Origin of the sequence: Hymenobacter canadensis (assembly GCF_027359925.1) — a bacterium.
In the GTDB taxonomy this organism is placed as follows: Bacteria; Bacteroidota; Bacteroidia; order Cytophagales; family Hymenobacteraceae; genus Hymenobacter; species Hymenobacter canadensis.
This window is the reverse complement of the sequence record NZ_CP114767.1, coordinates 3,740,780-3,797,562: the sequence shown is the minus strand read 5'-3', so window position 1 is coordinate 3,797,562 and position 56,783 is coordinate 3,740,780. Positions and strand designations below refer to the sequence as shown.

The 56,783-nt window shown below is 62.6% G+C and carries 49 protein-coding genes (2 of these 49 running past the window's edge); 36 read left to right on the top strand and 13 right to left on the bottom strand.

What is annotated here, in order from left to right; genetic code table 11:
• On the bottom strand, positions 1-586 hold the 5' portion of the coding sequence (locus O3303_RS16300; RefSeq protein WP_269559442.1) for a porin family protein. It extends 32 nt beyond the left edge of the window; the window shows 586 of its 618 coding nt (coding positions 1-586); it begins with the start codon at positions 584-586; the stop codon falls past the left edge of the window.
• Positions 587-801: 215 nt separating this feature from the next.
• On the opposite strand from O3303_RS16300, the gene O3303_RS16295 reads away from it, so the two are divergent.
• Positions 802-1,425 (top strand): DUF4159 domain-containing protein, encoded by a 624-nt coding sequence (locus tag O3303_RS16295; RefSeq protein WP_269559441.1) that lies wholly within the window; start codon positions 802-804, stop codon positions 1,423-1,425.
• Between the two features lie 4 nt (positions 1,426-1,429).
• Here O3303_RS16295 and O3303_RS16290 read toward each other — a convergent pair whose 3' ends face one another.
• Entirely contained in the window at positions 1,430-2,296 is an 867-nt protein-coding gene (locus O3303_RS16290; protein WP_269559440.1) for a hypothetical protein, read from the bottom strand.
• 191 nt (positions 2,297-2,487) lie between these two features.
• On the opposite strand from O3303_RS16290, the gene O3303_RS16285 reads away from it, so the two are divergent.
• From O3303_RS16285 to O3303_RS16265, 5 genes are all read left to right on the top strand, one after another.
• Entirely contained in the window at positions 2,488-3,471 is a 984-nt protein-coding gene (locus O3303_RS16285; protein ID WP_269559439.1) for an AAA family ATPase, read from the top strand.
• Between the two features lie 159 nt (positions 3,472-3,630).
• On the top strand, positions 3,631-4,506 hold the full coding sequence (locus O3303_RS16280) for a DUF58 domain-containing protein (RefSeq protein WP_269559438.1): 876 nt from the start codon (positions 3,631-3,633) through the stop codon (positions 4,504-4,506).
• Between the two features lie 63 nt (positions 4,507-4,569).
• A complete protein-coding gene (locus O3303_RS16275) occupies positions 4,570-6,174 on the top strand; it encodes a BatA domain-containing protein (protein ID WP_269559437.1) in 1,605 nt (534 codons plus the stop codon).
• The gene (locus tag O3303_RS16270; RefSeq protein WP_269559436.1) at positions 6,174-8,423 is read left to right on the top strand and encodes a DUF4175 family protein; all 2,250 of its coding nucleotides are present in this window, start codon (positions 6,174-6,176) and stop codon (positions 8,421-8,423) included. Before O3303_RS16275 ends, O3303_RS16270 begins: the two co-directional genes overlap by 1 nt.
• Positions 8,420-10,198, top strand: coding sequence for a hypothetical protein (locus tag O3303_RS16265; protein ID WP_269559435.1), 1,779 nt, complete (start codon positions 8,420-8,422; stop codon positions 10,196-10,198). Before O3303_RS16270 ends, O3303_RS16265 begins: the two co-directional genes overlap by 4 nt.
• Positions 10,199-10,996: 798 nt before the next feature.
• On the opposite strand, the gene O3303_RS16260 is transcribed toward O3303_RS16265, so the two are convergent.
• Entirely contained in the window at positions 10,997-11,248 is a 252-nt protein-coding gene (locus tag O3303_RS16260; protein ID WP_269559434.1) for a hypothetical protein, read from the bottom strand.
• A 132-nt stretch (positions 11,249-11,380) separates the two neighbouring features.
• Between O3303_RS16260 and O3303_RS16255 the strand changes: the two genes are divergently transcribed.
• From O3303_RS16255 to O3303_RS16215, 8 genes are all read left to right on the top strand, one after another.
• Positions 11,381-11,965 carry an RNA polymerase sigma factor gene (locus O3303_RS16255; protein WP_269559433.1) on the top strand — a complete coding sequence of 195 codons (585 nt, stop codon included), beginning with the start codon at positions 11,381-11,383 and terminating at the stop codon, positions 11,963-11,965.
• Positions 11,966-12,071: 106 nt separating this feature from the next.
• The gene (locus O3303_RS16250; RefSeq protein ID WP_269559432.1) at positions 12,072-13,244 is read left to right on the top strand and encodes a S1 family peptidase; all 1,173 of its coding nucleotides are present in this window, start codon (positions 12,072-12,074) and stop codon (positions 13,242-13,244) included.
• Between the two features lie 291 nt (positions 13,245-13,535).
• Entirely contained in the window at positions 13,536-15,269 is a 1,734-nt protein-coding gene (locus O3303_RS16245) for a DUF1800 domain-containing protein (protein ID WP_269559431.1), read from the top strand.
• 103 nt (positions 15,270-15,372) lie between these two features.
• Positions 15,373-16,956: a DUF1501 domain-containing protein gene (locus tag O3303_RS16240; RefSeq protein ID WP_269559430.1), complete on the top strand. Its 1,584-nt coding sequence runs from the start codon at positions 15,373-15,375 to the stop codon at positions 16,954-16,956.
• Positions 16,957-17,120: 164 nt separating this feature from the next.
• Positions 17,121-17,441 (top strand): hypothetical protein, encoded by a 321-nt coding sequence (locus O3303_RS16235; protein ID WP_269559429.1) that lies wholly within the window; start codon positions 17,121-17,123, stop codon positions 17,439-17,441.
• A 171-nt stretch (positions 17,442-17,612) separates the two neighbouring features.
• Positions 17,613-19,427 (top strand): M61 family metallopeptidase, encoded by a 1,815-nt coding sequence (locus O3303_RS22110; protein ID WP_434086405.1) that lies wholly within the window; start codon positions 17,613-17,615, stop codon positions 19,425-19,427.
• A 474-nt stretch (positions 19,428-19,901) separates the two neighbouring features.
• A complete protein-coding gene (locus O3303_RS16220; protein ID WP_269559428.1) occupies positions 19,902-20,324 on the top strand; it encodes a carboxypeptidase-like regulatory domain-containing protein in 423 nt (140 codons plus the stop codon).
• A gap of 264 nt (positions 20,325-20,588) precedes the next feature.
• Positions 20,589-22,211 (top strand): Na+/H+ antiporter, encoded by a 1,623-nt coding sequence (locus tag O3303_RS16215; protein WP_269559427.1) that lies wholly within the window; start codon positions 20,589-20,591, stop codon positions 22,209-22,211.
• A gap of 228 nt (positions 22,212-22,439) precedes the next feature.
• Here O3303_RS16215 and ettA read toward each other — a convergent pair whose 3' ends face one another.
• On the bottom strand, positions 22,440-24,107 hold the full coding sequence (gene ettA / locus O3303_RS16210) for an energy-dependent translational throttle protein EttA (protein WP_269559426.1): 1,668 nt from the start codon (positions 24,105-24,107) through the stop codon (positions 22,440-22,442).
• Positions 24,108-24,420: 313 nt separating this feature from the next.
• Between ettA and O3303_RS16205 the strand changes: the two genes are divergently transcribed.
• The 3 genes from O3303_RS16205 (at position 24,421) to O3303_RS16195 (ending at position 26,916) form a co-directional block, all read left to right on the top strand.
• Positions 24,421-25,719, top strand: coding sequence for a DUF349 domain-containing protein (locus tag O3303_RS16205; RefSeq protein WP_269559425.1), 1,299 nt, complete (start codon positions 24,421-24,423; stop codon positions 25,717-25,719).
• Positions 25,720-25,872: 153 nt separating this feature from the next.
• Complete coding sequence (locus O3303_RS16200; protein WP_019948259.1) at positions 25,873-26,094, top strand: DUF2795 domain-containing protein; 222 nt, start codon at positions 25,873-25,875, stop codon at positions 26,092-26,094.
• Between the two features lie 162 nt (positions 26,095-26,256).
• Positions 26,257-26,916, top strand: a complete 660-nt coding sequence (locus O3303_RS16195; RefSeq protein ID WP_269559424.1) for an ABC transporter ATP-binding protein — start codon at positions 26,257-26,259, stop codon at positions 26,914-26,916.
• A 154-nt stretch (positions 26,917-27,070) separates the two neighbouring features.
• Here the strand turns inward: O3303_RS16195 and O3303_RS16190 are convergent, their stop codons facing one another.
• The 3 genes from O3303_RS16190 to O3303_RS16180 form a co-directional block, all read right to left on the bottom strand.
• The gene (locus tag O3303_RS16190) at positions 27,071-28,246 is read right to left on the bottom strand and encodes a lycopene cyclase family protein (RefSeq protein WP_269559423.1); all 1,176 of its coding nucleotides are present in this window, start codon (positions 28,244-28,246) and stop codon (positions 27,071-27,073) included.
• A 185-nt stretch (positions 28,247-28,431) separates the two neighbouring features.
• Positions 28,432-29,295 carry an LOG family protein gene (locus tag O3303_RS16185; RefSeq protein WP_269559422.1) on the bottom strand — a complete coding sequence of 288 codons (864 nt, stop codon included), beginning with the start codon at positions 29,293-29,295 and terminating at the stop codon, positions 28,432-28,434.
• 207 nt (positions 29,296-29,502) lie between these two features.
• Complete coding sequence (locus tag O3303_RS16180; protein WP_044014834.1) at positions 29,503-30,765, bottom strand: ABC transporter permease; 1,263 nt, start codon at positions 30,763-30,765, stop codon at positions 29,503-29,505.
• A 238-nt stretch (positions 30,766-31,003) separates the two neighbouring features.
• Between O3303_RS16180 and queA the strand changes: the two genes are divergently transcribed.
• Positions 31,004-32,056 (top strand): tRNA preQ1(34) S-adenosylmethionine ribosyltransferase-isomerase QueA, encoded by a 1,053-nt coding sequence (gene queA, locus O3303_RS16175; protein ID WP_269559421.1) that lies wholly within the window; start codon positions 31,004-31,006, stop codon positions 32,054-32,056.
• A gap of 122 nt (positions 32,057-32,178) precedes the next feature.
• The gene (locus O3303_RS16170; protein ID WP_269559420.1) at positions 32,179-32,883 is read left to right on the top strand and encodes a 2-C-methyl-D-erythritol 4-phosphate cytidylyltransferase; all 705 of its coding nucleotides are present in this window, start codon (positions 32,179-32,181) and stop codon (positions 32,881-32,883) included.
• A gap of 84 nt (positions 32,884-32,967) precedes the next feature.
• Here O3303_RS16170 and O3303_RS16165 read toward each other — a convergent pair whose 3' ends face one another.
• On the bottom strand, positions 32,968-33,822 hold the full coding sequence (locus O3303_RS16165) for a hypothetical protein (RefSeq protein ID WP_269559419.1): 855 nt from the start codon (positions 33,820-33,822) through the stop codon (positions 32,968-32,970).
• A 208-nt stretch (positions 33,823-34,030) separates the two neighbouring features.
• On the opposite strand from O3303_RS16165, the gene O3303_RS16160 reads away from it, so the two are divergent.
• The 4 genes from O3303_RS16160 (at position 34,031) to O3303_RS16145 (ending at position 36,175) form a co-directional block, all read left to right on the top strand.
• Positions 34,031-34,606, top strand: coding sequence for a DUF4142 domain-containing protein (locus O3303_RS16160; protein WP_269559418.1), 576 nt, complete (start codon positions 34,031-34,033; stop codon positions 34,604-34,606).
• Between the two features lie 37 nt (positions 34,607-34,643).
• A complete protein-coding gene (locus O3303_RS16155) occupies positions 34,644-34,877 on the top strand; it encodes a hypothetical protein (protein WP_269559417.1) in 234 nt (77 codons plus the stop codon).
• A gap of 188 nt (positions 34,878-35,065) precedes the next feature.
• On the top strand, positions 35,066-35,269 hold the full coding sequence (locus O3303_RS16150) for a hypothetical protein (protein WP_269559416.1): 204 nt from the start codon (positions 35,066-35,068) through the stop codon (positions 35,267-35,269).
• Between the two features lie 219 nt (positions 35,270-35,488).
• On the top strand, positions 35,489-36,175 hold the full coding sequence (locus O3303_RS16145) for a TMEM175 family protein (RefSeq protein WP_269559415.1): 687 nt from the start codon (positions 35,489-35,491) through the stop codon (positions 36,173-36,175).
• A gap of 61 nt (positions 36,176-36,236) precedes the next feature.
• On the opposite strand, the gene uvrA is transcribed toward O3303_RS16145, so the two are convergent.
• Entirely contained in the window at positions 36,237-39,365 is a 3,129-nt protein-coding gene (gene uvrA, locus O3303_RS16140; protein WP_269559414.1) for an excinuclease ABC subunit UvrA, read from the bottom strand.
• 273 nt (positions 39,366-39,638) lie between these two features.
• Here uvrA and O3303_RS16135 point away from each other — a divergent pair, with 273 nt between their 5' ends.
• The 5 genes from O3303_RS16135 (at position 39,639) to O3303_RS16115 (ending at position 45,066) form a co-directional block, all read left to right on the top strand.
• Positions 39,639-40,295 (top strand): hypothetical protein, encoded by a 657-nt coding sequence (locus O3303_RS16135; RefSeq protein ID WP_269559413.1) that lies wholly within the window; start codon positions 39,639-39,641, stop codon positions 40,293-40,295.
• An 82-nt stretch (positions 40,296-40,377) separates the two neighbouring features.
• Positions 40,378-40,845, top strand: coding sequence for a hypothetical protein (locus O3303_RS16130; RefSeq protein ID WP_269559412.1), 468 nt, complete (start codon positions 40,378-40,380; stop codon positions 40,843-40,845).
• A 124-nt stretch (positions 40,846-40,969) separates the two neighbouring features.
• Positions 40,970-42,391 (top strand): MBOAT family O-acyltransferase, encoded by a 1,422-nt coding sequence (locus tag O3303_RS16125; protein WP_269559411.1) that lies wholly within the window; start codon positions 40,970-40,972, stop codon positions 42,389-42,391.
• Positions 42,392-42,458: 67 nt separating this feature from the next.
• Positions 42,459-43,718 carry an alginate O-acetyltransferase AlgX-related protein gene (locus O3303_RS16120; protein ID WP_269559410.1) on the top strand — a complete coding sequence of 420 codons (1,260 nt, stop codon included), beginning with the start codon at positions 42,459-42,461 and terminating at the stop codon, positions 43,716-43,718.
• 46 nt (positions 43,719-43,764) lie between these two features.
• Positions 43,765-45,066 carry an alginate O-acetyltransferase AlgX-related protein gene (locus O3303_RS16115; RefSeq protein WP_269559409.1) on the top strand — a complete coding sequence of 434 codons (1,302 nt, stop codon included), beginning with the start codon at positions 43,765-43,767 and terminating at the stop codon, positions 45,064-45,066.
• Positions 45,067-45,073: 7 nt separating this feature from the next.
• Here the strand turns inward: O3303_RS16115 and O3303_RS16110 are convergent, their stop codons facing one another.
• The gene (locus O3303_RS16110) at positions 45,074-46,726 is read right to left on the bottom strand and encodes an FAD-dependent oxidoreductase (RefSeq protein ID WP_269559408.1); all 1,653 of its coding nucleotides are present in this window, start codon (positions 46,724-46,726) and stop codon (positions 45,074-45,076) included.
• A gap of 83 nt (positions 46,727-46,809) precedes the next feature.
• On the opposite strand from O3303_RS16110, the gene O3303_RS16105 reads away from it, so the two are divergent.
• The 3 genes from O3303_RS16105 to O3303_RS16095 are packed head-to-tail and all read left to right on the top strand — an operon-like array spanning position 46,810 to position 47,778.
• Positions 46,810-47,058 carry a hypothetical protein gene (locus O3303_RS16105; RefSeq protein WP_269559407.1) on the top strand — a complete coding sequence of 83 codons (249 nt, stop codon included), beginning with the start codon at positions 46,810-46,812 and terminating at the stop codon, positions 47,056-47,058.
• Between the two features lie 40 nt (positions 47,059-47,098).
• Positions 47,099-47,368, top strand: coding sequence for a hypothetical protein (locus O3303_RS16100; RefSeq protein ID WP_269559406.1), 270 nt, complete (start codon positions 47,099-47,101; stop codon positions 47,366-47,368).
• Entirely contained in the window at positions 47,368-47,778 is a 411-nt protein-coding gene (locus O3303_RS16095; protein ID WP_269559405.1) for a PIN domain-containing protein, read from the top strand. Before O3303_RS16100 ends, O3303_RS16095 begins: the two co-directional genes overlap by 1 nt.
• 113 nt (positions 47,779-47,891) lie before the next feature.
• Here O3303_RS16095 and asnS read toward each other — a convergent pair whose 3' ends face one another.
• Positions 47,892-49,295 (bottom strand): asparagine--tRNA ligase, encoded by a 1,404-nt coding sequence (asnS, locus tag O3303_RS16090; protein WP_269559404.1) that lies wholly within the window; start codon positions 49,293-49,295, stop codon positions 47,892-47,894.
• A 283-nt stretch (positions 49,296-49,578) separates the two neighbouring features.
• On the opposite strand from asnS, the gene rpoN reads away from it, so the two are divergent.
• The 3 genes from rpoN (at position 49,579) to O3303_RS16075 (ending at position 52,281) form a co-directional block, all read left to right on the top strand.
• Positions 49,579-51,165: an RNA polymerase factor sigma-54 gene (gene rpoN, locus O3303_RS16085; RefSeq protein WP_434086404.1), complete on the top strand. Its 1,587-nt coding sequence runs from the start codon at positions 49,579-49,581 to the stop codon at positions 51,163-51,165.
• Between the two features lie 157 nt (positions 51,166-51,322).
• Positions 51,323-51,958 carry a hypothetical protein gene (locus O3303_RS16080; protein WP_269559402.1) on the top strand — a complete coding sequence of 212 codons (636 nt, stop codon included), beginning with the start codon at positions 51,323-51,325 and terminating at the stop codon, positions 51,956-51,958.
• A gap of 134 nt (positions 51,959-52,092) precedes the next feature.
• Positions 52,093-52,281 carry a hypothetical protein gene (locus tag O3303_RS16075; RefSeq protein WP_269559401.1) on the top strand — a complete coding sequence of 63 codons (189 nt, stop codon included), beginning with the start codon at positions 52,093-52,095 and terminating at the stop codon, positions 52,279-52,281.
• 52 nt (positions 52,282-52,333) lie between these two features.
• Here the strand turns inward: O3303_RS16075 and O3303_RS16070 are convergent, their stop codons facing one another.
• Both O3303_RS16070 and O3303_RS16065 read right to left on the bottom strand, forming a co-directional pair.
• A complete protein-coding gene (locus tag O3303_RS16070; protein WP_269559400.1) occupies positions 52,334-53,065 on the bottom strand; it encodes a LytR/AlgR family response regulator transcription factor in 732 nt (243 codons plus the stop codon).
• 221 nt (positions 53,066-53,286) lie between these two features.
• A complete protein-coding gene (locus O3303_RS16065) occupies positions 53,287-54,684 on the bottom strand; it encodes an FAD-dependent oxidoreductase (protein ID WP_269559399.1) in 1,398 nt (465 codons plus the stop codon).
• Between the two features lie 208 nt (positions 54,685-54,892).
• Between O3303_RS16065 and O3303_RS16060 the strand changes: the two genes are divergently transcribed.
• On the top strand, positions 54,893-55,168 hold the full coding sequence (locus O3303_RS16060; RefSeq protein ID WP_269559398.1) for a hypothetical protein: 276 nt from the start codon (positions 54,893-54,895) through the stop codon (positions 55,166-55,168).
• 286 nt (positions 55,169-55,454) lie between these two features.
• Positions 55,455-56,783 carry the beginning of a TonB-dependent receptor gene (locus tag O3303_RS16055; protein WP_269559397.1) on the top strand. 1,410 nt of this gene lie beyond the right edge of the window, so 1,329 of the gene's 2,739 nt are visible here — the first part of the coding sequence; the start codon lies at positions 55,455-55,457; its stop codon lies beyond the right edge, outside the window.

The window sequence follows — 56,783 nt, the reverse complement described above, 5'->3', positions numbered from 1 at the left end:
CCTGAATGACGCGGTTTTTCAGGCGCGGGTCGTTGGCGCCATTCAGGTCGGCCACGTCATTTACGTCGTTGAGGCCGGCCGTGTAGCGGGCCCCCACGATGAACGGCCCCAGCTCCAGGCCGGCCCCGGCAGCCAGGCTGAAATCGGTTTTCTTGTAGTTGTTGGCGGCGTCGCGTTCTACGGGGCCGTACCCGTCAGCGGCGCTGATGCGCAGCGTACCATCTTCACGAGCCCCCAGCAGCAGACCAAATTGTGGGCCGCCCTCCACGTACACCGGCCCAACTTTTATGTGGGCCAGGATAGGCACGTTGAGGTAGTGCAGTTTGGTGTCGTAGTTGGCCAGCGTGGAGCGGAACTCAGAGCCCTGCAGCGAGTACAGCACCTCGGGCTGAATGGACAGCGGCCCCAGCACCGGAATGCGCGCAAACACGCCTACGTGGTAGCTGGTTTTGTAGCGCGTGTCCAGGCCAATGTTCTCGCCATCGAGGATGGCCCCGTTGACGCCGGCTTTGATACCGATTTGGGCCTGGGCCGTGGTAGCGACAGCCAGCAGTGAGAGCAGGAGCAATAAGGAGTATGTTTTCATAGCGCAGGTCAGATTATTGGTGCAGAAGCCTTTAACGCAAATTGCGTGCCCCAGGCCTACGTGCCGGGCGCATAACTTTCCGCAGCAAAGCATTCCGGCGCCGCACCAGCCGTATTTTGCCGCCGAAGCCACCTTCCGGCCGCTGCCGCGTCTGTAGCTGTTGTCAGCCGAAAAACCTGTCACCCTTCACCTCATCACCTCATCACCCCCAATAAATGCCCGCTCCCTTCACCTTTGTGCGCCTGCAATACCGCTCCGGCGACTGGAACGGCGTGGACGAGCGGATGCCCACCAACCTGCTCCACTCCCTGATTCAGTACACCGAAGTACCGGTGGTGCAAAAGGAAAAAGTAGTGGCCCTCGACTCGGCGGAGCTATTTCGCTACCCGTTCTGCTATCTGTCGGGGCACCGGCTGGTGCAGTTCTCGGCCGCGGAGAAAAAGAACTTCACCCAGTACGTGCGCAACGGCGGCTTCGTGTTCGTGGATGACTGCAACCACGACATCGACGGGCTTTTTGCCCGCAGCTTTGAGGAGCAGATGCGGCAGTGTTTCGGAGCCGGGGCGCTGAAGAAAATCCCCAAAACCCACGCCATCTACTCGCAGTTTTTCCAGTTCCCGGAGGGTCCGCCGCCCACCTCCTTCGAGCTCAACGGCTGGGGCGACGACCTGGTGCACGACTACCTGAAAGGCATCGAAATCAACGGCCGGCTGGGCGTGCTCTACTCCAACAAAGACTACGGCTGCGAGTGGGACTACGACTTCCGCAACAAGCGCTTCCTGGCCGAAGACAACACCAAGTTCGGGGTGAACATTCTGCTGTATGCCCTTACGGCGTAGCGGCTTAGAACTGCACGCCCAGCCCAATGCGGGCATCCAGCGCGGTGCGGGCGCGAGTCCAACGGTATTCGTAGGTGTTGGGCATGGCGGCCTCGCCATTGAAGGTGGTGCTGGTGGGCATCCAGTGCATGGCCCCCACGGCTACGTCCAGAATCAGGCGCCGGCCGTGAGCGTTGGGGCGAGTGCCAGCCTGCCAGCCGCCGTACACACCGGCCCCAGCGGCGCGCACCGTGGCGTAGGGCTTGCCCGCCAGAATACGCTCATCCTGGAAGCCAATCTTGCGGTACGACACCGTGGGGGCCACATAGAAGCCCGCCAGCGGCGACACCCGACGGCTGGGCACGGCGTAGTAGCGCAGCTGCAGCCCGCCGCCACCCCGGCGCTGCTCGGAGTTGCCACCGTTCAGCAGCGCCTCCAGGCCCACGCTGGTGCGTTTGCCCAGCTGCCGCTCGTAGCTGAGCAACAAGGGCAGCGCCCAGGGCTTCGATTGAAGCAGCTCGAAATTGACCGCGTTTTCGAACACCATATTGGCCAGATCCACGCGCAGCACGTTGCGGCCCGCGGCGGTGGGGTTGGCTACCGGAGCCAGGGTGCTTGTGTGGGCGGGCCGGACAGGGGCATCTGCCGACTGCTCGTATCTTGGCGACGTTGCACGGGTGGAGTCGTTGCTGGCGAGCACACTGGCCGTCAGGTCAACACCGTCGGCCGAGCCTACCAGCAGCTGGCGTAGCTGGTGTGCGCTGATGGCGCTCGGGTTGGCCGTTTCCAGGTACTGGTGCTGCGCCGCGGCCGTAAAGGCCACGCCCGATGCAGCCAGCAGCAGTAAAGCGCGTTTATAGAAGAACTGCCGGAAAGTAGGAATCGTGTTCATAATACTGTGAAAATGGCGAGGTGGATAAGGATGAATCAAAAGTGCGCGAAGGGTAGCCAGTGGGCAAACCATTCGGGCCATTCCTCCGACTTTACCTTTCCATCCGCTTCCTGCTCTGTGGCCGCTTGGGAGCCGAAAAGCCAACCTTGCATCAGACTTTATAAGCCTTCCTCTACCTTCTGTTTTTCTCTGTGATTTCAACTGAAACTGCCGTTCATGCCCTGCTGGCGAAGCTGCCGCCACTGCGCCAAGAAATTGCCAAGGTGATTGTGGGCCAGGAGGCCGTGCTGGATGAGGTGCTGGTGGCGCTGCTGGCTGGCGGCCACGCCCTGCTGGAAGGCGTGCCTGGCCTAGCCAAAACCCTGCTCGTGCGCACCCTGGCCCAGGCCACCGACCTGCCCTTCCGCCGCATCCAGTTCACGCCCGACCTGATGCCGACCGACATTCTCGGCACCGAGATTCTGGAGGAAGACCACGGCACCGGCCACCGCTCGTTCAAGTTCAACGAAGGCCCCATTTTCGCCAGCCTGGTGCTGGCCGACGAAATCAACCGGACGCCGCCCAAGACGCAGGCGGCGCTGCTGGAGGCCATGCAGGAAGGCCACGTCACGTACGCCGGCCAGGAGCACGCGCTGCCTAAGCCGTTCTTTCTGCTGGCCACCCAGAACCCCATCGAGCAAAGCGGCACCTACCCGCTGCCCGAGGCCCAGCTCGACCGGTTTCTGCTCTACATCCGCATCGGCTACCCCACCGAGCAGGAGGAGCTGGCGGTGCTGAGCGGCACCACCGGCACGGCGCGCCCCGAGGTGAAGTCGGTGCTGGCGGGCGAGGACGTGCGGCAGCTGCAGCAGCTGGTGCGGCAGGTGAGTTTCAGCCCGGAGCTGCTGAGCTTCGTGAACCGGCTGGTGCGGGCCACGCGCCCGGCCACGTCGGAGGTGAAGTTCATTCAGGACTACGGCCGCTGGGGCGCTGGCCCGCGCGCCGGGCAGGCGCTCATTCTATGTGCCAAGGCCCGCGCCCTGCTGCAGGGTCGCTTCGCCGCCACCCTCGACGATATCCGGGCGCTGGCCCCGGCCGTGCTGCGCCACCGCGTGCTGCTCAACTTCAACGCCGAAGCCGAAAACCTGACCTCGGATGATGCCGTGGTGGCACTGCTGAAGGCGGTGGCGGTTTAGGGCTTAGGGAAGAAATAGGCAGGCCCAATAGCCCGTCATGCTGAGCGAAGCGGAGCGTAGCCGAAGCAGCTCTAGCGCTTCGTTACAGCAGTAATCCAACGAAGCGGTAGAGATGCTTCGGCAAGCTCAGCATGACGTTCACTCATTGAAACCAACCACATGCTTTCCCCCGAACTCCTTCACGCCTTACACAACCTGCCGCTGGCGGCCAAGCGGGCGGCCGAGGGCTTTCTGCACGGCGCCCACCTGAGCCGGCGCAAGGGGGCGGGCATGGAGTTCAGCCAGTACCGCCCCTACCAGCCCGGCGACGACCTGCGCCGCCTCGACTGGCGCCTGGCCGCCCGCTCCGATAGGTACTACCTGCGCGAGTCGGACGTGGACACCAGTCTGACCGTGCACCTCGTGCTGGACGCCACCGCCAGCATGAATCACCCCGACGACAACGGACTCACCAAGCTCGACTACGCCCGGCTGCTGCTGGGCGCGCTGGCCTACCTGGCCCAGCAGCAGGGCGACGCCGTGGGGCTCACGATTCTGCACCCGGCCGGCCTGCGCCACCTGCCGCCCCGCGCCGACGCCCGCCAGCTGCCGCGCCTCTACCACGCCCTCGAAACCGCCGAAGCGGCCGGCAGCTTTCCAACCCAGGAAACCCTAGCGCCCCTCACAGCCCGCCGCCAGCGCGCCCTGGTGGTATGCGCCACCGATATGTATGAGCAGGACGCCGAAATGGAGCGCCTGCTCACGCGGCTGCGCGCCGCCTCCGGTGAGGTGCTGCTGCTGCACCTGATGGCTGGCAACGAGCTGAATTTCAGCTTCCGCGGCTCCGTGACGTTCGAGGACCTGGAAACCGGCCAGCGCCTGCAGCTCAACGCCGACCAGCAGCGCGCCACCTGGCAGCCACAGCTGCAGGAGTGGCTGCGCGCCACTGCCCAGCAGGCCCGCCGCCACGGCTTCGACTACCACCAGCTCAGCACCGCCGAACCGCTCACCCAGGCCCTGCGCGAGTTTCTGCGCCGCCGCGACGCTATGGGGTAGCCAACAAGCAGCCTGCCACCCCAATTCCCGACCTTTCTTCCGCCACTTCACCTGCCGTTCGTTTTGCCCAACCTTCTTCTCTCTGATGCTGCTGCCGGATGGCTGGCGCTGCTGGCGCTGGCGGTTCCGGTGGCTATTCATTTGTGGAACCGACGGCCGGGGCGCACGGTGCAGGTGGGCAGTGTGCGCTGGCTGCAGGCGGCCGCCAACCGCCGCCTACGCAACCTGCGGCTGGAACAGCTGGCGCTGTTGCTGCTGCGCGCCGCCATTGTGGGGCTGGTGGCGCTGGCCCTAGCCGGGCCGCAATGGCAGCGACAGCGCCCGGCCCGCCCGGTGCGGGGCCTGGTGCTGCTGGCGCCGGAAGTACTACACCCCGCGGTGCTGCCCGGCTTGCGCCCCACCCTCGACTCCTTGCGCCGCCGCGGCTATGAGCTGCGGCAGTTCGCGCCCAACTTCCGCCCGATTTCCGCCACCGCCTGGCAGCAGCCCGATTCGCTGGCGCTGCTTCGGCCGACGGCCGGCGGCCTACCCGATGATTACTGGCTGCGCGCCCGCCAAGCCGCCGACTCGTTTCCGGGCCGGCCGCTGCGGGTGCTGAGCGGCGCGGCGCTACCGCACTTCCGCGGCGCCCGCCCCGCCCTGCCGGCGCGCATCACCTGGCAAACCGTACCCCTGCCTGACTCCAGCATCTGGCTGGCGCAGGCCGGGCAGCTTTCCACCGATTCACTGCGCCTGCTGGTGGGCAGCAGTCAGGAGGAAGGTACCACATTCCGGATGGTGCGCCTAGCCCGGCCGCGCAGCAGCGGGTCGCTGGCGGTAGCCGGCCTGCCCGGGCTACGCTACCAGGCCGGTAGCCCGGCCAGACTGCAGCAGGCCGGCCAGCCCGCCGTGCCGGTACAAACCGAGCCGCTGCGGGTAGTGCTGTACGCGGATGGCCGCCACGCCGCCGCCGCCCGCTACCTGCGCGCCGCGCTGCAGGCCGTGGCTCCAGGTTTAGCCCGGCCGCTGGAAATCCGCACCATGACGCCTGCCGCCGACCTATCCACCTCACCTGACTGGCTGTTCTGGCTGAGTGACCAGCCGGTTCCGGCCGCATGGCTGGCACGGGCGCGGCAGGGCGGCCACCTCTGGCAGGAAACCGCCGCCGCTGGTGCGTCCGTCGCCACCCGCCTTCACCTCGCCGGCCTACTGCCCGATGCCGCCGCCCCTGTGGACGTGCTACAGCTAGACACCAGTCGCACCCCGACCAACCAGACTGTAATCTGGCAGACGGGCACCGGCCAGCCGGTGCTACTGCGAGAAGCAGCCGGCCGCGGCAGCCGCTACCTGCTGCGCACCCGCCTGCAGCCCGCCTGGACCAGCCTGCCCGAAACCGCCGCCCTGCCCACCCTGCTGCTGCACCTGCTCCGCACCGAGTCCACTGACGCGCCGCTGTTCGCCGCCCGGCCCGCCCTCGCCGAGCGCCGCCAGCTGGATGCCCGGCAGCTGGGCGCGGAGCCGTGGCAGCCGGTTAGTCGCCTCCCCGCCCAGGGCAAATTGCAGCTGCCACCGCCGTTGCTGGTGGATGTGCGGGCCTGGGTGGTGCTGGCGGCGCTGCTGCTGTTTGCCCTGGAAAGAGGCCTGGCCTACCGCCGGGCGGCTATTTCGCTTTCATCTTCTGCCACCTGATGCCCACTACCACCGATACGTTTTCCGGCCCGGCGCTGCTGCACGGCATTGCCCGCCGCCAGGCCCGCCGCGCCAGTGTGGCCGTGCTGCTGCTGACGGCGGCGGCCGGTCTGGCCGGGTGGGCCTGGATTCGGCACTGGCCGGCCGCTACACCGGTGCTAATCGGCTTAATGGTGGCGCTACTGGTCGTAGTGACGCTGCTGCTCTACCGCCTGCACCAGCCCCGACTGCCGGCCCTGGCGCGCCGCCTCGACCGCCTATATCCGGCACTGGAAGACAGCACCGGCCTCCTATTGCCTTCTGATCCGACGCGGCCATTGAACCTGCTGGAGCAACTGCAGCAGCAGCGCATCAATGAGCGGCTGATGGGGCTGCAGCAAGCCCAGCCGCAGCTGCTGCCGTTTTCCTGGAAGCCGGTAGTGGGCGGCGTGGGGGCGCTGCTGGTGCTGGCCGCCGGCAGCTGGCTCTATCATGCCCCACAACCTAAATCAGCCTCGCTGCTGGCCGTGCGCTTTCCGGCAGCAAAAGCGGCCGCCGCTAAACCGGACCAACCGGCGCTGCCCCGGCTGCTGGGCACCCGCATCTGGGTGCAGCCGCCGGCCTATACGCGCCGCGCCGCCTACGCTCCCACCGGCCTAAGCTTCAGCTGCCCGGCCGGCTCGCGAGTGCGCTGGACAGTGCAGGTGAGTGCGGCCGGCAGCGCGCCGCCCGTGCTGGAAATGGGCCGGCTGCGGCGGCCGTTTCGGGCCGTGGCGGGCCAGCCTACCCAGTTTGTGGTGGAGTTGCCGGCCACGACGTCGGGGCTGTATCACCTGCGCTTCGCGGGGCAAAACTCCGAAGAGTACGCCCTCGACGTGCAGCCCGACCGCCCCCCCACCCTGCAGCTCCAGACGCCCAAGCCCTACACCCTCATCGAGTTCGGCCAGCGCCCCCAAGTGGCAGTGCGCGTGGCCCTGCGCGACGACTACGGCCTGAGTGAGGCCCGGCTGGTAGCCACCGTGGCCCAGGGCCAGGGCGAGGCGGTGAAGTTCAAGGAGGTAGTAACCAACCTCAGCGCCGCTTTGCGCGGGCAGCCCCGGCAGGCCACGCTGGCCTCGGTGCTGAACCTGCCGGCGCTGGGCCTCACCTACGGCGACGAAGTGTACTTCTACGTCCAGACCCGCGACAATGCCCGCCAGCTCACCCGATCCGATACCTACCTCGTGCAGTGGGAAGACACCACCGTGCAGGACGGCCTCACCGATATTTCCCTCAGCGTGAACGTGGTGCCGGCCTACTTCCGCAGCCAGCGCCAGATCATCATCGACACCGAAAAGCTACTGGCCGAAAAGCCCAAGCTGACGGCTACCGACTTCGCGGAGCGCGGCAACAACCTGGGCTTCGACCAGAAAGTGCTGCGCCTGCGCTACGGCAAGTTTCTGGGCGAAGAGTTCGAGGGCAGCATCGGCGAAACCGCCGGCCCGTCCGCTTCCGATAAAGACGACGAAGACCATAAAGACGGCGAAGCCGACCACGCCACCGAAAACCCCGCCGAGCACGACGACCACGGCCACGCCGACCACTCGCCGGCGGGCGAGGCCAGTGCCGCCAGCGGCGCCGCGGCCCTCATGGACGCCTACGTCCACAAGCACGACGACTCTGAAACCGCCGACTTTCTGGAACCCGAAGTGAAGGCCAAGTTGCGCGGGGTACTCAGCCAGATGTGGGAGGCCGAGCTGCGGCTGCGGCTGGCCAAGCCCGCCGAGGCCCTGCCCTACGAGTACCGCGCCCTGCGCCTGCTCAAGCAGGTGCAGCAGCAAACCCGCGCCTACGTGCGCAACGCCGGCTACAACCCGCCCGCCCTTCCCGAAGCCACCCTGCGCCTGTCCGGCGAGCTGGGCAACGCCGCCGCGCCCCGCCGCACCCGGCAGCTGCCGGCCCCGGCCACCCAGCCCGAAATCAGGGCGGCGGTGCGCCTGCTTGCGGCCCTGCGCGCCGGCCAGCCCGCCACCCCCGCCGACGCCGTGCTGCTGGACCGCGCCGGGCAGGCCGTAGCCCAGGCCGCGCTGCAGCGCCCCGGCGCCTACCTGGCCGCCGTGCGGGCCCTGCGCCAGCTGGCCGCCGATGCCCGCGCCACCCGCCCCACCTGCGCCCCCTGCTTCGCGCCCGCCGAAAAAGCCCTGGCCGCCCTGCTCCCGGCGCCACCGGCCGCCCCTACCCGCTCGCCCCGCCCCGACCGCCTGGGCCAACGCTACCTGCAAGCGCTATGATGTTTTACGTTTTGTTGAGCGCCTGCCTGCTGGCAGGCCTGGGCATAGCTCTGGCCGCTTTCTACCGCCCCGATACGCGCCGCCGGCTGGCCCGCGTGCTGGCCGGTATAGTGGCCGTGGCGGCACTCTGGCTGCTGGCCTTCCCGCCCCGGCACTCGGTATCGGTGGCGCGTTCCGAAGCCATTCTGCTCACTACTGGCTACCAGCCCGACACGCTACGGACCCTGCTGCGCCGCCTGGGGCCAGCCACCCGCGTCTGGTTCTACGCCCCTGATTCTGGCGCGGCCCGGCCCGTCGGCACGGTGGCCGTAGCGCGGCTGGGTGCAGTGCCGGAGCAACTACCGGATCTGCGCTACCTTCACCTGCTGGGCGCCGGGCTACCTGCCGCCGTAGTGCCGGAGCTGGATTCCATTCGACTGCTTTGGCACACACCGCCCGCGAAAGTTGGCTTTCAGGCCGCTGCCTGGAACCGACGTTTGGAGCTGGGCCAGCCGCTGGTGGTGGAAGGCCGCTACCGCGGCACCGTCAGCGGCCCGGTGTGGGTGCGGCTGCAGGCCGTCGGCGCCACCCACGACTCTGTGCGGCTCCCAGGCGGCAGTGGCAGGTTTCAACTGCGCTACACGCCCAAAGCCGCCGGCCGGTTGGTAGCCACGGTTTCAGCCGGGCCACGGCGCCGCCCGCTGGCCGCCGAGCCGATACCCGCCGAGGTGCTGCCCACCCGCCCGCTGCGGGTGCTGCTGCTGGCGGCCACGCCTTCGTTTGAGCTGAAGTTCCTGCGCAACCACCTGGCCGCGCGGCAGCACGCCGTGGCCTGGCGCACCGGCATCAGCCGCGGCCTCACCCAAACCGAGTTCAGCAACCAGCCCGCTACCGACCTCAGCCGCCTGACGCCGGCGCTGCTGGCCCGCTACGACGTGGTAGTGGCCGACGCCGCGGCGCTTGGCAGCCTTGCCGGGGCTGAAACCCAGGCCCTGCGCACGGCCCAGCGCACGGCGGGCTTGGGCCTGATAGTACTGGCCGAACCCGCTACGCCCCTGCGCAGCCTGGGCGGTACCACTACCATACGGGTACTGCCCCAGCCCGCCGCCGACCGACCGCAGCGCCTTGCGTGGCCGGCGGCCAAAGCTCTGGTGCCGGCTACTTTGCAGCTGAGTACCCCGGCCCGGCTGCTGGTGGGCACGGCCAGCCCGGCCCGGCCGGTGGTGGCGGCCCAGCGCCTGGGAGTGGGCACCGTGGTAGTATCGGTGTTGCCGGAAACGTATCCGTGGCTGCTGCAGAACGAAACGGCTACTTACGCCGCCTATTGGAGCCGGCTGCTGTCTGCGGCCGCCCGCCCGGAAACGGCCGCCACCGAGTGGCTGGCGCTGGAGCCCTGGCCCCGCGCTGGGCTGCCGGTAGCGTTGCAGCTGGCCGGAGCTGCAGCCCCTAAGCGGCCACTGCTGGTGTCGGATGCCGCTGGTGGGCCACTGGCCCGGCTGGCGCTGCGCCAGGATGCCTTGTTGCCGGAATGGAGCACGGCTACCTATTGGCCGGCCCGGGCTGGTTGGCAGCAGTTGGAGCGGCCAGGCCAGCCGGCGCAATGGCTATACGTCTTTGGTGCGCAGGATTGGCAGGGGCCCGAAGCTCAGCTTCGCCGAGCGACAGTGCTGTCGGCACAGTCTATGACGAGACAGGCTGCAGGTGCGGCGCTGGTGCAGGTAGCATGGCCGGCCGGCTGGTTTGTGGCCCTGTTTGTACTGGCGGCGGGCTTTCTGTGGCTGGAGGAGAAGCTGTAAAACCCGGTTATCCTTTCTGCTCGACAGCTACTTCATGCCAATAAAATATGCAGGCAAATCCAGGTTGCAGAGTAGCAGCGGCAGGCAGGTAGCAGAATATTTATTGGGTGCTAAAAGCCACGGAGCGGCGACGGATTTGCGGCCGAATCTGGCGCTGCTCTGCGGCTTTTTCCTAGTATCAACTGCCTCACTACACCCCTGGGGCTGCTACGCGGCCACTCCGCAACCTGGGTTTGCCAGAGGGACGAGACAGTTAATAGCGGATATCGGGATGGCCGCCCAGCTTGGCGTCTTCCCCATCCCCCACCAGATAATCGCCAACCATGAATATGGAATTGGCTACCGGAGCTTCCTCAGCTGGCGTGGTAGGCGCGTCTGAGCTTACCGGCTCTGAGTTCGGAGTGGCACCCAGAAATACGTTTGGGGAAGCAATACGGAATGAGGCGCGCGGCACGGCAACGGTAAAATTAGGTAAGCTCTGTGGCAGCGTCAACAACTCTGCAAGCCAAAGCGCAAAGCTTGCATTTTAAATATCAAATACTTGAATATTTTTAGATTATTTCCAGCCACGCACTTTATCGGCTGTTTGGGAATTCATAGAAGCTCTGTTTCTGTCATACCAAAACTATATCAACCATCCCGGCGGCTTCGCTGGGAAGGATCCACCGATAAAACGGAAACATTCCAGTGAATGCCGCCCAGTAACCGCCGCTAATGGGCCCAAAAAGCAGGAAGCCCGGCTTCCACGAAGGAAGCCGGGCTTCTGCAGGAGCCTGACGGGTGTCAGATCCGTATAAATTACTTCTGCTCGGTGGTGGTCGTCGTAGTGGTCGACGAAGCCTCGGTGGTGGTAGCCGGAACCTCGGTGGTAGCCGGAGCAGCCATAGCCGTCGTGTCCGTAGCCATAGCCGTGGTGTCCATGGCAGGAGCCGTGGTTTCTACGGTGCCGGTTTCGGTGGTGGTAGTAGCTTCGGTGGTGGCAGGCTTGGATTCGCACGAAGCCAGGGCTACGGCGCAGAACAGAGCGGATACCTTCAGGAGGTTGTTCATCGTTGTGGTAAGTTTGAAAAATTTGTCTGAAAACCCCGTTCATCCGGAATAAGCCGGAAGGTAACCCGCCCCCGAAAATTATTTCCGGAAGGGGTTACCCCAGTGCATTCAGGGTATTAACTTCTAAAGTGAATGGCGAAGGCCACTGCTTCTTATACTGACGACGAGTTCGTGGCGGCTATCCGCCACGGCGACGACCGCGCCCTGGCGCAGCTCTACCGGCTGCATCTGCCCATGGTGTCGCACTACGTGCTGCAGAACAGCGGCACCGAAGACGACGCCCGGGACGTGTACCAGGAAGGCGTAATGGTGTTTTACGAGAAGGTGCGCGACAACTCCCTGGAGCTGAGCTGCCAGATCAAAACCTACCTCTACGCCGTGTGCCGCCGCCTCTGGCTGAAACGCCTCGCCGAGAAAACCCGCTTCGGCACCCGCCTCGACGACCACGAGCCTTTCCTGGAAACAGGGGCCGAGGCCGACTTGGAGGAAGCCGAGGAGCGGGACCGGCGCTTTGCCACCATGAACGAGGCCATGGAACGCCTCGGCGAACCCTGTCGCTCGTTGCTGGAAGGCTTTTACCTGCTCGATAAATCGATGCAGCAACTCACGGCAGACTTCGGCTACACCAACGCCGACAATGCCAAAAACCAAAAGTACAAGTGCCTGGTCCGGCTGAAAAAGCTCTTTTTCACGCAGTACCAGGAAAGTGAAACATGAACACCAGGAAGCGCAGTGAAGAAATAAGCCTGCCCACCGGCAGCCCCCCTTTTTCCGGCCTGCACTTTACCAGACAACGGCGGACTTCACCCACCCGCTCAGCCCTATGATGACCGAAGCCGACTATTACGCTTTATTTGAGGCCTACCAGCGTGGCGAGCTGGCGGTGCCGGCGCGCACCGACCTGGAGCGCCGCCTGTCCGCCGACCCCGCGCTGGCCGAGCGCTACGCCGATTTCACCTCCCTGACCGGCACGTTGCACAGCTACGGCCAGCGCCTGAGTGTGCGCCGCAAGCTGCGCGCCATCCAGGCCGAGCTGGACGCCGAGCAAGCCGTGAAGCTGACCGACGCCGAAGACGGCGAAGTGCTGGAAACCGGCAATCCGCTGATGCCGCAGTTGCATATTTCACGCACCGAGCAGCAGCTGCGCCGGTTCTGGCAGGGCCACCGCGCCACCATGATGGTGGCGGCTTCGGTGGCGGTGCTAGCCGTGTTCACCACGCTGCTGGGCATTGAGTGGTGGCGCGCCTCGCAGAAACCGTCGCTGTACGGCTACACGGTGCTGCGCAAGGAAGTGGAGCGTATCCGCCGCACCCAGCTGGCCATGAACCGCGCCATCCGCGGGGGCCAGGCGCCGACGCCGGAAGCCGTGAATCCCGGCAAGTTCAGCGGTACGGGCTTCGCCCTCACCGCCGATGGCTACCTAGTCACGAGCTACCACGTTATTCAGGGGGCCGATTCGCTGCTGATTGAGGGCCGCGACCGGCGTAGCTACCGCGCCGAGCCGGTGTTCACCGACGTAGCCCACGACCTGGCCATTCTGCGCATCAACGACAAGAAATTCGACGGCTTCGGCCGCCTACCTTACTCCTTTAAGCGCGGCACCGCCGACCTGGGCGAGAAGGTGTACACGCTGGGCTACCCACGGGAAGACCTGGTGTTCAACGACGGCTCACTGAGCGCCCGCTCGGGCTTCGAAGGCGACTCGGCTTTCTACCAGATCAGCATTCCGGTGAACCCCGGCAACTCCGGTGGCCCGCTACTCGATGATCGGGGCAACCTGATCGGCATTATCAGCGGCCGCCAGACCGACGCGCAGAGTGCAGCCTTCGCCACCAAGTCGTCGTATCTGATGCGGCTGGTGGACTCGCTGAGCGCGGCCGCCACGCATGCGCAGCCCTACAACCTGCCCCGCACCAACCAGCTGGCCGGCACCTCGCGCCCCCAGCAGATCCGCAAGCTCCAGGATTACGTGTTTGTGGTGAAAGTCTACGAATAGCCCCGGCCGTCGCCGGTTTTCAGCAAGCCTCGCCCTCATCCGGCGGGGCTTTTTTTTGTGATTTTTTGGCGGCTTATGGCCCGCCGGAAACACCATTTTATCGGGTTACAGGCACTTTATTTCTGCGGCTGAGCATCCTGCCAAGAAAAGCATAGCACCCTGAAAAGAATCGTCTATTAAACTTTCACTATTTTGATAAGTCCATAGGACCTACGCTTGTAGAGGAGCGAATTAACCTCTTCCTTTCAAGGCATTTACCCGCTGTTGCTCCTGCCACCACAACCACAACCAATGGACCGTAGAGCTTTCCTCCGCAAACCTGCTTCTGCCCTGGCGGCCCCGGCCGCCGCCGTGCCGACGCAGCCTGCCTTCGGCACCGCCCCGCCCACCGGCTCCGGCGACGAAACCGTGAGCCGCTATGCCAACACGCGCCTGCCCACCGAGCCCCGCTCTACGGCGGGCCTGGGCCCTTACACGGGGCCGTGGGGCTATGCGCAGGCCGCGCATCTGCTGCGCCGCACGCTGTTCGGGCCCACCCGCCCCGAAATTCTGGCGGCTGCCGGCCAGAGTCTGACGCAGGTGCTGAATACGCTGCTCACGGCCCCGACTGCGCCCGCGCCGCCGCTCAACGTGTCGGCCACCGATACGAGCGTGCCGCTGGGCCAGACCTGGGTGACGCAAGCCTTCGACCAGAACTTCGAGGGCGTGCGGCGCGCCTCGCTGCGGGCGTGGTGGCTGGGGCGGTTGCTGGGCCAGGGCCCGTCGTTGGTGGAGAAGATGACGCTGTTCTGGCACAACCACTTTGTGGTGGAGCTGGGCGACATCAACGATGCCCGCTACGGCTACCAGTACTGCGCGCTGCTGCGCCGCCACGCGCTGGGCAACATCCAGCGCCTCGCCGAAGACGTGACGGTGAACCCGGCCATGCTACGCTACCTCAACGGCAACCAGAGCACTGCCACCGCCCCCAACGAAAACTACGGCCGCGAGCTGCTGGAGCTGTTCACGGTGGGCAAGGGCCCGCAGATTGGCCCCGGCAACTACACCACCTATACCGAAGACGACGTGCAGGCCGCCGCACGCGTGCTCACGGGCTGGCGCGACAATGCCACCACCCAGGCCGGCTACTTCACGGCCTCGCGCCACGACACCACCACCAAAACGTTCAGCAGCGCCTTCCAGAATGCTACCATCAGCAACCAGACCGACCAGGAGTACAAGGCCCTGATTGCGCTGGTGTTGCGGCAGCAGGAAACGGCGCGCTTCCTGTGCCGCAAGCTCTACCGCTGGTTTGTGTACTACGTGATTGACGCCACCACCGAAACCCAGGTGATTGAGCCCATGGCCCAGCTGCTGCTGCAAAGCAACTACGAAGTGGCGCCGGTGCTGCGCGCGCTGCTGTCGAGTCAGCATTTCTTTGACAGCGTGAACATGGGCTGCCTGATTAAGAGCCCGCTCGATTTCACGGTGGGCACGGCGCGGCAGCTGCAGGTGGCCTTTCCGCCCGCCACCAACCCTACGGCCCAATACGCCATGTGGAACTACCTCAACGGCGTCACGAACGTGCAGCAGCAGCTGCTCGGCGACCCGCCGAACGTGGCCGGCTGGCCGGCCTACTGGCAGACGCCGCAGTTCTACGAAATGTGGATCAATGCCGTGACGCTGCCCCGCCGCAACCAGCTCACCGACCTGCTCATCAGCAACAACGGCTACACCACCGGCGGCGTCACCATCCGGATTGACCCGGTGGCGCTGGTCCTGACCCTGCCCGCCGCCACTGCCGCCGACCCCAACCTGCTGATTGCGGAGCTGGCCCGGCTGCTGACGCCCATCCAGCTGACGCCCACCCAGCTCACCTACCTCAACGACACGCTGCTGCCGGGCCTGCCCGACTTCGAGTGGACGATAGAGTGGAACGAGTATCTGGCCGCGCCCACCAACGCCGCCAAGCGCGCTGCCGTGCAAACCAAGCTCCAGTCGCTGCTGCGCACGCTCATGGGCCTGGCCGAGTATCATCTGTCTTAATGGCTTAATGGCTGCATGGCTTACTGGCCGGCTGCTCACTCAGGCAGCGGCCATCTGGCTGTCAGCAATTCAACAATCAGCCATTTAACCATTAACACGAAGTATGAAACGCAGACATTTCCTCCAGACTACCACGGCCGCCACCGTGTTGCCCACGCTACTGGGCGGGCTGCCGATTGGGGCCTACGGCTTTTCGCCGGAGCTTTTTGAGATTACGGGCGGCGCCACCCAGACCGACCGGGTGCTGGTGCTGATTCAGCTGAACGGCGGCAACGACGGGCTGAACATGATCATCCCGACCGACCAGTACTCGGCCCTGATGAATGCCCGCGCCGACATTGCCATTCCGCAAAACCAGGTGCTGCCGCTGCGCGCCGCCACGGGCATTCATCCGGCCATGGCGGGCGTGAAAAACCTGTTCGACGATGGCAAGATTGGGGTGGTGCAGGGCGTGAGCTACCCCAACCCCAACTACTCGCACTTCCGTGCCACCGACATCTGGACTTCGGCGTCGGACTCCAACGTCACCATCACCTCGGGCTGGGCCGGGCGCTACCTCGACTCGGAGTATGCCAACTACCCCACCGGCTACCCCAGCACCCAGAACCCCGATCCGCTGGCCATCAGCATCGGCTCGGTGGTGAGCAACTGCGTGCAGGGCCCCGCCGTGAACATGGGCATGGCCATTGCCAGCACCACGTCGTTCTACCAGCTGCTGTCAGGCGGGGTCGATACGGCGCCCAACACGCCGGCCGGCCACGAGCTGACGTTTATCCGGCAGGTAATTTCCCAGACCCAGATTTACACCACGGCCATTCAGGCGGCGGCGGCGCGGGCCCGCAACCTCTCGCCGCTCTACCCCGCAGCCGGCCAGAATTCCCTCGCCGACCAGCTCAAGATTGTAGCCCAGCTGGTGGCCGGCGGCCTGCAGACGCGGGTGTACGTCTGCAACCTCGGCGGCTTTGATACGCACGCGGCGCAGGTTCCTGTTACGGGCAGCACCACCACGGGCACGCACGCCACGCTGCTGGGCCGAATTTCGCAGGCGCTGGAAGCCTTCCAGGACGACTTGCGCCGCCTCGCGGTGCAGGACCGGGTGGTGGGCATGACGTTTTCGGAGTTTGGGCGCCGTATCAAGGCCAATTCCAGCAAGGGCACTGACCACGGGGCGGCCGCGCCGCTTATCGTGTTCGGCACCAGCGTCAACCCTATCATCCACGGCAATAACCCGGTGCTGCCCGCCAACGCCGGCGTGAACGACCAGGTGCCCATGCAGTTTGATTTCCGGGCCATCTACGCCAATCTACTCAAAGACTGGTTCCGCGTGCCCCAGACGACGCTCAACGCCCTGCTGCCTTCCAGCCTCGGGCAGTTTCCGAACGTGCCGGTTATCCGGCCCGGCATCGTGAACGGCACCAGCACGGCCGCCGCCACCAATGTGGCCAATTTCAGCGTGTTTCCGAACCCTGTGCGCGACCACGCCACGGTGGAGTTTGAGAGCGAAGGCGGGCACGTGCAGGTGGTGGTGCTCGACGCGCTGGGCCGCGAAGTGGCGCGCCTGCTCGACCGGGAGCAGCCCCGCGGCCGCCGCCAGATTCCGTTTGCCACGGGCCTGGCCGCCGGCTCCTACCATTGCCAGGTGCGCGAAGGCGTCCGCATCAGCTCCCGGCTGGTAGTGGTGAGTTAATCGTTCGTTGTCAGGAATACGCTAATTGACTGACAACGAACAACTATCAACTGACAACTAAAAAACCCGTTGCCGGTGTAGCCCGGCGGCGGGTTTTCACGTATAGCGCCTCCGGGGCCGCGCCACCGGCCTTGTGTTTCACTGTTCTCTGCTTTTACAACTATATGGCCACTCAACTCTCGAACGTAGAAAAGGAGCTTGAAAAGATCCTGCCCGAAGACGTTATCAACGCCCTGCAAAGCGGCTACAAAGTGTTTCAGGGCGAAGCCGACCAGCTCGACGACCTGATCAAGCACAGCGGCGTGCTGCTCAAGAAAGCATCGCAACGCTTCACCACTACCCAGCTCATCCTGGGCATTGCCGGCGTAGCGGTTATTGCCATCATTGCTGCCAAGAAAGCCGTCGATGCTGCCAGCAACGACGACGAGGCCAGCTACGACAGCCACAAGAAGGATGCCGCGCACACCAGCGCCAAGACTGCCTAAAGCTGTTTTGCTTATCCCACGAAGGCCCCGTTTCTGCTGAAGCGGGGCCTTTGTGCTATACACAGCCGGTGGCCGACAGCTGTCATTTTCGGTCGGCGCTACCGCAGCAGGCAACGGTGCCGCTTTTTTCGTTTCTCTTGGCCTGTTCGTTCCTTTTGCCTTCCTCTGCTCATGAAAAACCTGTTGCGCCTGGCGCATTCCCTGCTTGTTGTTGCTTTGCTGTCGGTGCCGCTCACGGCGGCGCGGGCGCAGGAGCCGCTTACCTACACCATTTCCATCGACCCGGCTGCCAACAGCGACGAGTTTCGGGTGCAGCTGGCGTTGCCGAAGCTGAGCAAGGAGCAAGGCATCTACCAGTTTGCGGCCACCGCGCCGGGCACGTATCAGGTGATGGACATCGGCCGGTTTGTGCGCAAGTTCGAGGCCTTCGACAAAAAGGGCCGCCTGCTGCCCTCCAAGCAGCTTTCCACCAACCAGTGGCAGCTGCTGAAGCCCGAGAAAACGCGCGAAATCCGCTATACCATTGCCGAAACCTGGGACACGCCCGTGACCGAGCACAGCATCTACCGCATGTGCGGCTCGTCATTGGAAACCGACCACGCCCTGCTCAACGGCCAGACCCTGCTGGGCTTCCCCCAGGGCTGGCAGGCCCGGCCCCTGCGCATCAAGCTCAACTACCCCACCGACTGGAAAATCGGGACGGCTCTGACGGCTGATGCCCAGGGCTACTACACCGCCAAAAGCTACGACCAAGCCGTGGATTCGCCGTTTCTGCTGGGTCGCCTCACCAAAGCCAGCACTATGCTCGGCCCCACCAAAATAGATTTGTTCTGCTACTCCCGCACCGACCAGGTGCAGGCCCAGCCGCTGCTCCGGGAGATGCAGCAGATGCTGAACGCTGCCCAGCAGTTTCTGGTGCAGCTGCCGGTGCAGCGCTACACCTTCCTCTACCACTTCGACGACCGGAGCAACGGCGCCTGGGAGCATTCCTACAGCTCGGAGTACGTGCTGCGCGAAGAGCCGCTCACGCCGGAGTCGGCGGCGGGCATCACCAGCATTGCCGCCCACGAGTTTTTCCACGTCGTGACCCCGCTCAACATCCACTCCGAAATCATCCAGCAGTTCAACTTCGTGCAGCCCACCGGCTCCGAGCATTTGTGGCTGTATGAAGGGACCACCGAGTGGGCCGCCGGCATGATGCAATTGCGCGGTGGCTTGCTGCCGCTGGAAAAGTACCTAGAAGAAATGAGCGGCAAGATTGCCTACGACCGCCAGCGCACCGACACCACCTACTCGCTGAGTAAGCTGGGGCTGAACTCCTTCTCCGACGAAGGCCAGCGCCAGTACGGCAACATCTACCAGCGCGGCGCCCTCACGGCCGCCCTGCTCGACCTGCGGCTGCTGCAACTCTCGGGGGGCAAGCGCGGGCTGCGCGAAGTGGTGCTGGGGCTCACCAAACGCTACGGCCCCGACAAGCCGTTTTCGGAAAAGACGTTCTTCCAGGACTTCACCCAGCTCACCTACCCCGAAATCGGCGACTTTTTTGCGCGCTACGTGCAGCAGGCCCAGCCGCTGCCGCTGGCCGAGTACTACGCCACCGTGGGCGTGCGCTACGAGCCGCTGCAGCGCACCGGCCGCCGCTTGGCCACGCTCGGCACCGGCTTCCGCCCCGATGCGGAGGGCCGCTTCCTGTTTCAGCAGGTGAGCCCGGCCCTGCAGGCCTGCGGCGTGGCCAACGGCGACGAGTTTGTGGCCTACCAGGGTGAAACCGTGAAGCCCACCACCGCCCGCGCCCTCATCCAGCGCATCGAAGCCAGCCCCGTCGGCCAGGAAAGCGAGCTGACCATCCGGCACGCAGGCACCGAGAAGAAAATCCGCTGCCGCCTGCAGGCCAAAGACGAGGTGAAGCGCTACCAGCTGACGGTGATGCCCAACCCCACCCCTGCCCAGCTGGCGCAGCGCCAGGCGTGGCTGAAGAACCAGTAAACACCGTGGCCAGTAGCGCGAACTACAAAGTTTGCGCTACTGCCTCGGACGCGTTTCAGGCGACTACGCGCGCAACAGCGGGGAGCCTGCCTGCTTCATGGCTACCAGCACCGGAAAGGCCCGGCCCGCATGATTGCGGGCCGGGCCTTTGTGCGTCTGGCCTGCTCCCAACCTGCACTTTCATAATTTTATAATATAACTATTATATTAAAATGATAGCACTATAAATAATTATCGTCAACCTCATAATGCAAACTCAGAAGCTTGAAACTTAGCTTAAAACTATAGATAAGCGCGTTTTCAGGGCTAAACCGCTGCCTTCGTCGGCCCCGAGGGCTACCTTATCGCCCAAGCGCCACGTCTTTCTATTTTTGAACATATCCAATTATCCTGTACTTTGGATATTATCTTGTTCCCCTACCTGCTGCCACCTGTTGCAACGTCTCTTTGCATCCACTTCAACCAGACAGTTGTATGAAACACTTTGCTGCCCCTCTTCTGCTGCTTGCGGCCTGCCTGTCCGCCACCAGCGCCTTCGCTCAGGAAGCTGACACCTTACAGGTGCAGGACCTGACAGCCCGGTTTGCCCCGGCGCCTCTACCCGAAACCGGGGCTACGCCCGAGGCAGCACCGGCGCCCGCCACAGTAGCGCTTACCGGCTACGTGCTGGATGGGCAGAAGCAGCCGCTGCGGGGCGCCACCGTGCTGCTGAAAGGCACCACCACCGCCGCCAGCACCGACGCCAACGGCCATTATGAGCTGCAGGTACCCGCCGGCATCAACACCCTTCGCTACGACTACGTAGGCTGCGAGGGCCAGGAGCTGTCGGCCAGCAACTTCCTGCCGGTTACGGTGGTGCTGGCCCCGACCGGTGGCAAGGCTCGCAGCCGTAGGTAGACGCGGCTACCACAGCGCTGCCATGCGGGGCGGCGACTACCAGGATACCCACTTCGTGACGGGTGAGTATGAAATCCGTAAGATTTCCGAAACCTGCCAGGGGCCGCTGCACGCCCGTGCCCCTGCACCGCCTGAATAATTACGCCCCCGATCCTTAGGCTGCGTGCTGCCGGGACGGGAGCTACGGTAGCGTTTCTGGCTGGCAGCGGCTACCTTCCGGCTCCGGGCCTTTCCTGGCCTGCTGCCACCGTAACTGCTCCCGCCATGCCCGCAACCACCCTCCACGAAAGTATCCTGCTGGTGTTGGGGCTGCTGTTTGCCATGCTGCTGCTGGTGATGCTGGGCCAGAAGCTGCGCATCTCTTACCCTATTTTTCTGGTGCTGGCCGGGCTGGTGCTGGGCTTCGTGCCGGGGCTGCCGCGCATCGTCATCAGCCCCGACCTCATCTTCCTGATTTTCCTACCGCCGCTGCTCTACCAGGCCGCCTGGGAAACCTCCTGGCAGGATTTCTGGCGCTGGAAGCGGCCCATTGCGCTGCTGGCCTTCGGGCTGGTCGTCTTCACCTCCACCATCGTGGCCTACGTGAGCCGGGCCATGATTCCGGGCTTCACGCTGCCGCTGGGGTTTCTGCTGGGCGGCATCATCTCGCCGCCCGATGCCGTGGCCGCCACCTCCGTGCTGAAGGGGGTGCAGGTGCCGCGCCGCATCACCAGCATTCTGGAAGGCGAAAGTTTGATCAACGATGCCAGCAGTTTGATTGTGTTCCGGTTTGCGCTGGCCACGGTGCTGTCGGGTACGTTTGTGTGGCAGCAGGCGGCGTCCAGCTTCCTGCTGGTGAGCGTGATGGGGCTGGCCGTGGGCCTGGTGGTGGCGCACGGCTTCTACCTCATCCATAAGTACCTGCCCACCACGCCCAGCATCAACACGGTACTCACGTTTCTGGCGCCCTACGGCATGTATTTGCTGGCCGAGGAATTTCACTTCTCGGGGGTACTGGCCGTGGTGAGCGGCGGGCTGCTGCTTTCCTTCCGCTCGCACCGCGTGTTCGATGCCGACACCCGGTTGCAGGCCACCAGCGTGTGGGCCAGCGTGGGCTTCGCCCTCAACGGGCTGGTGTTCATCCTCATCGGGCTGGAGCTGCCGGTGGCGGTGGAGGGCCTGGGCACGTACTCGCTGGGGCAGGCCATTACGTACGGCTTGATTATCAGCGCCATTGTCATCGTCATTCGGCTGCTGTGGATGTTTCCGGCGGCATTTATACCACGCTGGCTGTTTCGCAGCATCCGCACCCACGAAACCAGCCCCGGCTGGCAGGGGCCGCTGATTATCGGCTGGGCCGGCATGCGCGGGGTGGTGTCGTTGGCCTCGGCGCTGTCGGTGCCACTGCTGCTGAGCAACGGGCAGGAATTTCCGCAGCGCAACCTGATGCTGTTCATCACCTTCGTGGTTATTCTGGTGACGCTCGTGTTTCAGGGCCTCACGCTGCCGCTGCTCATCCGCGCCACCGGCGTGGAAAAGCTGGAGGAGCGTATGCCCACCGATGCCCAGGAAGCCGGCATCCGGCTGCACCTGCGCCAGGCGGCTCTGGCCCATATGCAGAAGTACTACGTAGTTGATATGCAGGAAAATGAGCTGATCCGGGCCCTCCAGCAGCGCATGCAGGCCGAAGCCCAGCGCACCAACAACCTGCTAGAAGCTCTCGACTACGACGACTCCAAGCGCCAGGCCCTGCAACGCTACCACCAGGTGCTGCTGGACGTGCTGCGCGTGCAGCGCGAGGAGCTGTTCGTGCTGCGCCGCGAGGACGTGTTCGAGGAAGAAATGCTCCGCCACCAGGAAGCCCAGCTGGACCTCGACGAAGCCAAAATCAGCCACATGCCGCACTGAGGTGGGGCAGGTCGGAAAACAGACGGTCATGCTGAGCGAAGGCGCAGCCGTAGTCGAAGCCTCTCTACCGCTTCGTTGGATTACGACTGCAACGAAGCGGTAGAGATGCTGCGCCTTCGCTCAGCATGACCGTCTGTTTTCCCAAACACCATTCTCCCCCAGAAACCAAAACGTCCTCTCCCGGCCAAGGCCAGAAGAGGACGTTGCTATGGGGCAGGAACAGGCCGCCTAGCCCAGCTTGCGGTAGCGCACACGCTTGGGCTCCACGTCGCCGAGGCGCTTACGCTTGGCTTCCTCGTAGTCCGAGAAGTTGCCCTCAAACCATACCACCTGCGAGTCGCCCTCGAAGGCCAGGATGTGGGTGGCGAGGCGGTCGAGGAACCACCGGTCGTGGCTGATGATAACGGCGCAGCCGGCGAAGTTCTCCAAGGCGTCTTCCAGGGCCCGAATGGCGTTGATGTCCAGGTCGTTGGTGGGCTCATCGAGCAGCAACAGGTTGGCGCCCTGCTTGAGCGTGGTGGCCAAGTGCACCCGGTTCCGCTCGCCGCCCGAGAGGCTGCCGACCTTCTTCTCTTGGTCGCCGCCGCGGAAGTTGAAGTTGCTGACGTAGGCGCGCGAGTTGATGGGGCGGCCGGCCAGCAGCATGGTTTCGGTGCCGCCCGAAATGGTTTCAAACACCGATTTAGTGCCGTCCAGCGTGTCGTGCTGCTGATCGACGTAGGCGTACTGCACTGTGGGGCCCACCGCGAAGCTGCCGGCGTCGGGCTGTAGCTGCTCGGTAATCAACCGGAACAGCGTGGACTTGCCGGCGCCGTTCGGCCCGATGATGCCCACGATACCGCCCTGCGGCAACGCAAAGCTCAGGTCCTGGAACAGCAGCTTGTCGCCGAAGGCCTTCGTAATGCCGTTGGCCTCAATCACCTGGCCGCCCAGGCGCGGGCCGTCCGGAATAAACAGCTCCAGGCGCTGCTCCTTTTCCTTGGCTTCCTCGCTCACCAGCTTGTCGTAGCCGGCCACGCGGGCCTTGCTCTTGGCCTGGCGCGCTTTCGGCGACATACGCACCCACTCCAACTCGCGCTGCAGCGTTTTCTGACGCTTGCTCTCGGTTTTCTCTTCCTGCGCCAGGCGGTTGGACTTCTGCTCCAGCCACGAGCTGTAGTTGCCCTTCCACGGAATACCTTCGCCGCGGTCCAGCTCCAGAATCCAGCCCGCCACGTTGTCGAGGAAGTACCGGTCGTGGGTTACGGCAATGACGGTGCCTTTATATTGCTGCAAGTGCTGCTCCAGCCACAGCACGCTCTCGGCGTCGAGGTGGTTGGTGGGTTCGTCGAGCAGCAGCACGTCGGGCTCCTGCAGCAGCAGGCGGCACAGGGCCACCCGGCGCTTCTCGCCACCCGAAAGGTTACCGATGATGGCGTCAGCGTCGGGCGTGCGCAGGGCGTCCATGGCGCGCTCCAGCTTGCTGTCGAGGTTCCAGGCGTCGAGCTGGTCGAGGCGCTCCTGCACGGTACCCTGGCGCTCCAGCAGCTTGTCGAAGTCGGGGTCTTCGCCGCCAAAGGCTTCATTGATTTCCTCGAACTCCTTGAGCAGCGCCACCGTTTCGGCCACGCCCTCCTGCACTACCTCCAGCACCGTTTTGGTGGGGTCGAGCTGGGGCTCCTGCTCCAGGTAGCCCACCGAGTAGCCCGGCGACCATACCACGTCGCCCTGAATCTGCTTATCAACCCCGGCAATGACCTTGAGCAGGGACGACTTACCCGAGCCGTTGAGGCCGAGCACGCCGATTTTGGCGCCGTAGAAAAACGACAGGTAGATGTTTTTGAGAACCTGTTTCTGGGGCGGGTACACCTTGGTGACCCCGGCCATCGAAAAGATAATAGTTGGCTGGTCGCTCATAGAGAAGAAGTGTGTAGCGGTGGCACTGAAACCCGGCAGGCTGACGCTTTGGCTGAAAAATGCTATTTTCAACCGCTGAGCCGTCTGCTCCGGCCCGTGTAGCCCAACCTTCTGATTTAGGGCTACGTTCGGCCAGATAGGCCGCAACTGCCCGCCGGAGTCGCCAAAGGTAGGCAGGGCCCACGGAGTTTGCTACCCGGCCCGCCGGGGCCTATTGTTGCAACATGCCGTAAACTTGCCCATCTTTCCACCCTGAGTGTTGCCGCCGCGCTTTTCCAATCACACCACCTATTCGCTCTCGCGTTATCAGATTATGGAACAACAAGACCACTTGCTGGCCGATGCCCGCCTCTATGGCTATGTCGAAGGCGACCAGGTGTGGCTCCGGCCGTTTATGGAGCTGCCCGCCCGCCAGGTCGGCCAGGTTAAGGAATCCCCCGATGCCTCTTTACTGTATTTTGCCAACCGTTTCCGCCTGTTCCGGGCCAAAGTAGAAGACCTGCTCGAGAAAATCGAGGAATCGGAAAATAAGGGCTCCTTCCTGATGAAGGCCCTACACCTGAAAGACCAGGTGGCCAGCTACGACGGCCTCGGCGACTTCGAGAGCCTGCACCGCCGCCTCACCGAAGCCGAGGAAGCCGTTAAGGTGACCGTGGCCCGCAACCGCGAAAAGAACCTGGCCACCAAAATCAGCCTCATCGAGCAGGCCGAAGAGATGCGCAACACCCTCGACTGGGCCACGGCCGGCGAGCAAGTGCACGAACTGCGCCAGGCCTGGATCAAGACCGGCCCCGTGGATAAGCAGCTCACCGACGAGCTGGAAACCCGCTTCCGGCTGGCCGTCGACGAGTTTTTCCAGAAGCGCAAGGCCTTCCAGAACGAGAAGAAGGCCATGACCAACCACGCCGCCGACCAGTACAAAGTGCTGATCCGGCAGAGCGAGGCACTGCAGAATTCCGACGATTTTGAGAACACCACGGCCAAGCTCAAGCAGCTGCAGCAGGCCTGGAAGGAAGTAGGAGGCTCCTTGCCCCGCAAGCAGGCCAACGACCTCTGGACGCAGTTTCGGGCGGCGCACAACCTGTTCTTTGAGCGCCTGAAGGTGCACATCGACAGCAAGCGCACCGATGCCAAGGAGAACTTTATGGACGACAACCTGACCCGCAAGCGCGCCCTCGTGACGGAGGCCACTGCCCTGCTGGGCCGGCCCATGCACGAGGCCGTGACACGCGCCAAAGAGCTGCAGGCCGCCTGGAAAACGGTGGGCCCGGTGCGCGGCGAGGAGTCGGACCGGGTGTGGGAGCAGTTTATTCTGGCCTGCGACAAGGTGTTTGAGATGAGCGCCCTGGAGCACTTCATCCGCAAGCGCCCCGAAAACGCTGCCGCGGCCCCCGAAGAGCAGGTGAATCTGCGGGTGCAGGCCCTGCGCGACTTCATCAAATACGACCAGCAAGAGAAGGAAACGCTCCAAGACAACCTCGACAAGCTGAGCGCGGCTCCCGCCAACGACGCGTTCCGGCAGATGCTGCAGGGAAAAATCCGGGCCTTCGACCGTAAAATCAGAACTAAAAACGAGCTGATTACGCTATTGCGGCAACGATTGGTTGCGTAGCACAACCTTAGCGGTTATCTTACGTTGGCTGCCGAAAGCTGACGGCCGGATTCGCCGCAGGCCAAGCCACGTTGTCAGCTTATCCGTCCCGGCCGGGTTTTTGATAGCCGGAGTTTTTCATTCGACCACCTTTTTTAAGTAGCCCACACCACTATGTATTGGACGCTGGAACTCGCTTCGTACCTTGAAGACGCTCCCTGGCCTGCCACCAAGGACGAACTGATTGACTATTCCATTCGCTCGGGTGCCCCGATGGAGGTAGTGGAAAACCTGCAGGCCCTGGAGGATGATGGCCAGCCTTACGAAAACATCGAGGAAGTTTGGCCGGACTATCCGACCAAAGAAGACTTCATGTTCAACGAAGACGAATACTAGCAGTAGTATTGAGTATGCAGTACTGAGTAATTAGTATTGGCATAAGCCCGTTTTTCAGGCGGTATGGCCTAAATACGCATGTCTCAGTACTCAATACTTTCTGTCGAAAATCTGGTTGCGGGGTATGAACAGCGTGTTCTGCTCCGCAACCTTTTTTTGTGCGTGACTGAGCCCGCTTTTGTGGCCATTGTGGGGCACAACGGCTGCGGCAAAACCACCCTGTTCCGGGCCCTTACCGGCCAGATTCCCTACCAAGGCACTATTGAGGTCGGTGGTCACGACCTGCGCACGCTCCGCCGCCCGGCCGCCGATGGCCATCTGGCTTATCTGCCCCAGCGCACCACCGTGGGTTTCCCGATTCGGGTGCGGGAACTGGTGGTGATGGGCCGTTACCGCCACCACGGCCTGCTCAGCGCCTACTCTACTACCGATTATCAGCTGGCCGATGCCGCTCTGGCCCACGTAGGCGGCGCCCACCTCGCCGGGCGCGACTTCTCGCTGCTCTCCGGCGGCGAGCAGCAGCTGGTGTGGCTGGCCCAGCTCAGTTTGCAGGATGCGCCCCTCTACCTGCTCGACGAGCCCACCCAGCAGCTTGATGTATACTACCGCCGCCGCGTGTTCGATCTGCTGCTGAGCTGGGTGCAGGAGCAGCAGCGCACCGTACTCTGCATCACCCACGACCTCGACAACCTGCTGGCGCTGCCCGGCGGCTACCTGCTCAACCTGTCGGCCTCAGTTCCTACCCTACAGCCGCTCACGCCGGCCACCGTGCAGGCCGCCCGCGCGTTTCTGGAAAGCGAAGAATCGTTGGCAGTTAGGTAGCGCTTAGAAGCTTTTTGAATTAGTCTATTGGCATGCAGCACGATGTAGAGACGCAATATTTTGCGTATCGTCGTTGAACGGAAGGTTGCTTTAAACAACTTCAGCAACGACTAGACGCAAAATATTGCGTCTCTACATTGTTCGCCAAAGCCTCTTAGGCCTTACGCTGCCCGGGCCGGCCCCGCAGCACGTGCCCGATGGAGCGCAGAAACGGCCAGGGCGTCACGGAGTTCATCACCCGCAGGTTGGTCAGGGCCGAGGTGCGCTCGTCCAAGAAGTCGAAGATGCGCTCCACCGGGTTGTGGCGAAACAGTTCAGTGAAGATGTCGCGCGTGGTTTCGCCGCGCCGCTGCATGATATCCAGAAGCAACGCATCGAACATGCCAAACTGCCACCGGTCGCCGGTGAGGTTGTGCGGGGGCTGGCCGGTGGCGGCCAGCGCGGCCACCAGCCGCACCGAGTGCTCCTGGATGCGCTTGAAGGCGTAGCCGGTGCTGGGCTTGGCCCGCCCGGCCCGCGTGCCCAGGTTGATGATGTTCGGCCCCGCCGACGCAGGCATGGGATGGTCGGTCATCGGGATGGCGCCAATCTCCACTGCCTCAATCCGGAAATCCGTTATGCCCAGCTGCTCCAGATAGGCGCGCATGGCGTGCTCATACTCCGCCTGCGGCAGCACCTGCGCCGAAAACAGCGTGTACTCCACCAGCGCCCGCCGTTTGCTGAACGGCAGCACGTAGATGAAGCGCGCCTCCTGGTGCTGCTCGCCCCGGAAATCCATGAATTCCACCGTGGCAGGGTCGAATGCGTCGTGGTCGGTTGCCACCTCCCAGCCCACAAAATGCTGCAGCAGGTAGCGGTGCTTCTGCGGCTGCGGCTGCAGCTGCGGCGGGCGGCTGTCGAAGGTGTAGCGGGCGGTGTAGGTGCCGGCCGGGCTGGTGGCACGCACGCCCTCGGGCGTGTTTTCCAGCGTCTCAACTGCTGCCGTCACCAGCGTGAACTGCTGCGGATTAGCCGCCAGCGCCGCCCGCACAAACCGGTAGAAATCCAGCCCCCGAATCATCTTGTAGCGGTGGCGCTTCAATGGAAATACCTGCTCGAAACCGGGGCTGCGGAACGCCAGCTGCTCCCATTCGTGCGCCACAATACCATCGAACAGCATCGGCCCATCGGTCCAAAACGACCAGGTCCGGTCGTTCTGGTCTTTGGCCTCGGGTTCCAGCAGCAGCACCCGCTTGCCGGCTAGGCGCGGCTCCTGGCTGATGTGGTAGGCCAGGCTCAGGCCCGCCGCCCCGCCACCCACAATCAGGTAGTCAAATTCACGGGTTGACACGGATTCGTCGGATTTCACGGAGGCAGACACGGAAGGAGCAGGCTATGGGTGCGTTATGCGGGCACTAAAGAACAACGAAAAAGCCGCTTCGTTGGAAGCGGCTTCTCCTTACGTGCATCCGGCCTGGTCATCAGACTGCCCAAAACGAATCCGTGCAATCCGATAAATCCGGCTAAATCCGTGATTTAGAAGTTCGGCGACAGCAGGTACTTGCTGTAGAAATCGTCGATGATTTTCACGGCCGACTCGGCGTCGTCTACCAGCTGCACCAGGTTCATGTCCTCGGGCGAGATGTTCTGCTCGTCTTCCAGCATCACCTGCTGAATCCAGTCGAACATGCCCTGCCAGTACTTGGTGCCCACCAGCACGATGGGGAAACGCCCGATTTTCTTGGTCTGGATCAGCGTGATGGCCTCAAACAGCTCGTCCAGCGTCCCGAAGCCGCCGGGCATGCCGATGAAGCCCTGCGCGTACTTCACAAACATCACCTTCCGCACGAAGAAGTAGTCGAAGTTGATGATTTTGTCGGGGTCGATGTAGATGTTGTTGAACTGCTCGAAAGGCAGCTCAATGTTGAGGCCCACCGAGCGGCCGCCCTCCGAGTGGGCGCCCTTGTTGCCGGCCTCCATGATGCCGGGGCCACCGCCCGTGATAACGCCGTAGCCGTGGCGCACCAGCTTGGCCGCAATTTCCTCGGCCATCTTGTAGTACGGGTTATCGGCCTTGGTGCGGGCCGAGCCGAAGATGGATACGCAGGGGCCGATTTTGGACATTTTCTCGAAGCCCTCCACGAACTCGGCCATCACCTTGAAGATCTGCCAGGAGTCGGCAATCTTGATTTCGTTCCAGTCTTTATCGACAAACGCCTTGCGGATGCGCTGCTCGTCGTCTACCTGCACCGTCCGCTCGCCGTGGGTCTGCTCGCGGATGTCGCTGATGGTCTTAACTTTATTGTCGTTTACGTTGGGCTGCATGATGGTCTGCCCGCTCCCGGCGTTCAGTACTTCATCGGCCACCTTGGTGCGGCTGGTCTTCTTAAGCTTGGTCATAATCTGGTACGCTACTTACTAATGGCGGCCGGCAGGGCGCCGAGGGCCAAAAAGGAAAAGGGGGGAATTTGAAAAAAAGAAAGCCGCCCCGCGAGAACGGGGCGACCAAAAGTACGGACAGGCAAGTTAACGATTTGTTAACACTAAATAGCCATATCATTACGAAATGGCGACAGGTCCGGGCGGAGGCCGCTTTCGCCAAACGCCCTACTTGCTCCGGATGGCAATAACGGGGTCGAGGTTGGCAGCCAGCACGGCCGGAATGATGCCGGCCAGCATACCAATCACCACCGACACGGTGAGGCCCAGCGTGATGTTCCAGGCCGAGAGCGTGAGCGGCATGGCGTCCTGCGGCACCAGCGTAATCAGCCAGACCAGGAAGATGCCGGTGGCGCCGCCCAGCAAACACAGGAACACGGCCTCAAACAGAAACTGGAACAAAATAAAGTAGTTTTTGGCCCCCAGCGACTTCTGAATGCCGATGATATTGGTGCGCTCCTTCACCGACACAAACATGATGTTGGCAATACCGAAGCCGCCCACCACCATGGCAAAGCCCCCAATCACCCAGCCGGCCAGCCCGATGACGGAAAAGAGCTTGCCCACCATGTTGGCAATCATCTCGGGGCGGTTGAGGGCGAAGTTGTCTTCCTCGCGGGGCTTGAGGGTGCGGATGTTGCGCAGCAGGCCCTTCATTTCGTACTCCAGGTCGAGCAGGCCGGTGTCTTCTTCGCGGCCCTTCACGGCAATGGTGGGCGTCACGCCCGTAAAGCCGTTGGTGCTCAGGGCAAACATCTTGGTGAACGACCCGAACGGAATGATGCAGTTGGTGTCGTTGCTGGGCGTGTCGATGATCTTCTTGCCCTCCTTCTTCACCACCCCAATGATGGTGAAAGACAGCCCTTTGGCCTTGAACTGCTTGCCCAGCGCCGAGCCGTTCGGAAACAGGTTGGTGGCAATATCGGCCCCCACGATGGCCACGTTGCGGGCGGCGTCAATCTCCTGCTGCGTGAAGTAGCGCCCCTCCGCAATCGGCAAATCCGACACGGTGCGGTACTCAAACGAGACCCCCATCAGCGCGCAGCCTTCCATGCTGTTGGAGCCCATGCGCAGGGTGTTGCCGCCGGTAGCGGCATACAGGGCCACGCCCCGCTGGTTGTCGGAGAGCATGCGCTGCAGCTCGCGGAACTCGCGCACGGTGGGCGCCGGCCGCTGGAAATAGCGCCACCACGGGTAGTCAGGCTGGTCGAAGGTCCAGGGCATTTTCATCACGTAAATCACCTTGTCGCCAACGAAGCTCATGCTCTGGCGCACGTTGGCCTCCAGCGAATCGACGACGGTAAGCACGGCAATGATGGCGAAAATGCCCACCGTGACGCCCAGCAGCGAAAGGATTGTGCGCAGAAGGTTCGCTTTGAGGGCTTGCCACGCGAAGCGGAAGCTTTCCAGAGTCAGGCGCAATGCTTTCATAAGTGAGAGCTGGAATTGGTTTCTTTTTTGATGAAACAAAGAACGTCATGCTGAGCCTGCCGAAGCATCTCTACCGCCAAAGTAATTCTGATTACCCACAGTAGAGATGCTTCGACAAGCTCAGCATGACGTCCTTTAACCTTTTCGCCCGAAAAATACCGATTAATCCGGCAAATCTATGTACTTTCGCCGGCTCAAATTTTCGTTAGCTTCCCCAGCTATTGCCGTTCCTGACCCTATGAAGCTCACCGAATTCAAATTCGAACTACCCGAGGCCCTGCTTGCCCAGCACCCGGCCAAGAACCGTGACGAATCGCGCCTGATGGTGCTGCATCGCAGCACCGGCAAGATCGAGCACCGCGTGTTCAAGGATATCATTGAGTATTTCGGCGAAGGCGACGTATTCGTGGTCAACGACACCAAGGTGTTTCCGGCCCGGCTCTACGGCAACAAGGAGAAGACCGGCGCCAAGATTGAAGTGTTTCTGTTGCGCGAACTGAACAAGGAAATTCACCTTTGGGACGTGTTGGTAGACCCGGCCCGCAAAATCCGCGTCGGCAACAAGCTGTACTTTGATGAGGAAGGCGAAGTGGTAGCCGAAGTAATCGACAACACCACCTCCCGCGGCCGCACCATCAAGTTCCTGTTTGATGGCACCGACGAGGAGTTCTACAAAGCCCTGCACAACCTCGGCGAAACGCCGCTGCCCCGCGAGAGCATCACCCGCGAAGCCGAGCCCGCCGACAAAGAGCGCTACCAGACGATCTACGCCAAGAACACCGGCGCCGTAGCCGCGCCTTCGGCCGGCCTGCACTTCACCCGTGAGGTACTGAAGCGCCTGGAAATCAAAGGAGTGGAAGTGGCACCCGTAACGCTGCACGTAGGCCTCGGCACCTTCCGCCCCGTGGATGTGGAAGACCTGACCAAGCACAAAATGGACTCGGAGAACTTCTTCGTGCCCGGCTCGACAGCCACGGTGGTGAATAAGGCGCTGGATGCCAAGAAGCGCGTGTGCGCCGTTGGTACCACGTCGATGCGCGCCATGGAGTCGTCGGTTTCGGCTAACCTGCGCCTGAAGGCCAACGAGGGTTGGACAGACCGGTTTATCTTCCCGCCGTACGATTTCAAAATCGCCAACTGCCTGCTCACCAACTTCCACACCCCAGAAAGCACGCTGATGATGATGGCCTCGGCCTTCGCCGGCCACGAGCTGCTGATTGAGGCTTATAAGCTGGCTATCAAGGAGAAATACAAGTTTTTCAGCTATGGCGACGCCATGCTGATTCTGTAGATTGTTGCCGTAGATAGCAGCGCCCGGACACCGGGTTTCTGCGCTACGCACAAACGCCCGGCCGCTTTCAGCGGCCGGGCGTTTACTTTTACGGCCGAACTGATTTCTTTTCTTTCTCGCCTGTGGCATCTGCTTCCTCTTCTCCACATCACCGCTTTGCCATTCTGGTAGCCGGCGGCAGCGGTTCGCGCATGGGCACCGAGCAGCCCAAGCAATTTCTGCCGCTCCTCGGTGAGCCGGTGCTACTGCACACGCTGCGCCGCTTTGCTGATGCCGCGCTGGGTGTGCGCCGGCTGATTGTGGTGCTGCCCGCCGAGCAGGTGGCTACCTGGCAGGCGCTGTGTGCCCAACACGCGCAGGTGCCGCCGCACGAGCTGGTTGTTGGCGGTGCTACGCGCTGGGCCTCGGTGAAGTGCGGCCTGGTCTTGCTGGCCGACGAGGCTGCCGGCACCGTGGCCGTGCACGACGGCGTGCGGCCCCTCACGCCCAACCGGGTGATAGAAAGCACCTTCGAGGCTGCGTACAACCACGGCGCGGCGGTGGCGGCCGTGGTGCCCAAGGACTCGGTGCGCAACCTGAGCCAGCAGGGTTCCTACGCCCTGAACCGGGCCCGGCTGCGGCTGGTACAGACGCCGCAGTGCTTCGAAATCAACCTGCTGCGCCGGGCCTACCAGTTGCCGGAGCTCAGCACCTTCACCGACGACGCCAGCGTGGTAGAGGACCTGCACGCCATTCATATCGTGGAAGGCGACTACCGCAACCTCAAAATCACGACGCCAGAGGATATGCTGCTGGCCGAGGTGCTGCTGCGCAATCAGCAGTTATAGGCTTTTTACTCCGACTGGCTCAGACAACGAAATAGCCGCCCTGCACTTGCAGGGCGGCCATTTCGTGTAGGTTGAAACCGAATTCTAGCGCCCGCCCAACCGGATGGTGCGCGTGCGGCCGTTGCAGGTCACGGACGCAATATTGTCGCAGGCCTGGGTGCCGGTGGGGTCGTAGTTGAGGAGCAGGCTTTTGCCGCGCGAATTCTCGATGCTAACGGTGCCGGCCGTGAAGAACCGGGCGCAGCCAGCCGTAAACACCTTGAGCAATGGCTGCTGAATGGTGGCCGTGTACTGCACGTTGTTGCGGTTGGTGCCGCTGGCGCTGCCCGTCACCGAGTACTGGTCGTCGAGGATGGTGCGGGTGGCCTGGCCGGCGCGGCGGGTGTAGACGCGCTGCGAAGTCCAGGAGTGGGTGCCATCCGTTTTGATGACGCTGGCGTTCTGCACGTTGAGCGAGTAGGAACCGTCGCCGAGGTTGCTGATGACGCGGGTGCCGGTGTGCTGGTTGTCGTTGCGGAAGTAGTCGACGAGCGTGATGGTGACGGTGGAGCCCTGCTGGCGGAACGGGCCGGTGAAGACGGCTACGATTTTGCCGCGGTGCGCCACGCCGTTGGGGCTGATGCAGTTGGTGGTGCCGAAGTCGAGGGTAAGGGTGCGGGTGGCGGGGTTCCAAGTGCGGGTGGCGCAGCCTGAAAGCACGCGGGCCAGGTCGGCAGGCTCGGCGACGGCGCCGTTCGGTAGGCTGGCATCGGCGGGAGCGGCGGCTTCTACCAGGTCGTTGAGGCTGCCGGTTTCGTCTTCAGCGGCACCGGAATCCTCGGCCGATACCACGCTTTCGGGGGCGGCCGGGTCGTTGTCTTTGTTGCAGGAGGCGGTGCTGAACAGGAGCACGCCGCCCGTGAGGGCAGCCAGACTGAGGGAGCGGAAAGAGGCTTTCATGGGGACGAGTGGCTTAGGAAGAAGAAAAGATGTTGGCGTGTAGTGAAACTCCCGGGGTTTCGTTGCTTGGAAGCACAACGCACTATATAGTTTAAGCGGCCTGCGGAACTTTTTTTTGAGGGCCTGATTCTCGCTGTTTCCCAACCACCGGCGCAACCGGCCGTATAGCCTGAAAAACTTTCCCCCTGCCCTTCAAACCTCTGATAGTATGCGTTTTTCCTTTGCGCCCTGCGCGGCAGCCGCCCTGCTCGCGCTCAGCGCCTGCAACACCGAAAGCACGAAAGACCCCGTGGCGGAGGCCATCTTCCAGAACGAAAAAAGCATCGGCGACGCCAATGTGACCGAGCGGCAGAAGCAGGACGCGGAGTTTGTGGTGACGGCCGCCAGCCGCTCGATGCTGGACATGGAAATCAGCCAGATTGCCCAGCGCAAAGCCACCTCGCCCGATGTGAAATACCTAGCGCAGATGATCACCGGCCAGCACGGCACGATGCAGGCCGCCCTCACGCAGCTGGCCACTAAGAAAGGCCTGGTGCTGCCCAAAGGCCTGGGGGCCGACCAGGCCAAGCAGGCCGGCGAGCTGACGGCCCTCAATGGCCCGGCCTTCGACCGCAGATACTTGGAGCTGCTGGAAGAAGTGCACAAAGCCAGTATCGACGACTTCGACGACATGAGCGACGACGCCTACGACGGCGACATCCGCACCTTTGCCGCTAGCCAGCTGTCAACGCTCAAAACCCACCGCGACGCGGCCGATAAGCTGGCCGATCAGCTCCCTAAATAATTCCCGTTCTTTCTTATCACCTACCATTCAACTGTTTATGAAAACGCGCTTTTTTTCTTTTGCCCTTTTGATGGCCGCCCTGTCGTTTAGCAGCTGCGGTGAAAAACGCACTGATGGCACGGCCGGCGAGGCTGTATCCAACATGGATGAGGCCGCCGCCAACGGTGGCGTTGAGGCCGATGCAACTGTTATCGACAACGAGGCCGGCCCGACCGTGACGGCCAGCCCCGATTCGGCTATGGCGGCCGATTCCTCGACTATGGCTCAGTAGCGGCAGCAGTAAGCCAATACCAGTAATGCCCGGTTTGCCTCGCGCAAACCGGGCATTTACTTTTTTGAAACAGCTGATCTGCAGCAACCTTGCCTGAAATCAGGCCGTTTAGTTAGGAAACCCAATTGCAATTAGCCGCATTCTGCTGCTCAGGTTACGGCCCTAGCTCGCCACCAAAACCTTCATCCATGAAACGTATTCTGTTGAATCTGGCCGCTGTGGCCGTGTTGCTTTCGGCGGCTTCCTGCTCCAATGAGCGCCATGCCGACGAAATGGTGAAAGGCGAATCCGTTGCCGGGGCCGACACGATGGGAGTGGCTTCGGAGCCGTCCATAAATACTGATTCCACCAACGCACCTACGGCCCCGGGCACCACGGATCCTTCCAACTGACCGGCCGCGGCCCACGCAGAGCTAGCCGGAGCTTGTGAGGTCCGCGGCATGTAAAATGGCGCGGGCCGGAAGGTTATGTCGGTAGGACAGTAGCGTCGCTGGCGGCCACCCCAACGGTGGCCGCTTCTGTTGAGCGGCCACCGTTGGGGTGGCCGCTTTTTTTGGGTATTTGGCGCAGGCTTCTGCTACTTTAGCAGCCTTTACTCCCCCACTTCCGCTATGGACGGCAACGAAAAATCTCAGCACAACCGCGACGTATTTCAGCTGGAACGCGTGATTCTGTTTACGGATGCGGTGTTTGCCATTGCCATTACGCTGCTGGCCATCGAGATAAAAGTGCCGGAGCTGCACCACCGCACCGAGCACGCCGCCCTGCAGGGCCTGCTCGAACTGACGGCCAAGTTTGTCGGGTTCTTCCTGAGCTTTTTCATCATTGCGGTGTACTGGCTGGCTCACCACCGCATTTTCCGGTTTGTGCTGCACACCACGCCCAGGCTGCTGTGGCTGAACATGCTGTTTCTGCTTAGCATCGTGCTCATGCCCTTCACTACGGCCTTCCAGAGCGAATATGGCATGCTGAGCACGCCGTGGGTGCTGTATGCGCTCAACATCATCTTAACGGGCCTGATGCAGACGCTGCTACAGCGCTACCTGCGCAATCCGGCCAGCCACCTGGTAGCGCCCCACGAGCAGCAACACCCCGACCTCGACCCCGTACGGGCGCTGTTGTCGCCGGCAGTGTTCCTGGTGTCGGCACTGCTGGCGCTGGTGCCGGCGGTGCACCCGTCGCTGCTGCGGCTGATGCCGCTGCTGCTGTTTCCGGCGTTCAGGCTGTACCAGCGCCGCTACCGGCGGCTAACGCAGGCGTACGAGGCTGCGCAGGTGCCACAGCCGCACCACACCTAATAACGCCAAACGGCCGGCCCCCACGCGGGAGCCGGCCGTTTTCAGATATGCGGTTGTTGCTTTATGCCTCGGCGTATTTGCTGAGCTTCAGCTCCTCAGCCAGGAAGCGGCTGGTGTGGCCTTTGCCGGACTTGGCTACCTGCTCGGGCGTGCCCTGGGCCACGATGGTGCCGCCCGCTCCGCCACCCTCGGGCCCGATGTCGATGAGGTGGTCGGCTACCTTGATCAGGTCCAGGTTGTGCTCGATGATGAGGACGGTGTTGCCCTTGTCGGCGAGCTTGTGCAGGACTACGGACAGGTGGTTGATGTCTTCGAAGTGCAGGCCGGTGGTGGGCTCGTCGAGGATGTAGAACGTCTTGCCGGTGTCTTTTTTGCTGAGCTCGGTGGCCAGTTTTACGCGCTGGGCCTCGCCTCCCGAAAGCGTAGTGGCCTGCTGGCCCAGGGTGAGGTAGCCCAGGCCTACTTCGTTCAGGGTCTGGATTTTGCGCAGGATACGGGGCTGGAATTCGAAGAACTCCACGGCCTTTTCCACGGTCATGTCCAGCACGTCGGTGATACTCTTGCCTTTGAAGCGCACTTCCAGCGTTTCGCGGTTGTAGCGGCGGCCTTTGCAGGTTTCGCAGGGCACGTGCACGTCGGGCAGGAAGTTCATTTCGATGGTGCGCATGCCGGCGCCCTCACAGGTTTCGCAGCGCCCGCCCTTCACGTTGAAGGAAAAGCGCCCCGGCCCATACCCGCGGATTTTGGCCTCGGGCAGGTTGGCAAACAGCTGGCGGATTTCGGTGAACACGCCGGTGTAGGTGGCCGGGTTGGAGCGTGGCGTGCGCCCAATCGGCGACTGGTCCACCTCAATCACCTTGTCGATAAACTCCAGACCCTCAATCTTATCGTAGGCCAGCGGCTCGCGCTTGGCGTTGAAGAAGTGCTGGTTGAGAATGGGGTACAGCGTATCGTGAATGAGCGAGGACTTGCCCGAGCCCGACACGCCCGTGACGGCAATGAGCTTGCCCAGCGGGAATTTGGCCGTCACGTTTTTGAGGTTGTGGCCTTTGGCACCGCGCAGCACCAGCTCGTTGCCTTCGCCAGCGCGCTTTTTCTTGCGCAGCTCAATGTGCTTCTGCCCGCTGAGGTATTGCGAGGTGAGCGAGCCAGAGGTGAAGATTTCGGAGGGCGTGCCTTGAGCCACGATCTGGCCGCCGTGGATGCCCGCGCCGGGACCAATGTCCAACACGTGGTCGGCGTGCAGGATCATGTCCTTGTCATGCTCCACCACGATGACCGAGTTGCCCAGGTCGCGCAGATGCTGCAGGGCCTTGATGAGCCGCTCGTTGTCGCGCTGGTGCAGGCCGATGCTGGGCTCGTCCATGATGTAGAGCACGCCTACCAGCTGCGTACCAATCTGGGTGGCGAGGCGGATACGCTGGCTTTCGCCGCCCGAGAGCGTGCGCACCGAGCGGTGCAGGTTCAGGTAGTCGAGGCCCACTTCCAGCAGGAAGCCGATGCGCTTGCGGATTTCCTTCAGCAACTCCCGCGCAATCAGATTCTGGCGGTCCGAGAGACGGTCTTCCAACCCTTCAAACCACGCGGCCAAATCGTTCAGATCCATCACCGACAACTGCCCGATGTGATGGTCGGCGATTTTGAAGTGCAGGCTCTCCTTTTTGAGGCGAAAACCGTGGCACTCGGGGCACTCCTTGGCCTGGGTGTACTGCTGAATCCACTCCCGGATGTTGTCGGACTCCGACTCCATCTGGCGACGCAGAAACGGGATGATGCCTTCGAAGGGCTCAGAGTAGTTGGCCTTTTTGGGGTCGGCGTCTTCGTCCTCGGGCACGCCGTAGAGTAGCCGCTCCACCAGCTCGGCGGGCAGCTTTTCGATGGGCGTGCTGAGGCTGGCTTTGTTTTTCTTGAGAATCAGGCCCAGCTGCTGGAAAATCCAGATGTCGCGGTACTCGCCCAGGGGCGCAATGCCGCCGCGGCTAATGCTGAGCTTTTTGTCGGGCATCACCGTTTCCTCGGTGATTTCCTGCACCTCGCCCAGGCCGTTGCAGGTGGGGCAAGCACCGTAGGGCGAGTTGAAGCTGAACGTGTTGGGCGCCGGGTCGTCGTAGGCAATGCCGGTGGCCGGGTCCATCAGGAAACGGGAGAAGAACTGGGTGTTGTCCTTCTGCTTGTCGGCGTCGAGCACCAGCATGGTGCCTTTGCCCTGCGTGAGGGCATTCTGCACCGAGCCACTGAGGCGGAACCGGTCCTCCTCTTTCACCACCAGCCGGTCGATGACGATTTCGATATCGTGGATTTTGTAGCGGTCCACCTGCATCTTGGGCGTGATGTCGAGCAGCTCGCCATCCACCCGCACCTTCGTGAAGCCCAGCTTGGCTACCTGCTGGAACAGCTCGCGGTAGTGGCCCTTGCGGCCCTTCACCACCGGCGCCAACACCACCATCTTCTTACCGTCGTACTCTTTCAGGATGTAGTTGATGATCTGGTCGTCTGACTGCCGGATCATCTTCTGGCCCGTGGCGTAGCTGAACGCCTCGGCGGTGCGGGCATAGAGCAGGCGCAGAAAGTCGTAAATCTCGGTGATGGTGCCGACGGTGGAGCGGGGGTTGCGCGAGGTGGTTTTCTGCTCGATGCTGATAACCGGCGACAGACCCTCAATCTTGTCCACGTCGGGCCGCTCCAGCCCACCCATGAAGCTACGGGCATAGGCCGAAAACGTCTCCATGTAGCGGCGCTGGCCCTCGGCATAAATCGTATCGAAGGCCAACGACGACTTGCCTGAGCCCGAAATACCGGTAAACACCACCAGCCGCCCACGCGGAATCTTCACGGATACGTTCTTGAGGTTGTGCTCCCGGGCGCCGTACACTTCAATGTAGGGCGCTTCCAGGTCGGCCGGGCCCAGCAGCTGGCCCACAATGCGGGTCTGGTTTTCCAGCACGGCCTCGCTCACCTGCTCCTGGCGCGGCACGGCCTGCACGGCGGTGGTGCTGTGGTGGTTGGTGCCATCGGCTACGGCCGCCGCTACCGACTTGGGCGCTTTTGGGGCCTTGGCAGGTTTGGCTTTCAACTCAGTAGCGGCGGCCGTGGGTTTCGCCACCTTAGCCGGAGGGGTAGCTTTGGCAGCCGCAGCCGGTTTAGTGGCAGCGGCGGAAGAAACGGAAGCAGCGGTTGATTTTTTGGCCATGCAGCAGCGAAGCGAATAATTCTGCAAAAGTACATAAAACGGCTCCGGCAGGCCACCCTCACTAGCTTATTTGCCAGCAGTTTTAGCGCTGCCGGCTGGAAAGGGGCCGTCTGGACGAAGTGGGGCAGACGGTGTATAACACCAAGGGTAGCTGAAATGTCCCGCCGGAAGCTAAAGTTCTTGCCGGGGCTGCCGGCCGCCGGCGGTTCGCGCCGGCCGGAGTTGGCGTTGTTCTTGCGTAAGCCCCGGTACACTCCTTTTTTGCACTGCTTTATGAAACGCTTCCTGAAATCGGGCCTGGTGCTGTTGGGACTAAGCCTGTTGCTGCACAGCCCGGTGGCCCGCGCGCAGGGCGGATATGGCTACGGCCCCGGCATTCCGGCCTGGGCGCCGGCCGTGGGGCCCGAGGTGCAGTATTACTACCTCCCGGAAATCGACGGCTACTACGACCTCTACAGCCGTTCCTACCTGTTCTTCGACCCCTACTACAACTCGTGGGTGAGTGCGCCGGGGCTGCCCCAGCGCTACGCCGGCTACGACCCGCGCTTTTTCCATCCTGTCGTCATTCAATATGTGGGCCGGCAGCCCTGGGGCTACCTGCGCGACCATCGCGCCTATTGCGACCGGTGGGGCGTGCGCCCCGGCCGCTACTACGGCAGCAGCTGGCCCGGCCGCGGCTACGTGGCCAACCCCTACGGCGGCTACCGCAACGGGTATAGCGCCGCCCGCCCACAGTACCCGCAACGCTCCCCTGCCGCCTATGGCCGTCGCGACAACGACGGCTACCGCAACGGCTATGACGGCCGCAACGACCGAAACGAGCGGGATAATCGGGGCGGATACAGCCAGCCGGGCCAATCGGGCCAGCCACAGCAACCTGGGCAGCCGGCTCCTGGCAATGGCCGGGGCGGCCGCGGCCGGGTGTTCTAACGCTCCCTCAACCCGCCGCCTGTCACCCCGTTAAGGGCATAACATCAGGCACTTCCTGTTCTTCATTACTTTTCCTTCGTCCATGAAATTCCTTTCCAAACTTGCGCTGTCGGGCCTGCTGGCTCTTTCGCTGCAGGGCCTCACGCATACTGCCCAGGCTCAGGTAAACATCAACATCAACCCGCCATCCTGGGGCCCGGCCGCGCCCGCCGGCACGCAGTACTACTACGTACCCGAGTACGCCGGCTACTACGACCTGCGCGACCAACAGTACATCGTGCAGCGCGACGGGCGCTGGACCCGCGTACGCACCCTCAACGGCTACAACCCCAGCAGCTTCCATCCCGTGGTTATCAACTACGTGGGTTCGCAGCCTTGGTCACTGATTGGCCGCCACCGCCAGCAGTATCCGGCCAGCCTGCCACCGGGCCAAGTGAAGCGTCTGGAAAGCGGCAAAGGATTGCCTCCGGGCCAGGCCAAGAAGCTCGGCTACGGCAATGGCAACCAGGGCAACGGAAATGGCAAAGGCCACGGCAAAGGCAAGCACTAGCTTACTTGGCTGCGCAATTATCGGCAGAAAACGCCGGCCCCGACGGGGCCGGCGTTTTTTTGGGTTAAGGCATTGAGTAAAGCTGTATTTTCGGCCGCTATTTTCCCTGTTTACAGCGCCCCGTATGGTTTTCAGCAGTACGCTTTTTCTCTTCTATTTCCTGCCGGGCTTCCTGCTGCTGTACTTTCTGGCCCCGCACCGGCTCAAGAATGCTGTGGCCCTGCTGGCCAGCCTCGGCTTCTACGCCTGGGGCGGGCTGCCCTTCCTGGCCCTGTTCCTTGCCTCGGTGGTCGTCAACTTCGTGCTTATCCGCTTCATGGACCGCGCCGAAGTACCCTGGCACAAGCGCATCTACCTTACCGTCAGCATCGTGCTCAACGTGGCCATGCTGTTCTATTTCAAGTACGCCAACTTCTTCCTCGAAAACGCCAGCGCCGTCAATACCGCCCTGGGCGGGGCCGCCCTGACCTGGCAGAAAGTGGTGCTGCCCATCGGCATCTCCTTCTTCACCTTCGAAAAGCTCACCTACACCATCGACGTCTACCGCGGCGTTAACCGGCCGCTGCGCTCGTTCTGGGACTTCCTGCTCTACATCATGCTTTTCCCCAAGATGATTGCCGGGCCCATCGTGCGCTTCCACGAAATTGCTGGCCAGCTCACCGACCGCCGCGCCTTTGACACGGTCGACCACAAGCTGGCCGGCCTGTTCCGCTTCGGCCTCGGCCTGGCCAAGAAGGTGCTCATTGCCAACGTGCTGGGCCAGGAGGCTGACCGCATTTTCGCCCTGGCCCCGGCCGAGCTGTCGGCGCCGCTGGCCTGGCTCGGGGCCGTGGCCTACACGTTTCAGATCTACTTCGACTTCTCCGGCTACTCCGACATGGCCATCGGCCTGGGCCGGATTATGGGCTTCCAGTTTCCCGAGAACTTCAACAACCCGTACGTGTCGCGCTCCATCACCGAGTTCTGGCAGCGCTGGCACATCACGCTGGGGCGCTGGATGCGCGACTACCTCTACATTCCGATCGGGGGCAACCGCGTGAGCCCGAGCCGGCTATATGTCAACCTGTGGACTGTGTTCATCCTCTCGGGCTTCTGGCACGGGGCGGCCTGGAACTTCATCGTGTGGGGCGCCTTCCACGGGCTGTTTCTGGTGCTCGACCGGCTGTTTCTGCTGCGCGTCTCGCAGCGGCTGGGCGTGCTGAGCGTGGTGCCCACGTTCCTGGTGACGGTGGTGGGCTGGGTGCTGTTCCGGGCCGAGAGCTTGGCGGCGGCGCTGGCGTATCTGGAGCGCATGTTCGGGGGCGGGCTGGCACCGCTGCCCTACTTCACCACCGAGTTCTGGGCAATACTGGGGCTGGCGGCGGGCTTCTCGTTTATGGCGGCGCTGCCACGGGTGGAGCGCTGGGAAGTGGGCCTGCTGGCGGCCGAGCGGCTGGCGCTGCCCCGGGCCGTGGGCCTGAGCGTGGCCACGGCCGTGCTGCTGGTGCTGAGCGCGGGGGCCATCCTGGGCAGCTCGTTCAATCCGTTCATTTATTTCCGCTTCTAAAGCCGTGGCGTCTTCTTCCTCTCCTCGGCTGAAAAAGCTACTGCTAGGTGTATTGCTGCTGCTATTCATGCTGCCAGCAATACAGTCGCAGTTCCATTGGATTAAAACTGCAGAATTGGATGGCTACGCGGAGCAGGCACCGCATCCCGACTTTACGACCGAAGGCCTGCTCGACAACAGTTATCAGTCGGCGCTGGAAAAATACGTGGAAGACCGAATTGGCTTCCGGGAGCTGTTTATTCGGCTGCGTAACCAGCTGGCTTACTCGCTGTTCAGTGTAGGCAAGGCTAGTAAGGTGCTCATTGGCGACGACAACATTCTGCTGGATGAAACCGCTATTCGGGCCTATTTAGGGCAGGACTTCAAGGGCCAGGCTGAAATCGGGCGCAACGTGCGCCGGTTCAAGGCCGTGCAGGATACGCTGGCCAAACACAACATCCTGCTGGTATTCGCCATCGTCCCAGACAAAGCTAATTTCTACAGCACGCAGTTTCCCGACCGTTTCAAACACCTGCCGCGCAGCACCAGCAACTACACGGCCTACGCCCGGGAAATGCGCACCAAAGGAGTCAACATGGTTGACCTGGCACGCGTGTTCCGGCAGTGGAAAGACACCGCAGCCTATCCGCTGTTTCCGCGCGGTGGTATTCACTGGAGCGGCTACGGAATCACGCGTGCCGCCGACACGCTGTTTCGCTATATCGAGCGTAAAGGCCAGCTTGACCTGCCTGATTTCCATGCCGAAGGCCGGGAGGTTACTTACAACACGCGTGACACGGATGCCGACGTAGCAGATGCGCTGAATCTGCTGGTAAGACCGAAGCCATTCCAGATGGCCTACCCCAGCATCGTATTCAGTGAGCCCAAACCCGGCCAGCAAAAGCCCGAACTACTGCTTATAGCCGATAGTTTTGGCTGGGGGATGATTGGATTTTACCCGTTCCTACCCAAGCTGTTCAACGAGAAATTTCAGTTCTGGTACTACAACCGTGCAGTAGGCCCCGGCGACCCTACGCAGCCCGGTGGCCCCCCCGTAGAGCGTGAGCTGGACCGCAAAACTGAGATGCTGAAGCAACGCGTGATTCTGGTGATGTTCACCCAGCATAACCTGGGCACCTTTGACAACGGCTTCAGTGCCAGCGCCTACAACATCTTCTTTCCGCTCACTGCCTCCGACACAGCACAGATCCAGCAGATTGAGCAGAAAATGAAGCGGTCCACTGCCTTGCAGGATTCTTTGTGGCAGGAGGCTAACGCCACCAACCGCGACTATAACGAGCTGCTGCATGAGCGGGCCGTTCAGCGCTACGAGCAGATCCGACCATGACACTGTTTATTTCTTTCTGCGGGTTCGTTGCGTGCCGGATATGCTCTTGAAACACTTTCTATTCTCCGGCCTGCTGGCGTTGCTGCTATTGCCGGCTCTGCAAGCCGAGTTTCACTTCGTGCAGCTACAACCGCTGGGCGGGTTTGAGGAGCGCAGCTCTTTCCCGGGTTTCAGCCAGGAAGCCCTGCTCGACAACACGTACCAAACTGCCATCGAGCGGTATACGGAGGAGCGACTGGGATTTCGCGAATGGCTGATCCGCATCTACAACCAGTGGAACTACTCGCTGCTGCGCCGGCTACGCAACACCACCATTGCCGTTGGGCGCGACGAGCAGCTTTACCAGTTTGCCACCATCAACTCTTACCTCGGACGCGACTTTCTCGGCGACGATGAAATTGCGTTTCGGCTCCGGCGGCTTCGGCGGGTGCAGGACACTCTGCGAGCCCACGGCACCCAGTTGCTGGTAGTGCTGGCTCCCGGCAAGGCCCGTATCGTACCGGAGTTTCTGCCGGACTCATGCGCGCAAGTGCTGCCAGTGCACCCCTCCAACCTCGACGTGCTGGCGCGGCGCCTTCCCGAGTCGGGTATTGCAGTGCTGGATGCCGGCCAACTGCTGCTGCACTGGAAAGACACCGTCGATTACCCGCTGTTCCCACGCACTGGCACGCACTGGAGCGGCTTCGCGGTGAGCTTACTGGCTGACACCCTATTCCGGCGGGCCGAAGCCCTCACCGGCCATGACCTACCAGATTTCCGGCGGAGCGGCGGCGTAGTGCGCACACAAGTAGCCGATCTGCGCCACACCGACAACGATTTGGGCAACCTGCTAAACTTGGTCTGGAACGTGGCGCCGTATCCACTGTACTATCCTGAAGTGGTCTTTCAGTCGGCAGAGGGCAAGCATCAGCTCAATGCGCTTGTCATCGGCGACAGTTTTGCCCAAAGCCTGTACGGCTTCTATCCCTATTTTGACAAGCTGCTTGCGCCACAGGCCCGTTTCTGGAGCTACAACCAGTACACGTTCTGGCCCGAACAGACGCTAAATGAAAGCCGCACAGTCCACGACCTCAACCTGCGCGAGCAGTACGCGGGCCGCGACATTGTGATTTTACTGGCCACGGAGCAGAACCTACCCCAGTTAGGCTTTGGCTTCATTGACGACGCCTTCAACTTATATGTACCTCGTACTGCCAAGGACAGTCTGCGCACCCAGGAGCTGGAAAAGCAAATTCTGGCCAGCCCCGACTGGGCCGAGCAAATGGCCCGCAAGGCCACCGAGCAGAACCGCGACCTGCTGCAGGTAGTGCACGACGACGCTCAGTACATGGCCGACCGAGAAAGGTAGGCGGCGCTTATGCCTGCACCGCCGCCAGCAGCTTGGGCCAGTTTTGCTTGCGGCGGGCGGCGGTGGGCGTAGGCATTTGGCCCGCCGCCATCAGGGCCTCGATGCAGATCATGTCGTCGTCACGGTTCATGGTAGCGGCGGCTACTATGCGGTTTTGATGGGTATAGAGGGCCAGGAAGTTGTGGCGGCGCACGTCGCCGTGGAAAATGATTTCATCCCAGGCTTCGGCATGGCCCACGTAGCGCAGGCTCTTGCCAAACTGCTGGGTCCAGAAGAACGGCACAGCGGCGAAGGGTTTGGCCTGGCCCAGCATGTTGCGGGCGGCGGCGGCGCCCTGCTGCTGGGCCACGCGCCAGTGCTCTACCCGGTGCTGCCCCAGGCCGGCGGCCAGCGGGAAACGCGCAATGTCGCCGGCGGCGTACACGTGCTCAGCGGCTAGCAGTTGGGCATCCACCCGCAGGCCACCGTCTTTTTCCAGCTCGAAGGTATGGGCCAGAAACTCCGTGGCAGGTTGCACGCCTACGCCCAGCACCACCACATCGGCGGGCAGCCGCTGGCCTGCTTTGAGCTGCACACCCACCACGCGGCCCTGCTCGCCTACCAGCTCCGCCACCGCGGCTTCAGGCTTGAAGCGCACCCCGTGCCGCCGGTGCAGGTTGCGGAACATGGCCCCGATTTTCGGGCCTAACACCCGCTCGAAGGGTTCCTTTTCCTGCGCTACCACCGTCACGTGCCGGCCTTCGGCGGCCAGGCTGGCGGCGGCTTCCATCCCGATAAAGCCGGCGCCGATAATAACGATGCGCGCGTCCGGGCCGGCGGCTTTCCGGATGGAGTCGGCATCGGTGGGGGTGCGCAGGGGCAGCACGTTGGTGAGGTCGTGGCCGGGCAGGGTGGGCAGCAGGCTGGGCGTACCGCCGGGGGCCAGCAGCAGCTTGTCGTAGTGCAGGGGGCCGCGGCCGCTCAGCTTCAGCTCGCGGGTGCGCAGGTGCAGGCCGGTGGCCCGGGTGTCAGTCAGCACTTCGATATCGTGCTGCTCGTAGAAATCGGGCTTGCGCAGCGGCAGTGTCTTTTTATCGGCTTTGCCGGCCAAGTAGGCCTTGCTGAGCTTGGTCCGGTCGTAGGGCATGGCAGCCTCGGCCGTCACCAGCACAATGCGCCCACCGAAACCTTCCTGCCGGAGCGTCTGGGCGGCAAACTGGCCGGCCGCGCCGCCACCCACTACCACAAACGTGCGGCTATCGGGCGCGGCGGCGCTGGGGGCCGGGGGCTGGCCGCCTACCAGGGCCGTGGGCGTGGCATCGGGGCTGGCGGCGGAGGCGGGCGGGTTGCGCGGCACCTGCACCCACACCTGGCCCTCGTGCACCCGCACCGGGAAGGCAGGCAGGGCATCCAGGGCCGGCGGCTCGCACAAAGCGCCATCCGTCACGCGGAAGCAGGCGTGGTGCCAGGGACACACCAGCTGCTCGCCCACCAGACGGCCCTTTTCCAGCGGGGCGCCGTAGTGCGGGCAATGCGCGGCCAGCGCGTGGTACTGGCCCGCGCGGCGAATCAGCAGCACGTCGGTGCCGTGGGCGGAATAGGTACGCATTTCGCCGTCCTGCAGGGCGTCGGCGGGGGCGAGGTTGGTTTCGGTGGGCATAACGGTGGCGGAACTGGACATGGGTTGCTTAGCCAACGCGGAATAGCGCAACCGGGTTGAGTGGCCGCTGCGTATGCAGACTACCCACCATAGCGTTTTTGGCCATGTCTACCACCTACAAACCCATCAGCTGCAGCTTCTACGACGAGCTGGAAGCCCGCGCCACCACCGGCCAGCCCTGCACCCTCACCTACCGCACCGAGCCCGACACCCCGCCCAGCACCTACCACGGTACCATCCAGGACCTCTACATCCAGGACAAAGTGGAATACCTACGCCTCGCCGACGGCTTCGAACTGCGCCTGGATAACCTGCTGGCTGTGGACGACAAGGAGTTGCGGAATTACTGCTGAGTTGGATTCGTTATCTTCATTCAAACAAGCCGCTTCTGCCATGACTGTTGTTCTTGCTCCTGCCGAAGAAACCGTGCTGCGCCGCCTACTGCCGGACTTGGTGCGGCTCAGCCCTGCCGCACGGCTGGAGGCCGTCAGCCGGCTGGTGGAGTCTATGCAAGCCGAGGCGCCTGCCATTGCCGAAGCGCCAAAGACCCTGGCCGATTTTGTGGGTTCCTGGGCTGATGACCCGGACGCCGACGCCATGGAAACCGCCATTCTGCAAGGCCGGCATTCAGTTTCCAAGCCTCACCTGGAAGACTGGGACTAATGCCCTATCTGCTTGATACCGATATCTGCATAAAGCTGATGCGGCGGCACCCGAACGTTGTCGCGCATTTCTTTTCAGCGGGCGGAACAGCTTGCTTTATCTCAGAAATAACACTGGCAGAATTACGCTACGGTGCCGAATTCAGCCAGCGCCCGGCCCACCATCACGCTGAGGCAAACCGGCTGCAACAAGCGGTACAGGTCCTGCCCATCGATAAGGCCATTACCACGTTTGCGGCCGAAAAGGCACGACTGCGCCGCGCTGGGCTATTGCTGCCGGATTTTGATTTGCTGATCGGGGCAACAGCGCTTGCTTACGACATGGCATTGGTGACAAACAATACCGCTCATCTTTCGAGGCTTGCGGGGCTCACGCTGGAAAACTGGCTGACCGACCCGCTTCCTTCCTAACGAAGCCCGTCAATCAACAACAAAACGGCCGCCCCACGCAAGTGAGGCGGCCGCTGCCAGTACAATCGTCCACAAAATCCGTGTAATCCGAAAAATCCGGCTAAATCCGTGATTTAGAATTCCGCCGATTTCGGGAAGCGGGGGAAGGGAATGACGTCGCGGATGTTGCCCATGCCGGTTACGAACAGGATGAGGCGCTCGAAGCCCAGGCCGAAGCCGGCGTGCGGGGCGCTGCCGTAGCGGCGCGTATCGAGGTACCACCAGAGGTCTTCTTCGGGCACGTGCATTTCCTGCATGCGCGTGCGCAGCTTCTGCAGGTCTTCCTCACGCTGCGAGCCGCCGATGATTTCGCCAATGCCAGGAAACAGCACGTCCATGGCGCGCACGGTGCGGCCGTCGTCGTCGAGCTTCATGTAGAAGGCCTTGATATCCTTGGGGTAGTTGGTCAGGATAACCGGCTTCTTGAAGTGCTTCTCCACGAGGTAGCGCTCATGCTCGCTCTGCAGGTCGGTACCCCAGTCCACGGGAAACTCAAACTTCTGCTTGGCCGACTTCAGGATTTCCACGGCCTCAGTGTAAGTGAGGCGCTTGAAGTCGTTGTCGACCACGAACTGCAGGCGGGCCAGCAGCTCCTTGTCGTACTGGTCGTTGAGGAACTGCAGGTCGTCGGGGCAATGGGCCAGGGCGTAGCGCACGAGGCTGCGGAGGAAGTCCTCAGCCAGGTCCATGTTGTCCTGCAGGTCGTTGAAGGCCACTTCCGGCTCAATCATCCAGAACTCGGCCAGGTGGCGGGCCGTGTTGGAGTTTTCGGCCCGGAACGTGGGACCGAACGTGTAGATCTTGCCCAGGGCCATAGCCGCCAGCTCACCTTCCAGCTGCCCCGACACGGTGAGGTTGGTGGCTTTGCCGAAGAAGTCCTGCTTGTAATCCACGTGGCCGGCCTCGTCGAGGGGCGGGTTCTGCTCTGGCAACGTGGTTACGCGGAACATCTGGCCGGCGCCTTCGGCATCGGAACCCGTAATGATGGGCGTGTGGACGTAGAAGTAGCCGTGGTCGTTGAAATACTGGTGCACCGCAAACGCCATGGCGTGCCGGATGCGCAGCACTGCCCCAAACGTGTTGGTGCGAGGGCGCAGGTGCGCTATTTCGCGCAGGAATTCCAGGGTGTGCCCCTTCTTCTGCAGCGGATATTCGGCGGTATCGGCCGAGCCATACACCGTAATTTCGGTGGCCTGGATTTCCACCGTCTGGCCTTTGCCCTGCGAGGCCACCAGCTGGCCGCGCACGGCAATGGCGGCGCCGTTTTCCACGCCGTCGGCCTTCAGCTTTTCCTCCGGAAACTGCTCGGCGTTGGCCACCACCTGGATGGAATTGAAGCCGGAGCCGTCATTCACGGCAATAAACTGCACGTATTTGTTGCCGCGGCGGGTGCGGACCCAGCCTTTCACCAGCACTTCGCGGTCCAGGTCGGTGCTGCGGAGCAGGTCCTGCACGCTGGTTTTTCGGAGGTCGGACATGAGGTAGTCGGTTCTCGGAGGTTGGAAATAGATAAGTAGGCAAAGGTAGCGGATTTGGCAGCCCGTTTATATCCTTCTGGCTGTCATCCTACGCGAAACGCGGGCGCCGGCCACGTCTGGGGTGCTGTCGAACGATTTCTTTCAAGCGTGACAAGCTGCTTCGCTGCGCTCAGTATGACAGACGCAGGCCAACATTTTCCCCGAAACTCAAGTACAGAAAGGCCTATCTTTGGCTACCATACCCCGTTTTCTATCTGAACAGGGTGCACGCGCTTTTCAGAGTATGCAACGACTGGACATGAAGCAGCTTCTCTCGCAGAAGCTGAGCCCGCAACAGATCCAATTCATTAAGCTGCTGCAAATCCCGACGGTGGAGCTCGAAGCCCGCATCAAGGAGGAGCTGGAGGCTAACCCGGCGCTGGAAGAAGGCGACGAGGCCGACGACGACTTCGAGGACCAGGAAACCGGCGACGATAGCAGCGACGAAGCCGATGACTTCGACGACCCGGACGCGGAGTTCGACAACCCCGACAATACGCTGGAGGAGGACTTCGACCAGGGCAGCGAAGAGCAGCCCGAGATAGAAGTGCCCATCAAAGAAGAGCCGCTTGAGCAGAAGGAATCGGAAAGCGCCGACGACCTCGACTTGAGCGACTACCTCAACGACGACGAAATAGCCGGCTATAAAATGCAGGGCGACGGCCCCGGCGACGACGACGACGACCGGGAAATGCCCCTGGCCGACACCAGCGGCTCGCTCATCGACAGCCTGCTCGACCAGCTGGGCTTCGCCAGCCTTGACGACAAGCAGGAAGCCATTGGCCGCCAGCTCGTGGGCTCGATTGATGGAGACGGCTACATCCGCCGCGACCTGTCGGCCATTGCCAACGACCTGGCCTTTGCCCAGAACATTGAGGCCACCGAGGCCGAGGTGGCCAGCGTGCTGCACGTGGTGCAGAGCTTCGACCCGGCCGGCATCGGGGCCCGCGACCTGCAGGAGTGTTTGCTGCTGCAGCTGGAGCGTCGCCCGCAGGACGAAGCCACCGAGCACGCCGAGCGGATTCTGAACGAGACGTTCGACGAATTCACCAAGAAGCACTACCCCCGTATTCAGCAGCGCCTGGATTTGGAGGACGACGAGTTGAAGGAAGCCATTGCCTTGATTCTCAAGCTTAACCCCAAGCCCGGCGGCACTGGCCCGGTCGGCATGGGCAAGGTGCAGTACATCATCCCCGACTTCATCCTGACCAACGACAACGGTAGCTTCAACCTCACGCTGAACTCGCGAAACGCCCCCGATCTGCGAGTGAGCCCGGCCTACACAGAGATGTTCCAGGCCTATGACAAAGGCGCTAAGAAGGACAAGAAGCTCAAGGAAGCCGTGACGTTCGTGAAGCAGAAGCTGGACTCGGCCAAATGGTTTATTGATGCCATCCGGCAGCGCCAGAACACGCTGCTGCGCACCATGGACTCCATCGTGCGCTACCAGCGCGAGTTCTTCGCCGAGGGCGACGAGAGCAAGCTGCGCCCGATGATTCTCAAGGACATAGCCCAGGAAATCAGCATGGACATCAGCACCGTGAGCCGGGTGGCCAACTCGAAATCGGTGCAGACGGAGTTTGGTATCTACCCGCTCAAGTACTTCTTCTCCGAAGGCATTGCCACCGACTCGGGCGAGGACGCCAGCTCGCGTGAGGTGAAGCACATCCTCAAGGAAATCATTGAGGGCGAGAAGAAAGACCGGCCCCTCAGCGACGACAAGCTGGAAAAGATGCTCAACGCCCGCGGCTACAACATTGCCCGCCGCACCGTGGCCAAGTACCGCGAGCAGCTCAACATTCCGGTGGCCCGCCTGCGCAAGGAGCTGTAGCACAGCGGTCTATTGAATTGAAAAAGTACGTCATGCAGAGGCGCAGCCGAAGCATCTCGCCCGTGTGGTAACCTCCTTGATTACTACGCTGGCGAGATGCTTCGGCTGCGCCTCTGCATGACGTTCTTTGTGCTTCACCCCTTTGCCTCCTGCTTCCTTGACCCGCACACTCGCCACGCTCCTATCGGCCGTTCTGCATCCGCTGCTGGTGCCCAGCTATCTGGTGGCGGTGCTGGCCTATGGGTTTCCGCCGGCCTTGCTGCCACTATCGGGGGAGGCGCGCTGGCAGGCGCTGCTACTGGTATGGGGGCTTACGTTCTGGCTGCCGGGGCTGGCGGTGTGGCTGCTGGTGCGCAGCGGCCGCGTGAGCTCCGTGGAGCTGTATGAGCGGCGCCAACGCCCCCTGCCGCTGCTGCTGGCCGCCACCGCCTTTGCCGCGGCCACTGCCCTGGTGGCCTGGGTGCCGGCCCTTCGGGCGCCACTACTGCCGCTGGTGCTGGGCGGCATCACCGCGGCCGTCCTGCTGACGCTGCTTATCACGCTGTGGTGGAAGATTTCGGCCCACGGCGTGGGGCTGGGCGGAGCCGTGGGGCTGCTGGCGCTGCTGCTGGCGCGCCCCGGCTTCTACCCCACCGACGGGCGCGCGGCGTGGTGGCTGGTAGCCGCGGTACTGGCGGCGGCGGCCGTGTTTTGGGCGCGGCTGCGGCTACAGGCGCACACGCCCGCGCAGCTGTGGGCCGGCCTGGGGCTGGGCGCGGCGTTGGTGCTGTGGTTTGGGGCGGCGCTGGGCTGAGGCCCGGCACTGTTCGTCGGGTTTCAGCAGGGGTTGGCCTGTCGGAAACCCGGGTTCAGCCAAAGGGCGGGGGCCGGCCAAATCCAGCGGGGGGCATAGATAGTATGTAGCAACATCACTTTACTCCTTCCGCCATGTCGCTGCTCCGTACTCTCGCCCTGTCCGCTTTCCCGCTCTTCCTGGTAGGCCTGTTGATACTGGAGTTGGTTGGACCGGTAGCCCCGGCCACCCTGCGCGCCGTGCGGCCGGTGCGGGCATCGGTAGTGCAGCGCGCCGCGCCCGTGGCGCCGGCGGCAGCCAGCCGGCTGGTAGCGTCGCTGTAGCCGCGTGACTGGCGCCTGACAGGCAGCCAGCCCGGCCGCGCCCGCCCGGACCTTACACCCGGATCAGATAGCGGTAGAAACTGTCGCGGTACGACTTGCCGATGGGCAGGCGGATGCCCTTCGTGAGGCCTACCGTGTTTTCCTCGATACTGACCAAGTGGTCTACATTAACAATATAGGAACGATGAATCCGCTGAAACTTCCCCATCGGCAACTGCGCCGCCAGTAGTTTCAGATTACTGCTGACCAGCAGTTTATGGCGCTCCGTCACTACGCTAGCGTAGTCGTCCACGGCCTCTATGCAGACGATATCGGCCATGTCCACGCGCACCAGCCGCGACCCGTTTTTCACGAACAAGGCCGATGTATAGCGCGGCAGACTCTCCGTCCCCGGGTCTCTGGCTGGCAGTGGCGGGAGCTGCTCCCGCACCCGCTGCACGGCCTGCTCCAGACTCAGCAGACTGGCAGGATACTGCATCGAGTTAACGCTTTGCATATCAAGCGCCTGAGCCACACCGGACTCCTGACTAGCCAGTAAGATCAGGGCCGGCTGGCCCCGTAGCAGCACCAGCATATCCCGCACGTTCAGGCCGGCAGTATCGGCTGCTACAAACAAGATATGTACCTGGCCGCCCTGCCGGAAGAACGTTAGGGCGTCGGCGGCAGTGGTGAAGGAGGCAACCAGCGTTAGGTCGTTGAGTTGCTGAAGCAGATGCGTGAAAGCAGTGCGCTGGTGGTCGTTGCCATCCAGCAAGGCACACGTGAGGGGGGAAGCAGGATACACAGGACGGATCAGGGGGTAGTCAGACTCCCACAGCGTAATACAGCCCACTGCCTTGTTCTTCAAGGCTTTTGGGCTGCCGCTGTTGAGCTTCCGCTGTTGAGCTTCCGCTGTTGAGCTTCCGCCCGATACGGCCCTCAACAAAACGGGTTCAGTTGAACTCGGTGAATACGCTATATTCACCGGTCAACGTCCGTTCCTCAACGTTGTAGTTTTTCAGCGCGTTAGCCGGCTTCCTCGTCGTGCATGTGCTGCATCTGCTGGCGCACCAGCTCCTGCACCGCCGGCAGGTCGTAGTCGGCTTCCTGCTGAATATGCTCCATCAGGCCCCGCATGATGCGCTCCTGACGCTGCCCGTTGGCCAGGGCTTCGGCGTAAGGCGTATCGGGCGAGAACGTCACCTGCGAGTAGAGCGGCAGCCACTGGTCGGGATACTGGGCCGATATCTTGCTCTCGATCTTCTTCTGCAGCAGAAACCGCGGGTCGGCTACCCGGTCGCGCATTTCCTCGAAGTTGTAGATGGCTAGGTCGGCCATGGCGTCGGCGTTGGGCTTGCGCTGCTGCTGAAACTGCTGGAAGATGGTGCGCCAGTCGGTGCCATGCTGGTCGAGTAGCTCACTGAGCACGCGGCAGTCTTCGAAGCCCGCGTTCATGCCCTGCCCATAAAACGGCACAATGGCGTGCGAGGCGTCGCCGATGAGCACCACTTCGTCCTGATACGACCAAGGGTAGCAGCGCACCGTCACGAGTGAGCCGGTAGGATTCTGGAAGAAGTCGTCGGCGAGGTCCGGCATCAACGGCAGCGCATCGGCAAACACCTCTCCGAAGAAGGCTTCCACCTGGGCCGGGGTCTGGAGCGTGGCAAAGGAATGCGGGCCTTCGTAGGGAAAAAACAGCGTGCAGGTGAAGGAGCCGTCGAGGTTGGGCAGCGCAATCATCATGTACTGGCCGCGGGGCCAGATGTGCAGGGCGTTCTTCTCCAGCTGCCAGCCGCCGTCGGGGCCGGGCGCAATGTTGAGCTCCTTGTAGCCGTAGTCGAGGTAGCTCTGCGAGTAGTTGTAGCGGTCGGTTTTCTGCAAGGCCCCGCGCACGGCCGAGTAGGCCCCGTCGGTGCCGAACAGGCGCTGGTAGGGCTGCACGTACTCCTCGTTGGTGGCGGTGTCTCGCAGCTGCAGCTCCTGGTCGCGTAGGTCTACGTGCAGGCACTGCTGGTCGAAGCGCAGCGTCACGCCCGGCTCGGCCTCGGCCAGGTCCAGCAGCACCCGGTTCAGGCCCGCCCTCGACACCGAGTAGATGGCCTGCTGATCGTGGCCGTAGGGCTGGTGCGTGAGCTGGCCGCGCACGTCGTGCATCACCCGCCGATACATGGGAATGGCCACCTGGCGCACCTGCTCGCCAATGCCCACGCCTTCCAGAGCCCGCCATCCCCGGTCGGAAAGGGCCAGATTGATGGAGCGCCCCTCGGCCGCACCCACCCGGCGCGGGTCGGGCCGGCGCTCCAGCACCTGCACCGCATGCCCCCGCCGCGCCAGATACAGGGCCAGCAGCGAGCCAACCAGGCCGCCGCCCATCAGCGTGAGCGACTCAGAACCAGTGGAAACAGGGCGGGCAGACGCAGACATAAGGCAGGGGGCTGGTGGTATAGCGACAACGAAGCTACGGCTTACGGCCGGATTCTTTGCCGAAGCCGCCCTGGGCTTCGCCGCAAACGCAGGCCGGTTCAACGGGTATTGCCCTGGTTTCGACGGAAAGCAGAAACCAAGGCATCGAGTAGGAGTAAATTTGAACTATTAAATGAAATTTTATAAACTAAATCCCCCACCCCTCCCCATGTGCCGTCTCACTGCCTCCCGCCCCGCTGCCTGCCTGTTGCTGTACTTCGTGCTGCCTGCCCCAGCTTGGCTTGTAGCCCGGTGGGCCGCCCTGAGCCCGGCCATACTGCCCACCGAGCCGGAGGAAACACCTGAGCTACAGAGCCAGCCGGCCGCCGAAGCGCTACCCGATGCCGCCGAGCCGTTGGAGCCCGGTTCCTTACGTGTAGGCGACTACACCATTGGCGAAGCCAGCTGCCCGGTGCTGTACGGCCACCCGGATATCCGGTATTAGCCCCCCGCCCACTACTACGTCTGCTACCTGCCACCGCCTTCGGGCGGTTTTTTTATTCTGCCCAATCAGCGTCATCAGGCTGGCTTGGCCAGTGCTCCGCAGTCGAGAGCAGCAACCTATAAATTAAGCATATTAAATATTGTTTAAGCACAATTAAATGCTTAACAATAATGATTTGATATTCAAGTGCTTGCCCCCTTTTTTGTTAGGCATAACAACTTTAATTTTGCGGGATATTACCCTTTCGTCTTTTTCAAATTCTGCTCTTTTTGCGCTCAAATTCCCTATGAAAAAAAACTACTATCTATTTCTCACTCTGCTGTTTCTGCTGCTGCAGGCAGCCCCGCTGCTGGCCCAGGACGCCGCCGTTACGGTGAGCGGCATTGTGCAGACCGACGCGGGTGAGCCGCTGCCCGGCGCCACGGTTTTCGTGAAAGGCACCTTCATTGGCAGCAGCACCGACCGCGAAGGCCGGTTCCAGCTGCGGGCCGACTTTTCGGAGCCGCCGGTAGTGCTGTCGGTGTCGTTTGTGGGTTACGAGACGCGCGAAGTGTCTTTGCCGCAGCCTGACAACGCCGTGCAGGTGACGCTGAAAGTGAATGCCACGCTTACCAGCGAGGTAATTGCCTCGGCCTCGCGGGTGCAGGAAGGCATTCTGCAGGCGCCCGTGACGGTGGAAAAGCTCAACACCCAGCAGGTGGAGCGCATCCCGACGGCCGACCTGCAGGTGGGCCTCAACCATTACAAAGGCATCGACGTGAACGGCAGCAGTCTGCTGATGAACTCGCTGAGTACCCGCGGCTTCAACTCGGCCAAATCGGAGCGCCTGATTCAGCTCACCGACTACTTCGATACCCAGTCGCCGAGTCTGAATGTGAATGCCGGCAACCTCACGGGCCTGTCGGAGCTGGATGTGGAAAGCATTGAAATCATCCACGGGCCGGCCTCGGCCCTGTACGGCGCCAACGCCTTCAACGGCGTGCTGCTGCTCAACTCCAAGGACCCCTTCGTGACGGAGGGCCTGAGCGTGCGGGTGCGCGGCGGGCAGCGCAGCTTCTTCGACGGGCAGGTGCGCTACGCCCAGAAGCTGGGCGAGAAGTTCGCCTTTAAAGTGGTGGGCTCTTATCTGACGGCCGACGACTGGCTGGCCAGCAACTACGCCGCCACCAGCACGCTGGTGGAGCGCCGCAACAACGCCGAAGGCTCCAGCCTGGGCTACGACGCCGTGAACCGCTACGGCGACGTACCCAACACGTTTACTGCCAACCAGCCACTGCCCGGTGGGGTATCGCCGGAGCTGGTGGGCAAAACGGTGTTCATGCCGGGGTTCACCGAGCAGGCACTCATTGGCGACGACGACAAAGCCCGGTCGCTGAAGGTGCACCCGACACTGTCGTACCTGCTCACGAGTAGCATTAAGATGACGGCCGGCTTCAACTACAGCCGGGGCACGTCTACGTACCAAAGTAGCAGCCGCTACCGGTTCAAGGACTTCGGCACTAACCAGTTTCATGGCGAAATCAAGGGAGCCCGCTGGTTTTTGCGCGGGCAGTCGGTGCAGGATTTCGGCGCCAATTCCTACGACATGAACTTCCTGGGCTCGTTTCTGCAGACG

What these genes read in the sequence shown, in the direction of transcription:
- O3303_RS16105 (WP_269559407.1), top strand. Translation starts at nt 46,810, where the DNA reads ATGTCTACCACCTACAAACCCATCAGCTGCAGCTTCTACGACGAGCTG.
- O3303_RS16135 (WP_269559413.1), top strand. Translation starts at nt 39,639, where the DNA reads ATGAAACGCTTCCTGAAATCGGGCCTGGTGCTGTTGGGACTAAGCCTG.
- O3303_RS16065 (WP_269559399.1), bottom strand. Translation starts at nt 54,684, where the DNA reads ATGTCTGCGTCTGCCCGCCCTGTTTCCACTGGTTCTGAGTCGCTCACG.
- O3303_RS16240 (WP_269559430.1), top strand. Translation starts at nt 15,373, where the DNA reads ATGAAACGCAGACATTTCCTCCAGACTACCACGGCCGCCACCGTGTTG.
- queA (WP_269559421.1), top strand. Translation starts at nt 31,004, where the DNA reads ATGAAGCTCACCGAATTCAAATTCGAACTACCCGAGGCCCTGCTTGCC.
- O3303_RS16120 (WP_269559410.1), top strand. Translation starts at nt 42,459, where the DNA reads ATGCTGCCAGCAATACAGTCGCAGTTCCATTGGATTAAAACTGCAGAA.
- O3303_RS16265 (WP_269559435.1), top strand. Translation starts at nt 8,420, where the DNA reads ATGATGTTTTACGTTTTGTTGAGCGCCTGCCTGCTGGCAGGCCTGGGC.
- O3303_RS16150 (WP_269559416.1), top strand. Translation starts at nt 35,066, where the DNA reads ATGAAACGTATTCTGTTGAATCTGGCCGCTGTGGCCGTGTTGCTTTCG.
- O3303_RS16205 (WP_269559425.1), top strand. Translation starts at nt 24,421, where the DNA reads ATGGAACAACAAGACCACTTGCTGGCCGATGCCCGCCTCTATGGCTAT.
- O3303_RS16245 (WP_269559431.1), top strand. Translation starts at nt 13,536, where the DNA reads ATGGACCGTAGAGCTTTCCTCCGCAAACCTGCTTCTGCCCTGGCGGCC.
- O3303_RS16160 (WP_269559418.1), top strand. Translation starts at nt 34,031, where the DNA reads ATGCGTTTTTCCTTTGCGCCCTGCGCGGCAGCCGCCCTGCTCGCGCTC.
- O3303_RS16185 (WP_269559422.1), bottom strand. Translation starts at nt 29,295, where the DNA reads ATGACCAAGCTTAAGAAGACCAGCCGCACCAAGGTGGCCGATGAAGTA.
- O3303_RS16110 (WP_269559408.1), bottom strand. Translation starts at nt 46,726, where the DNA reads ATGTCCAGTTCCGCCACCGTTATGCCCACCGAAACCAACCTCGCCCCC.
- O3303_RS16295 (WP_269559441.1), top strand. Translation starts at nt 802, where the DNA reads ATGCCCGCTCCCTTCACCTTTGTGCGCCTGCAATACCGCTCCGGCGAC.
- rpoN (WP_434086404.1), top strand. Translation starts at nt 49,579, where the DNA reads ATGCAACGACTGGACATGAAGCAGCTTCTCTCGCAGAAGCTGAGCCCG.
- O3303_RS16280 (WP_269559438.1), top strand. Translation starts at nt 3,631, where the DNA reads ATGCTTTCCCCCGAACTCCTTCACGCCTTACACAACCTGCCGCTGGCG.
- O3303_RS16270 (WP_269559436.1), top strand. Translation starts at nt 6,174, where the DNA reads ATGCCCACTACCACCGATACGTTTTCCGGCCCGGCGCTGCTGCACGGC.
- O3303_RS16220 (WP_269559428.1), top strand. Translation starts at nt 19,902, where the DNA reads ATGAAACACTTTGCTGCCCCTCTTCTGCTGCTTGCGGCCTGCCTGTCC.
- O3303_RS16180 (WP_044014834.1), bottom strand. Translation starts at nt 30,765, where the DNA reads ATGAAAGCATTGCGCCTGACTCTGGAAAGCTTCCGCTTCGCGTGGCAA.
- O3303_RS16290 (WP_269559440.1), bottom strand. Translation starts at nt 2,296, where the DNA reads ATGAACACGATTCCTACTTTCCGGCAGTTCTTCTATAAACGCGCTTTA.
- O3303_RS16235 (WP_269559429.1), top strand. Translation starts at nt 17,121, where the DNA reads ATGGCCACTCAACTCTCGAACGTAGAAAAGGAGCTTGAAAAGATCCTG.
- O3303_RS16145 (WP_269559415.1), top strand. Translation starts at nt 35,489, where the DNA reads ATGGACGGCAACGAAAAATCTCAGCACAACCGCGACGTATTTCAGCTG.
- O3303_RS16260 (WP_269559434.1), bottom strand. Translation starts at nt 11,248, where the DNA reads ATGAACAACCTCCTGAAGGTATCCGCTCTGTTCTGCGCCGTAGCCCTG.
- uvrA (WP_269559414.1), bottom strand. Translation starts at nt 39,365, where the DNA reads ATGGCCAAAAAATCAACCGCTGCTTCCGTTTCTTCCGCCGCTGCCACT.
- O3303_RS16155 (WP_269559417.1), top strand. Translation starts at nt 34,644, where the DNA reads ATGAAAACGCGCTTTTTTTCTTTTGCCCTTTTGATGGCCGCCCTGTCG.
- O3303_RS16165 (WP_269559419.1), bottom strand. Translation starts at nt 33,822, where the DNA reads ATGAAAGCCTCTTTCCGCTCCCTCAGTCTGGCTGCCCTCACGGGCGGC.
- O3303_RS16125 (WP_269559411.1), top strand. Translation starts at nt 40,970, where the DNA reads ATGGTTTTCAGCAGTACGCTTTTTCTCTTCTATTTCCTGCCGGGCTTC.
- O3303_RS16100 (WP_269559406.1), top strand. Translation starts at nt 47,099, where the DNA reads ATGACTGTTGTTCTTGCTCCTGCCGAAGAAACCGTGCTGCGCCGCCTA.
- O3303_RS16215 (WP_269559427.1), top strand. Translation starts at nt 20,589, where the DNA reads ATGCCCGCAACCACCCTCCACGAAAGTATCCTGCTGGTGTTGGGGCTG.
- O3303_RS16095 (WP_269559405.1), top strand. Translation starts at nt 47,368, where the DNA reads ATGCCCTATCTGCTTGATACCGATATCTGCATAAAGCTGATGCGGCGG.
- O3303_RS16075 (WP_269559401.1), top strand. Translation starts at nt 52,093, where the DNA reads ATGTCGCTGCTCCGTACTCTCGCCCTGTCCGCTTTCCCGCTCTTCCTG.
- O3303_RS16060 (WP_269559398.1), top strand. Translation starts at nt 54,893, where the DNA reads ATGTGCCGTCTCACTGCCTCCCGCCCCGCTGCCTGCCTGTTGCTGTAC.
- O3303_RS16250 (WP_269559432.1), top strand. Translation starts at nt 12,072, where the DNA reads ATGATGACCGAAGCCGACTATTACGCTTTATTTGAGGCCTACCAGCGT.
- O3303_RS16130 (WP_269559412.1), top strand. Translation starts at nt 40,378, where the DNA reads ATGAAATTCCTTTCCAAACTTGCGCTGTCGGGCCTGCTGGCTCTTTCG.
- O3303_RS16255 (WP_269559433.1), top strand. Translation starts at nt 11,381, where the DNA reads ATGGCGAAGGCCACTGCTTCTTATACTGACGACGAGTTCGTGGCGGCT.
- asnS (WP_269559404.1), bottom strand. Translation starts at nt 49,295, where the DNA reads ATGTCCGACCTCCGAAAAACCAGCGTGCAGGACCTGCTCCGCAGCACC.
- O3303_RS22110 (WP_434086405.1), top strand. Translation starts at nt 17,613, where the DNA reads ATGAAAAACCTGTTGCGCCTGGCGCATTCCCTGCTTGTTGTTGCTTTG.
- ettA (WP_269559426.1), bottom strand. Translation starts at nt 24,107, where the DNA reads ATGAGCGACCAGCCAACTATTATCTTTTCGATGGCCGGGGTCACCAAG.
- O3303_RS16200 (WP_019948259.1), top strand. Translation starts at nt 25,873, where the DNA reads ATGTATTGGACGCTGGAACTCGCTTCGTACCTTGAAGACGCTCCCTGG.